The 57,503-nt window shown below is 58.8% G+C and carries 51 protein-coding genes and 1 pseudogene (1 of these 52 cut by a window edge); 35 read left to right on the forward strand and 17 right to left on the reverse strand.

Annotated features, from left to right (window positions below):
* The first annotated feature begins 38 nt into the window (after positions 1-38).
* From C8D92_RS01360 to C8D92_RS01410, 11 genes are all read left to right on the forward strand, one after another.
* Positions 39-1,778: a GspE/PulE family protein gene (locus tag C8D92_RS01360; RefSeq protein WP_095611929.1), complete on the forward strand. Its 1,740-nt coding sequence runs from the start codon at positions 39-41 to the stop codon at positions 1,776-1,778.
* Complete coding sequence (locus C8D92_RS01365) at positions 1,775-2,971, forward strand: type II secretion system F family protein (protein ID WP_095611928.1); 1,197 nt, start codon at positions 1,775-1,777, stop codon at positions 2,969-2,971. The genes C8D92_RS01360 and C8D92_RS01365 overlap by 4 nt, the downstream gene beginning before the upstream one ends.
* Before the next feature lie 37 nt (positions 2,972-3,008).
* Entirely contained in the window at positions 3,009-3,467 is a 459-nt protein-coding gene (gspG, locus tag C8D92_RS01370) for a type II secretion system major pseudopilin GspG (protein WP_095611927.1), read from the forward strand.
* A gap of 6 nt (positions 3,468-3,473) precedes the next feature.
* Entirely contained in the window at positions 3,474-3,899 is a 426-nt protein-coding gene (locus C8D92_RS16000) for a type II secretion system protein (protein ID WP_133243093.1), read from the forward strand.
* Complete coding sequence (locus C8D92_RS01380; RefSeq protein ID WP_095611925.1) at positions 3,896-4,336, forward strand: type II secretion system protein; 441 nt, start codon at positions 3,896-3,898, stop codon at positions 4,334-4,336. The genes C8D92_RS16000 and C8D92_RS01380 overlap by 4 nt, the downstream gene beginning before the upstream one ends.
* Positions 4,320-4,910 (forward strand): PulJ/GspJ family protein, encoded by a 591-nt coding sequence (locus C8D92_RS01385; RefSeq protein ID WP_095611924.1) that lies wholly within the window; start codon positions 4,320-4,322, stop codon positions 4,908-4,910. Before C8D92_RS01380 ends, C8D92_RS01385 begins: the two co-directional genes overlap by 17 nt.
* Positions 4,911-6,014, forward strand: a complete 1,104-nt coding sequence (locus C8D92_RS01390; RefSeq protein WP_095611923.1) for a type II secretion system minor pseudopilin — start codon at positions 4,911-4,913, stop codon at positions 6,012-6,014.
* Between the two features lie 271 nt (positions 6,015-6,285).
* The gene (locus tag C8D92_RS01395) at positions 6,286-7,038 is read left to right on the forward strand and encodes a hypothetical protein (protein WP_165819214.1); all 753 of its coding nucleotides are present in this window, start codon (positions 6,286-6,288) and stop codon (positions 7,036-7,038) included.
* Complete coding sequence (locus C8D92_RS01400) at positions 7,031-7,621, forward strand: hypothetical protein (protein ID WP_116918219.1); 591 nt, start codon at positions 7,031-7,033, stop codon at positions 7,619-7,621. The genes C8D92_RS01395 and C8D92_RS01400 overlap by 8 nt, the downstream gene beginning before the upstream one ends.
* A complete protein-coding gene (locus tag C8D92_RS01405; RefSeq protein WP_116918220.1) occupies positions 7,618-8,127 on the forward strand; it encodes a hypothetical protein in 510 nt (169 codons plus the stop codon). Before C8D92_RS01400 ends, C8D92_RS01405 begins: the two co-directional genes overlap by 4 nt.
* A complete protein-coding gene (locus tag C8D92_RS01410; RefSeq protein WP_116918221.1) occupies positions 8,124-10,358 on the forward strand; it encodes a secretin N-terminal domain-containing protein in 2,235 nt (744 codons plus the stop codon). The genes C8D92_RS01405 and C8D92_RS01410 overlap by 4 nt, the downstream gene beginning before the upstream one ends.
* Here C8D92_RS01410 and C8D92_RS01415 read toward each other — a convergent pair.
* Together C8D92_RS01415 and C8D92_RS01420 are read right to left on the reverse strand one after the other, a co-directional pair.
* Positions 10,352-11,044 (reverse strand): SAM-dependent methyltransferase, encoded by a 693-nt coding sequence (locus tag C8D92_RS01415; protein WP_095611917.1) that lies wholly within the window; start codon positions 11,042-11,044, stop codon positions 10,352-10,354. The genes C8D92_RS01410 and C8D92_RS01415 overlap by 7 nt on opposite strands.
* 108 nt (positions 11,045-11,152) lie before the next feature.
* Complete coding sequence (locus C8D92_RS01420) at positions 11,153-12,679, reverse strand: hypothetical protein (RefSeq protein ID WP_116918222.1); 1,527 nt, start codon at positions 12,677-12,679, stop codon at positions 11,153-11,155.
* 394 nt (positions 12,680-13,073) lie between these two features.
* Here C8D92_RS01420 and C8D92_RS01425 point away from each other — a divergent pair, with 394 nt between their 5' ends.
* From C8D92_RS01425 to C8D92_RS01475, 11 genes are all read left to right on the forward strand, one after another.
* Positions 13,074-13,850 carry a sulfotransferase gene (locus C8D92_RS01425; RefSeq protein ID WP_116918223.1) on the forward strand — a complete coding sequence of 259 codons (777 nt, stop codon included), beginning with the start codon at positions 13,074-13,076 and terminating at the stop codon, positions 13,848-13,850.
* A gap of 20 nt (positions 13,851-13,870) precedes the next feature.
* A complete protein-coding gene (locus C8D92_RS01430) occupies positions 13,871-14,914 on the forward strand; it encodes a glycosyltransferase family 2 protein (protein ID WP_095611914.1) in 1,044 nt (347 codons plus the stop codon).
* Positions 14,853-15,680, forward strand: coding sequence for an ABC transporter permease (locus C8D92_RS01435; RefSeq protein ID WP_158222396.1), 828 nt, complete (start codon positions 14,853-14,855; stop codon positions 15,678-15,680). The genes C8D92_RS01430 and C8D92_RS01435 overlap by 62 nt, the downstream gene beginning before the upstream one ends.
* Positions 15,680-16,387: an ABC transporter ATP-binding protein gene (locus C8D92_RS01440; protein WP_095611912.1), complete on the forward strand. Its 708-nt coding sequence runs from the start codon at positions 15,680-15,682 to the stop codon at positions 16,385-16,387. Before C8D92_RS01435 ends, C8D92_RS01440 begins: the two co-directional genes overlap by 1 nt.
* Positions 16,380-17,249 carry a glycosyltransferase gene (locus C8D92_RS01445; RefSeq protein WP_116918224.1) on the forward strand — a complete coding sequence of 290 codons (870 nt, stop codon included), beginning with the start codon at positions 16,380-16,382 and terminating at the stop codon, positions 17,247-17,249. The genes C8D92_RS01440 and C8D92_RS01445 overlap by 8 nt, the downstream gene beginning before the upstream one ends.
* Before the next feature lie 105 nt (positions 17,250-17,354).
* Positions 17,355-18,434, forward strand: a complete 1,080-nt coding sequence (rfbB, locus tag C8D92_RS01450) for a dTDP-glucose 4,6-dehydratase (RefSeq protein ID WP_116918225.1) — start codon at positions 17,355-17,357, stop codon at positions 18,432-18,434.
* A gap of 13 nt (positions 18,435-18,447) precedes the next feature.
* A complete protein-coding gene (gene rfbD / locus C8D92_RS01455; protein ID WP_243402327.1) occupies positions 18,448-19,338 on the forward strand; it encodes a dTDP-4-dehydrorhamnose reductase in 891 nt (296 codons plus the stop codon).
* Positions 19,339-19,343: 5 nt separating this feature from the next.
* Positions 19,344-20,240, forward strand: coding sequence for a glucose-1-phosphate thymidylyltransferase RfbA (gene rfbA / locus C8D92_RS01460; RefSeq protein ID WP_116918227.1), 897 nt, complete (start codon positions 19,344-19,346; stop codon positions 20,238-20,240).
* Between the two features lies 1 nt (position 20,241).
* On the forward strand, positions 20,242-20,802 hold the full coding sequence (rfbC, locus tag C8D92_RS01465; protein WP_095611908.1) for a dTDP-4-dehydrorhamnose 3,5-epimerase: 561 nt from the start codon (positions 20,242-20,244) through the stop codon (positions 20,800-20,802).
* 25 nt (positions 20,803-20,827) lie between these two features.
* Entirely contained in the window at positions 20,828-23,899 is a 3,072-nt protein-coding gene (locus C8D92_RS01470; RefSeq protein ID WP_158222395.1) for a glycosyltransferase, read from the forward strand.
* A gap of 121 nt (positions 23,900-24,020) precedes the next feature.
* Entirely contained in the window at positions 24,021-24,698 is a 678-nt protein-coding gene (locus tag C8D92_RS01475; RefSeq protein ID WP_243402328.1) for a sulfotransferase family 2 domain-containing protein, read from the forward strand.
* 105 nt (positions 24,699-24,803) lie between these two features.
* On the opposite strand, the pseudogene C8D92_RS01480 reads toward C8D92_RS01475, so the two are convergent.
* Positions 24,804-25,040: pseudogene (locus C8D92_RS01480) on the reverse strand (IS30 family transposase); the annotation flags it as partial.
* A 116-nt stretch (positions 25,041-25,156) separates the two neighbouring features.
* On the opposite strand from C8D92_RS01480, the gene C8D92_RS01485 reads away from it, so the two are divergent.
* A complete protein-coding gene (locus C8D92_RS01485; RefSeq protein WP_095612206.1) occupies positions 25,157-26,527 on the forward strand; it encodes an IS5 family transposase in 1,371 nt (456 codons plus the stop codon).
* Positions 26,528-26,558: 31 nt separating this feature from the next.
* On the opposite strand, the gene C8D92_RS01490 is transcribed toward C8D92_RS01485, so the two are convergent.
* Positions 26,559-28,067 carry an ankyrin repeat domain-containing protein gene (locus C8D92_RS01490; protein WP_095612207.1) on the reverse strand — a complete coding sequence of 503 codons (1,509 nt, stop codon included), beginning with the start codon at positions 28,065-28,067 and terminating at the stop codon, positions 26,559-26,561.
* Between the two features lie 441 nt (positions 28,068-28,508).
* Here C8D92_RS01490 and C8D92_RS01495 point away from each other — a divergent pair, with 441 nt between their 5' ends.
* A complete protein-coding gene (locus C8D92_RS01495) occupies positions 28,509-28,910 on the forward strand; it encodes a GFA family protein (protein ID WP_095612208.1) in 402 nt (133 codons plus the stop codon).
* Between the two features lie 2 nt (positions 28,911-28,912).
* Here C8D92_RS01495 and C8D92_RS01500 read toward each other — a convergent pair whose 3' ends face one another.
* Positions 28,913-32,230, reverse strand: a complete 3,318-nt coding sequence (locus C8D92_RS01500; protein WP_095612209.1) for a methylmalonyl-CoA mutase family protein — start codon at positions 32,228-32,230, stop codon at positions 28,913-28,915.
* A 126-nt stretch (positions 32,231-32,356) separates the two neighbouring features.
* Between C8D92_RS01500 and C8D92_RS01505 the strand changes: the two genes are divergently transcribed.
* The gene (locus tag C8D92_RS01505; RefSeq protein ID WP_095612210.1) at positions 32,357-33,358 is read left to right on the forward strand and encodes an AraC family transcriptional regulator; all 1,002 of its coding nucleotides are present in this window, start codon (positions 32,357-32,359) and stop codon (positions 33,356-33,358) included.
* A 25-nt stretch (positions 33,359-33,383) separates the two neighbouring features.
* Here C8D92_RS01505 and C8D92_RS01510 read toward each other — a convergent pair whose 3' ends face one another.
* The gene (locus tag C8D92_RS01510; RefSeq protein WP_095612211.1) at positions 33,384-33,638 is read right to left on the reverse strand and encodes a hypothetical protein; all 255 of its coding nucleotides are present in this window, start codon (positions 33,636-33,638) and stop codon (positions 33,384-33,386) included.
* A gap of 114 nt (positions 33,639-33,752) precedes the next feature.
* On the opposite strand from C8D92_RS01510, the gene C8D92_RS01515 reads away from it, so the two are divergent.
* Positions 33,753-34,337, forward strand: coding sequence for an exopolysaccharide biosynthesis protein (locus C8D92_RS01515; RefSeq protein ID WP_095612212.1), 585 nt, complete (start codon positions 33,753-33,755; stop codon positions 34,335-34,337).
* 145 nt (positions 34,338-34,482) lie between these two features.
* Here C8D92_RS01515 and C8D92_RS01520 read toward each other — a convergent pair whose 3' ends face one another.
* Complete coding sequence (locus C8D92_RS01520) at positions 34,483-35,067, reverse strand: TetR/AcrR family transcriptional regulator (RefSeq protein ID WP_095612213.1); 585 nt, start codon at positions 35,065-35,067, stop codon at positions 34,483-34,485.
* A 139-nt stretch (positions 35,068-35,206) separates the two neighbouring features.
* Between C8D92_RS01520 and C8D92_RS01525 the strand changes: the two genes are divergently transcribed.
* The 6 genes from C8D92_RS01525 (at position 35,207) to C8D92_RS01550 (ending at position 42,614) form a co-directional block, all read left to right on the forward strand.
* The gene (locus C8D92_RS01525; RefSeq protein ID WP_207775093.1) at positions 35,207-36,937 is read left to right on the forward strand and encodes a chloride channel protein; all 1,731 of its coding nucleotides are present in this window, start codon (positions 35,207-35,209) and stop codon (positions 36,935-36,937) included.
* On the forward strand, positions 36,882-38,042 hold the full coding sequence (locus C8D92_RS01530; protein ID WP_133243095.1) for an ABC transporter substrate-binding protein: 1,161 nt from the start codon (positions 36,882-36,884) through the stop codon (positions 38,040-38,042). Before C8D92_RS01525 ends, C8D92_RS01530 begins: the two co-directional genes overlap by 56 nt.
* Before the next feature lie 60 nt (positions 38,043-38,102).
* Positions 38,103-38,804: a response regulator transcription factor gene (locus C8D92_RS01535; RefSeq protein ID WP_095612215.1), complete on the forward strand. Its 702-nt coding sequence runs from the start codon at positions 38,103-38,105 to the stop codon at positions 38,802-38,804.
* 3 nt (positions 38,805-38,807) lie between these two features.
* The gene (locus C8D92_RS01540) at positions 38,808-40,280 is read left to right on the forward strand and encodes a sensor histidine kinase (protein WP_116918229.1); all 1,473 of its coding nucleotides are present in this window, start codon (positions 38,808-38,810) and stop codon (positions 40,278-40,280) included.
* A 96-nt stretch (positions 40,281-40,376) separates the two neighbouring features.
* Positions 40,377-41,573, forward strand: a complete 1,197-nt coding sequence (gene msrA, locus C8D92_RS01545) for a peptide-methionine (S)-S-oxide reductase MsrA (protein WP_116918230.1) — start codon at positions 40,377-40,379, stop codon at positions 41,571-41,573.
* 120 nt (positions 41,574-41,693) lie between these two features.
* A complete protein-coding gene (locus tag C8D92_RS01550; protein ID WP_116918231.1) occupies positions 41,694-42,614 on the forward strand; it encodes a glutathione S-transferase family protein in 921 nt (306 codons plus the stop codon).
* 63 nt (positions 42,615-42,677) lie between these two features.
* Here the strand turns inward: C8D92_RS01550 and C8D92_RS01555 are convergent, their stop codons facing one another.
* The gene (locus tag C8D92_RS01555; RefSeq protein ID WP_116918232.1) at positions 42,678-43,574 is read right to left on the reverse strand and encodes a haloalkane dehalogenase; all 897 of its coding nucleotides are present in this window, start codon (positions 43,572-43,574) and stop codon (positions 42,678-42,680) included.
* Between the two features lie 9 nt (positions 43,575-43,583).
* Positions 43,584-44,012: an SRPBCC family protein gene (locus C8D92_RS01560; RefSeq protein WP_116918233.1), complete on the reverse strand. Its 429-nt coding sequence runs from the start codon at positions 44,010-44,012 to the stop codon at positions 43,584-43,586.
* Positions 44,013-44,598: 586 nt separating this feature from the next.
* On the opposite strand from C8D92_RS01560, the gene C8D92_RS01565 reads away from it, so the two are divergent.
* Complete coding sequence (locus C8D92_RS01565; protein WP_243402320.1) at positions 44,599-45,651, forward strand: proline racemase family protein; 1,053 nt, start codon at positions 44,599-44,601, stop codon at positions 45,649-45,651.
* An 81-nt stretch (positions 45,652-45,732) separates the two neighbouring features.
* Here C8D92_RS01565 and C8D92_RS01570 read toward each other — a convergent pair whose 3' ends face one another.
* The 4 genes from C8D92_RS01570 to C8D92_RS01585 form a co-directional block, all read right to left on the reverse strand.
* Positions 45,733-46,722, reverse strand: coding sequence for an alpha/beta fold hydrolase (locus tag C8D92_RS01570; protein WP_228151114.1), 990 nt, complete (start codon positions 46,720-46,722; stop codon positions 45,733-45,735).
* 66 nt (positions 46,723-46,788) lie between these two features.
* Positions 46,789-47,526: a 3'-5' exonuclease gene (locus tag C8D92_RS01575; protein WP_095610269.1), complete on the reverse strand. Its 738-nt coding sequence runs from the start codon at positions 47,524-47,526 to the stop codon at positions 46,789-46,791.
* Positions 47,527-47,556: 30 nt separating this feature from the next.
* Entirely contained in the window at positions 47,557-49,449 is a 1,893-nt protein-coding gene (locus tag C8D92_RS01580) for a putative nucleotidyltransferase substrate binding domain-containing protein (protein ID WP_095610268.1), read from the reverse strand.
* A 64-nt stretch (positions 49,450-49,513) separates the two neighbouring features.
* Positions 49,514-50,101, reverse strand: a complete 588-nt coding sequence (locus tag C8D92_RS01585; RefSeq protein ID WP_116918235.1) for a GNAT family N-acetyltransferase — start codon at positions 50,099-50,101, stop codon at positions 49,514-49,516.
* A gap of 94 nt (positions 50,102-50,195) precedes the next feature.
* On the opposite strand from C8D92_RS01585, the gene C8D92_RS01590 reads away from it, so the two are divergent.
* Entirely contained in the window at positions 50,196-52,070 is a 1,875-nt protein-coding gene (locus tag C8D92_RS01590; RefSeq protein ID WP_243402321.1) for a sensor domain-containing diguanylate cyclase, read from the forward strand.
* Here the strand turns inward: C8D92_RS01590 and C8D92_RS01595 are convergent, their stop codons facing one another.
* The 3 genes from C8D92_RS01595 to C8D92_RS01605 all read right to left on the reverse strand — a co-directional run bounded on the left by C8D92_RS01595 (position 52,071) and on the right by C8D92_RS01605 (position 55,003).
* The gene (locus tag C8D92_RS01595; protein ID WP_095610265.1) at positions 52,071-53,522 is read right to left on the reverse strand and encodes an amidase; all 1,452 of its coding nucleotides are present in this window, start codon (positions 53,520-53,522) and stop codon (positions 52,071-52,073) included.
* A gap of 125 nt (positions 53,523-53,647) precedes the next feature.
* Positions 53,648-54,418 carry a co-chaperone DjlA gene (djlA, locus tag C8D92_RS01600; protein ID WP_116918237.1) on the reverse strand — a complete coding sequence of 257 codons (771 nt, stop codon included), beginning with the start codon at positions 54,416-54,418 and terminating at the stop codon, positions 53,648-53,650.
* A gap of 3 nt (positions 54,419-54,421) precedes the next feature.
* Positions 54,422-55,003, reverse strand: coding sequence for a gamma-glutamylcyclotransferase (locus tag C8D92_RS01605; RefSeq protein WP_116918238.1), 582 nt, complete (start codon positions 55,001-55,003; stop codon positions 54,422-54,424).
* 141 nt (positions 55,004-55,144) lie between these two features.
* On the opposite strand from C8D92_RS01605, the gene C8D92_RS01610 reads away from it, so the two are divergent.
* Positions 55,145-56,212, forward strand: coding sequence for a beta-N-acetylglucosaminidase domain-containing protein (locus C8D92_RS01610; RefSeq protein WP_116918239.1), 1,068 nt, complete (start codon positions 55,145-55,147; stop codon positions 56,210-56,212).
* Between the two features lie 37 nt (positions 56,213-56,249).
* On the opposite strand, the gene C8D92_RS01615 is transcribed toward C8D92_RS01610, so the two are convergent.
* Positions 56,250-57,503: the 3' portion of an MgtC/SapB family protein gene (locus tag C8D92_RS01615; protein WP_116918240.1), read on the reverse strand. It continues 27 nt past the right edge of the window; only the last 1,254 of its 1,281 coding nucleotides appear in the window; its start codon lies beyond the right edge, outside the window; its stop codon occupies positions 56,250-56,252.

The following is a 57,503-nucleotide window of genomic DNA, read 5'->3' on the forward strand; positions in this document are numbered from 1 at the left end:
AATCCGGCTCTAGAAACTTACCCTGGAATTGCAACCCCATGGCAGTACCGCACCCCTGGAAACCCCTTGGCGTCTGGCTGGTCGAATTGGGCGCTGTTTCCGAGAAAGAATTGAATCAGGCGCTGGAAGTTCAGAAGCAGATTGGTGGGCTTCTGGGCAGTCTTCTCGTGCGTTCCGGGGCCACTAGTGAAGATGTAGTGTTGCAAGCTCTGTCAGCTCAGTGGGGTTATCCGCTCCTGGGCAAACAGCAACCTGCACCCGATGACTTCCAGGTATATGAAACCCTGCGGGAATTGCCGGTCAGTATGGAATGGATGCTGGAGCAGGAGGTGGTGGCCTGGTTTGAAGGCGGGGCTTCGGATTCAGAGGATGCGCCCGAAAAGAGAACGGTTTGCATCCTGTCTCCGAGATTCCACAGTGACGAAATCCGGGAAGTGCTCGAAACCTCCCTGGAACCCAAAGGTTTCAGGCTTCAATGGGTGCTTGCTTCGACTTACGAGATCGAGAGACTGGTGGGTGTTGTCCGTCAGGAACTGGCGGTCACCCGGCTGTTCAGCGAGCAGGGCAGTCAGAGCCTGCTAGAGCTGGCCGAAGAGGCCCCTGTTGTCGAACTGGTTAATAATGTGCTTGCCAAGGCCGTCGAAGCAGGAGCTTCGGATGTTCATGTGGAACCGGGGGAAGAGTTCTTCATCATCCGGTATCGGGTTGATGGCGTGCTGCACTCCCAGATGACCCAGTCAGCCAGCCGTTTCCCCGCCGTTGCCTCGCGCATCAAGCTGATCAGCGGAATGGACATTGCCGAATCCCGGCTGCCTCAGGATGGCCGGATCAGTACTCGCTTGGGTGGCCAGGAAATGGATATCCGGGTATCCACCGCCCCTTGCTCCTTCGGCGAATCGGTGGTGATGCGTTTGCTGCCCAAGAACAGGGAATCGCTGTCACTTGAAAGTCTTGGCATGGAGCCGGACCACCTCAGGCTGATGCGCTCGGTCCTCGGGTTTTCCAACGGGATTGTTCTGGTAACAGGCCCTACCGGCTCCGGTAAGTCCACAACTCTCTATAGCGGTCTATCAGAACTGGTGGATGGTCGACAAAAGCTCATCACCGTGGAGGATCCAGTGGAATTCCAGGTGCGGGGGGTTACCCAGATCCAGGCCAATGCCGATATCGGCTACACCTTTGCAAGAGCGTTGAGGGCCATCCTGCGGCAGGATCCGGATATCATCATGATTGGTGAAATCCGCGACCTGGAAACCGCCGAGATTGCAATTCAGTCTGCACTGACAGGTCATCTTGTGCTCTCTACACTGCACACTAACGATGCTTTGTCAGCGTTCACCCGGTTGGTGGATATGGGCGTGGAACCTTACCTTGTGGCGGCGCCGGTTAAAGCGGTTCAGGCCCAGCGCCTTGTCCGTAAGGCATGCTCAGGCTGCAGCGAGCCCGTAAATCTGCCAGATTCCCTCTGGAAACCGCTCGCCGGCGACTGGGTCAAAAAACCGGCGTTCGTCGAACCCAAAGGCTGTGAACGTTGCCATGGCACCGGGTACCGGGGTCGGCTGGGGATTTACGAAATTATCCCGGCCACAGAAGAAGTGCAGACCCTGATTGCAGACAATGCCGACATCAGCGAGCTGCGCCAGTGGGCCGCGCGGCATGGCCACCGCAACCTGTTGCAGGATGGACTGATCAAGGCAGCCCGGGGTGAAACCACCATAGAAGAAGTCATGCGGGTTGCAGGCGCCAGCGTCGCGGAAGACGAGGCCACTGAAGCATGAACTTCAGGTACCAGTCCATTGACCCTAATGGCCAGAAACAGGAAGGTGAGATAGAGGCAGATTCCCGCAGGCAGGCGCTCAGCAAGCTGAAACAACAGGGCTTGCGGGTAACGGGATTGGCCGAATCCGGCGCGGCTGAGAAGGTCAGCAAGGGCAAAGGTAAAACAAGCCGGGAAGAGTTGTTGCTGGCCTTGTCTGAACTGGCAACATTGTTGCGCTCTGGCGTCAGTCTGAAAGACGCTATTGATTCCCTCACCGGCGGTGAGCGCGGTGCTGCCATGCAGTCGGTCTTCGACCGGTGGTCCTCCGGGCTTCGACAGGGCGAATCCTTCAGCGACGCGCTGCGTGCCTCCGGCGTACCGGTGCCCGAATATCTGATTCAGCTGGTCAGGGCAGGTGAGATGACCGGGGAAATGGGTGACAGCCTTCAAACGGCCGTTACCCAGATGGAGTACGAAAAGCAGATTGCGACCGAGATGAAAAACGCTCTGGTTTATCCGGCGATTCTCTGTTTCTCGGGCATAGGTGCGGTCTTGCTGGTTTTCACTTTCGTGGTTCCACAATTCCAGAACCTGCTGGAGCACGGAGACAAACTGCCCTGGCTTGCCTGGGCCGTGCTTGCCACGGGTCAGTGGGTAAATGCTCACATGGCGTGGGTGATTGGGGCGGCGCTGGCGGTTATGGTGATTTTGGCGCGTGTATTCAGCCTGCCAGCCGTGCGCTCAAGGTTTATAGATGGGCTGCAAAGCGTGCCGGTTGTGGGCGACTGGATTGTGGAAGCTGAAACCGCCCGTTGGTCCTCCATATTGGCGGCGTTGGTCAATCACCGGGTCGCCATCCTGGACGCCCTCGAACTGGCAAGGAACACCGTTCGGCTGCCTTCGCGGCAAACCCGGCTTGCCCGAGTGTCCGGCCAGGTGAAATCGGGGATCCCCCTGTCCTCCGCCCTGAAGGAAAATGCGGTAATCACGAATACCGGCTACAACCTGCTCCGCGCCGGCGAAAAATCCGGCGAGGTGGCGCGCCTGCTCAAATCCCTGGCAGAGCTTCATGATAATAGCGGTCGAAACCGGATGAAGCGTTTCCTGGCCCTGATTGAACCAATTGCCATCTTGTTGATCGGAGGGATGATAGGCGTCATCATCATGGGCGTTATTCTCGCGATTACCAGTGCAAACGACATCGCATTCTGACCAGACTCAAGACCTGAACCGCCCAGACCGGAACTCTATGAAGCAAACACCGCAACTATCGCAAACCCGCAACACTGAAAAAGGCTTTACGCTACTCGAACTGCTGGTAGTTCTCGTTATTCTAGGCCTGCTCGCGGGCCTCGTTGGCCCACGGCTGTTCGGCAAGGCTGACGCTGCCAAAGTGCAAACTGCCGAAACGCAGATCCAGATGCTCAAGTCCGGTCTGCTGACCTACCGGCTGGACGTGGGCCAGTTCCCATCTGAGCAGGAAGGTCTTCTGGGGCTGAATAACCCGCCTTCAGATGAGCGCCGGCGCAGCCTGTGGGATGGCCCCTACCTGGGCGACAAGCTCCCGTCAGATCCCTGGGGCATGCCTTACCAGTACAAGCCCAGCTCCACCCATCCTCAGGGCTTCGTGCTCTATTCCTACGGTGCCGATGGCAAACAGGGCGGGGAAGGTATTGACGCAGATATCGGTTACCTGCCCGAGGGCTGAGTGGCCATGGGGCAACGCATCGCTGGTTTCACTCTGCTGGAACTGATGGTCGTACTGCTGATCCTTGCTTTGGGAGCGGCCGTCGCCACACCGGCGGTCATGCGGCTGGCGGACAAGCTGGGAGAGAGAAACGAGCGGGACCAGCTTGCTCTGTATCTGCAAAACTTGCCGGTAGCCGTAATGAATCGCGGACAAGGGTTTTCTCTGGAGTCTACGCAGGGCTATATCCCCCTGCGGAATGCTGCGGCAAGCTCACCGCTGCCACTGCCTGACCTGGGTGAAGGTTACCCGAGGATTTGGGTGCCGGATGACGTAGAGTATCGCCCGAACGGCGCATGCACTGGGGGTGTGATTCACTGGGAGCTAAGCGGTGGAAAGCGATTCTCTCATGCCCTTGAAGCCCCATTGTGTCGTCCTCGGAGTGAAACGTGAGTCTCACTTCCTCCCGCGGTTTCGCTCTGCTTGAAGCACTCGTTGCGCTCGTTATCGTCGCAGGGGTGGGCGCAGCGCTGTTCGCACTTATTAATACCGGCCTCCAGAACCTTGCAAAAGCCGAAGCCCACGCCGCTACTACAACGCTTCAGCCTCAGATTCTCGCTTGGGTACGCACAATTGAACTTGGTGAGCTGCCAGCAGACAAGCAGGCCGTTGCGGAATTTCAGAATGGCCAGGGTGTTGTTACCGCTGAAGCACAATTTGAACGTTTTCAAGGGCCTACCTTCGCGGTTACGGGCAGTGGTGCTAAGGGTATCCATCAGGTTGCTCTGTACGACGTTGAGGTAACGCTTTATGCAGGCCCGCGAAGGTTGGACCAGATCCATACGCGCCGAGCGGCAAGCAAGCAGGTGATGGATGAGCCAACGCTGTGAAAAAGGCATGACGCTGATGGAGCTTCTGGTGGCCATGGTCATCGGTAGCCTGGTAATTACTCTCGTTGTCAGGGGATTAGGGCTCAGCCTTAACCTGTATGACCGCGTTGCGAAAATTACCTCCTCTGTGGATGTCAGGTTCCGTGAAGCGCAGTGGTGGACTGGTTCCATAGCCAGCTTGGTCCCATGTACCGATATTCGTCACTGTGTGGAAGGCACTTCCACAGAACTGGTTGGTTATACCTTCGCCCCGATTCTTGATAGCGCAGGCAAACGTACGCCGATCACCTGGCGGTTGCAGGAGCGCCCGGGCGAGTCGGTGCTCACCTACCGCGAAGGCAATAATGCTGCTTCAACACCACTCGAAATGAACCTTGCTCTTCCCCGCGATGCAGCATTTGGTTACCTCCAGCCAGATGGTGAGTGGGTCAACGAATGGGGAGGGGATGGTGGAACAACCAGGCTGCCTGTAGCGGTCCGTATTGAGGATGCATCCGGTGGGGTCTGGGCATTTGGGGCAACCATGCAACGGCCGTACGGTCGCGATGACTATCGTGACATGCTTGGAGAGTAAATGGGGCGGATACCGGCAAAACAGAAAGGGTTTGTGCTCGCCGTCGTGTTGTGGAGCATCGCAGCGCTTACCCTGATTACCGGTGGCATTGTTGCAAGAATCAACAACACGCTGGAACAGGCATATTCCATGCGGGAACTCGCGCTCCTGCAGCAGCAGATGATGGCTACGGAGCAAACCCTGCTTTATATGCTTTCAGCGCGCCCACATAATGCTGCGGGTGCCGACCTGGATGCAGGAGCGGTAACGACCGACACCAGCAGCCCGTTCGGCGCGAGCGCACCGGAGGACACTGGCGGGCCGACCCTCAGGTTTGACGGTACCTGGTACAGTGGTGTCGGCGATTCCGGGTACAGCCTTCAGGATGCCGGGGCAACACTGAGCTTGCTAGAGCCGCGGCGTGAAACCTGGTTGCGAATAATGGAGTTGCTGGGCGTGCCACCTGCCGATGCAGACCGCTGGTTTGATCAACTCCTTGACTACCAAGACCGGGATAATCTCGCCCGGCTGAATGGTGCTGAGCGGGAGGCCTACCAAGAGCAGGGGCTAACGCTGCCGCCCAATAGATTTCCGGTAACGCCCCACGAGCTCAAGAACCTGCCAATTGCCGGGAAATATCCCGAGATAACGGAGTCCCTGATTCGTGTCAGCACTTCAGGCGCGGGAACCATGTCTAACCTCAACACGTCCCCGCCGATAATGCTTGAGCTGATTCACTTTCTGACAGAGTCTGATGCCCAACAGGTTGCCAGAAGCCGGGGGCTGGAGATTATTCCATCGCTAAGCAGCGCCTCGTCACGATTTGGCATGTTGTTTCAGGGAGGGCAATTTCAAACTCTGTGGGTGCCTTCCGGTAATGTAAGAATCATGCTTGGCGATGCACAGGGCAGACATAAACGCTGGATTGAAGTAAAATTCACCGCCATTTCGAATGGCGCGCCCTGGGTTATCGAATACAGTCACCCTGTTAATCTGAACCAACGCAGACAGGAGCCGGACACAACGGATGCCCTTAGCCCGAATGCAACGACTGAAGCAACGCTTCGCGCCAGTGCTTGGCCCTATTATTCAGCGTTTTTCCCGAACCAGTTACCGCTGGAGTAACGGCGCAAAACAGGCCCTTGGGCCTCTCCCAGGCTTTCCCTCTGGTGCATGCGTGCTGCCCAGAAGCGAGGTACTGTTTTCCCGAATCGATCTGGACAGTGTTCCTCACCGCCAAAGAATGGGCGCGCTCAGGCTTGAGCTTGAGCAGAAGTCACCGTTCGACACCGTTTGCGGTTGGGTGTTCTGGCAAGGGAGCCTGGCGTGCGTCTGGTACTGGTCTCAGGAACTGGAAGCCCGTGTAAGGCAGGCGTCTCAGCCCGCGGGAAACCAGTTGGAATTCGTTCCGGAAGCTGCCCTGTGGCCCCAGTTGGACGCTGGCGGTTACCGGTGGGTACAAGAACAGGGCAACGCACTGGTGCTGGTGCAGTACCAGCACCCAAAGCATGGGCTGTATGAGAAACGATACTCGGCTGCGGTCAGCCGCGAGGAAGTGGCAGCCTGGCTGCGGCGCCACGGAGCTGGCGACGTGTCTGCAGATAGGCTGGTTGCCGCAGCATCGCCCGGTTATGACAAACCTTTTGGCCAGAGCCTGGAAGGCCGGAGCTCATCGCTGGAAAGCCGTGTTTTTCCACTCAGTGCCGCGCTACTGGGGTTTTTCGTCTTGGTTTATGGCGTTGCAATTATTCGTGCCGGCGTTGGGTCAGAAAACGCCAGAGAACGGGCTGAGCAGATGGAGCAGAGCATCAGTGGCATTGTTGCCCTGCGACAGAAAGCGGCCAGCTTGCAGTCTCAGACGGCTTTGCTCGCCGAATTCAATGCGCCCTCCCAAGTTGAAGTGGCAGCCGAGCTTGCCGAGTTGCTCGAGGTAGAGGGAGGAAGGCTTGTGCGTTGGGCCTATCGGGATGGCCGGCTGGAGTTGAGCTGGGAGCCGGAAGGCCCGTTGCCGGATTCAACGCGAGTCATTACCGCCCTCGAGGAAGCGGCCCGCTTCGGTGATGTTCAGGCGCAGGCCCGTGGCAACACGGTTATGGAAATAAGTACCCGGGTGGCGACGGCGAGGCGTGAGGAGCCGGTAAATGATTGATTCAATCCGCCGGGATATTCGCCAACAATGGCAGGAAAGCCCGTTGCTCAGGTTGGGTAGCTGGGCCATCGGCCTGATCCTGCTTATTTACGTTTTATTGTGGATGGATGACAGGTTGGCACTTGAGCAACTGGAATGGCGTCGTGCACAAGCCAATATAGCCGAACGGCAGGCCCTGGCACAGCAAGATTACTGGCCTGCGATGCTGGAAGCACTGGAAAATCAGAGGGAAGAAGCCCTCCAGAAGGCATGGAACCGACGCACAACGGGCCTGGCAAAAGCGGCCGTCCGTGAGTTTATCAATGGAAGTGTTTCTGATAGCCCGCTCGGCCTCCGAGTGCGAAGTGTTGAGCTTGCAGAACCTCAACTGCTTGTTGATGGCATTCACGAGATGCGGGGGCGCTTTACCGTCAGTACGGAAAACGGTGCTGCGCCGTGGGCCTGGGTTGCAGACATTGAGCGTGCTGAGCCGGCGCTGATTATCGATAGCATGGATATCAGGATTGGCCGGAAATCTGGAGTGGCGGTGATCGTCGAATTCAGAGTTTTGTTGAGTGGAATTCAAGAGGAGCAGCCAGGATGATTCGCAACCTGGCTGTTGCAACGGTAGCACTCGTGCTTGCCGGTTTTCTTGGCTGGTTTCTGGCGGAGACAGAGCCGGTTACCGGCGGGTTCACGGGCTCGGAAGCCCTCCCGTTACCGGCTGAAAAGCCCGGGAACAAGGAAGTTCCCATCGACTGGAGCCTGGAAACGCTGTATCAACGTGCTGCCTGGTCGGCCGTGGCGCCGGAGGAAGATGAAGCCGGGAGCGATGAAGATGAAGAAGTTGCGTTGCCTGAAGGCCTTGACCGCTTCCGCCTGCTCGGCATTCTCAGGGTTGCTGGTAGACAGGCAGAGGTACTATTGAAAGATCTGAACGCAGGTGACGAAAAGCCGGCTGTTTTCCGTGCCGCCCAAGGTGACAATCTGCAGGATTCCGGTGTGGTACTGGCCCGGATCGGCCAGCAGAAAATTTCTCTGGAGCAGGCTGGTGAAGTGCGAGAGCTTTTCCTGTTCCCCCGAAGCCCGACTAACGGACGTGACGAATGATGATGTTGTGCAAACGCCGCCCATATGCCCTGGCGGGCAGTCTGCTTATGGTTTCCCTGTTGTCTGGTTGTGCCGCGCTGTCGGAGACTGGTGGTGAGCAGAAAGAGTCGACGGGTTTTGATCCTGCAAAGCATTTCGAGGCTGTGCCTCTTCAGCGGGCCGATAAGCAACCCTCGCAGACGCCGCGAGACAGCGCTATAAAAGAAGACGCCGAGTCAGAATCTGGCTCTGCGACCGCACCGGATGTTTCCATGAAATCCGAATGGGGGCCGGCGGCCAGAACTGGCTCCGGCGCATCCAATGTTGGCTTCTCGTCAGAAGAGGGGCCTTCATTGACCGGAGATCCTATCAGCGTAAAGCTGAATGACTTGCCCCTGCCGGTGTTTATCAACGAGGTGTTCGGCGAAAAGCTCGGCCTCTCGTTTTCACTTGCGCCCTCACTGTCCGAGAAATCCGATCTGGTGACACTGCGTTTAACAGAGCCCCTTGAACCAGAAGCGCTGTTCCGGACAGCACGTTCTGTTTTGGCGGATTACGGAGTTGCCATGGAGCAGAGAGAGGGCGTGTGGACCTTCTCACCGGCGGAGAATGTGACCACCCAGGGCGTACCTCTGCTCGTCTCCGGTGAAACCCTGCCAGATGTTCCGGCAAGCCATCGCCCGGTATTCCAGGTTATTCCGCTGAAGGTTGTCAGTAACAATCAGGTACGGGGGTTGATTAACCCCCTGTTCAAAGGCAGCAAGCTGGAAATACAGGAAGATGCCCTGCGAAACGCCATCATCCTGAAAGGCGACAGAAAGGCAGTCGAAGAGGCGTCCCAGGCGGTCGCTTTCTTCGACAGGCCGTTGTTGCAGGGTCGTAACAGCCTCGTGCTTCGGCCGGTCTTCCGGGACGTATCAAGCCTTGCCTCCGCGCTGCAGGATATCCTGACCGCAGAGGGTTTTTCAGTGGGGCGTCCCGGCGGCACCGGCATAAGCATGACGATTTTGCCCCTTCCCGAACTGGGCGCTGTCGTGGTGTTAGGCCGTAGTCGTGAAATACTCTCCCATGCCCGTCAGTGGGCGGAAAAGCTGGATCAGGATTTCCAGAAAGAGATCGAATCCGGCATGTTCACTTACGAAGTCCAGAATACAAGTGCCGAAGAGCTTGCCTCTCTTCTGTCGCAACTCTATGGCGGCAACGCACTCGAGGGTAGCGAAAGAGAATCCACTCGTGGCGATTCGGGCGTTAATAATGGTAGTGGCAGTTCCGACATGGATCGCAGCTCATCTTCGTCCTCAAACAGTCGTTCCGGTGCATCGGGTAACTCGGCGACTGAGGTTGCCGGCGGCCGACTGGTGGTGGACAAAAACCGTAACGTCCTGATTTTCCGGGGCAGTGGTGCTGACTGGTTGAGGTTGCGCAACATTGCCGTTGAACTGGATAAGCAGGAGCCTTCTGTGCTGATGGAAGTCGTGCTGGCGGAAGTGACGCTTAATGATAATCAAGGTATGGGTGTGGAATGGTTTGCCCGCAACAGCATCGGCGACCTGTCCGGGACCCTGGAAACCCTGGGTGGTCTGGGTATTGGTGGCAGGGGCTTTAGTTATACCCTGAACAGTGCAGGCCAGACCCGGGCCGTGCTGAATGCCTTTTACGATTCGAACCAAGCGGTTATTCGCTCCTCTCCAAAAATCATGGTGAAAAGTGGTGAAACCGCCACCATCGAGGTGGGTAACGAGATTCCGGTTCTCACATCAACCCGCCAGAGTGATACCCAGAGCGATGGCGATACCGATGTGCTGCAACAGTTCCAGTACCGTAAAACCGGCGTGGATCTCACTGTAGAGCCTATTGTGCAGGCCAGTGGCCTGGTCGATATCCGCATTCGCCAGAGTCTTAGCGAAACCCAGGACACCAGTGGTGGCGACAGCTTCCTGCCTACAATCCTGAACAGGGCTGTGGAAACCTCACTGACATTGCGGGACGGTGGCTCTGTGGTTCTGGGTGGTCTGATTTCGAAAACCACCAGTCAGGGCGAACAGGGTGTGCCCTGGCTTGGCAAGTTGCCGCTTCTTGGCGCGCTGTTCCGCACGGATTCAGACAGCACTTCTACCACGGAGCTGATGGTGATGGTGGTGCCTTACGTCGTGCGCAGCGACGAAGAAGCCAGAAATGTTTCAGAGCTACTGAAAGAGCGAATCCGCACTTCCAGTGAAGCAACGTGGAACAGCCAGAAAATGTCTCAGTGACTTGGCCGGGGCTTTCGCATTTTCTGGAAAGCCCGGTTAAACGACAGCCCGGTTTCCTCCACCCAGTCCAGCTTGGCCTGTGCGCGAGTCAGCATGGCCCACTTCTGAATGGGGTGAGGCCATGCCAACGGCTTCAGAGTCAGACCCGCTTCATCTACTAGGCCTTTAAACGTATCCTCTGTGAACCTTACCAGCCCCGGATAAAGCCACCCGGTCTCTCCCGAATTTTCTGGTCCAGAAACCCATGTGGCAATAATTGCGCCGTCGTCGGCCAGATGTGGAGTGAGTTCACGTAGCCAATGCCTGACAAGATCCTCTCCGCAATGGCTGAAGATCGACTGTAGCAGCACGAAATCAAAGCGATCATCCTGGCCCAGCTCGGCGCAGTCCGTTCGGTAGGAGAACCGTGCTTTCTTGAGCTCAACCAGGTCTTGCCCCATCTCTTTAGCGATCCCTTCCTCCACTAGCCAGCGGTTCGGCTCGATACCCACATAGCTGGACGTTGCGAGGTAAGGAATGAGTAGTCTGCCGTTGCGCAAGGATCCACAGCCCACATCCAGAACTCGGTGGTGATCACGTAGCCCCAGCGTAGTGAGCAGGTTGAACACCGTAGCTGCAATAAGATCGTAGTTGGCAGGGTCGCCTACATAGGCGCGGTAGTGCGGATCTCCGGGTTTCATGCTCATGGAATGTCTTGTCCGTTACACAGTAAGTCGAGGGGCCAGAGTCTACCGGAGGGCAAAAAAAAAGGCACCCCGAAGGGTGCCTTTCTCACAACGTTTCTTCAGATCAAATTACTTGGTCTGGAAGAAGGCGTTGTTGTCACGGCTCACGGTCAGGCCTTGGATGTAGATGCCGTCTTCACGACGCTCTACCAGTCGCTCACCAGTGAAGCTGGTGGTAACGGAAGTACCTGAGCCGTCAGAGTCACGGTCAGTTGCGCTGTAACCTTCAACTGCGTCACCGCCGAACTCACCACGCACTACTACACGCAGCTTGTTCTTGCTGTCCGGGCCAGTCGCAGCAATGGCGAAGGCAGGATCAGCAGCCTGAGCGGCCGCGTAGATGTCGTCGATGTTGATCAGCTTGGTGCTCGCACGAGCGTCCAGAGAGTTGCTAGCTACACCATTGATATCGCCGAGGTCGAACGAAACCTGGTCGCCATCATCGTTGATAACGGTAACGGTTACGTCACCAGCAGTGCCGCTCGGGTTAGTGATACGAGCCAGTTGCTGGAACGCGCCGTTCGGAGTCAGGGCGAAATCCAGACGGTCAGTAGAGCCGCTGAACTGCAGGTTGCCACAAGCTGTGGAAACAGTACCTACGTCGTAGGTGGCTGCGCCAGCTGTGTCAGTCACGCTCAGAGTGTAGTTAGACTGAACCATTTCATTTGTACCGTCAGCTGTAACAGCGAAGACGCCGTTGAGCTCGGCGGCCGGGTCTGCAGTTGCAGTCCAGGTAGCAGAACCGTTTGCAGGAGCCGCGTCAGCAGCAACCGTGTTCAGGGTGAAGCCTGCAGCGGTTTCGAAAGCTTCAGTGCTGCCTTCGACTACAACTTCTGCACCAGCACCGAAGTAGTTCGCCGGAATGGTCACCGCAGTACCACCTTCAGTGAACACGTTCAGTGCGGACAGGTTCAGGTTGGAAACGTTGGTTGTATTGGTGCCGTCAACAAATTGAGTCGGATCAACGACGTCGATCTGTGACGGGTTGGCTGAAGTACAGGTCAGGTCGTAGCCTGGGCCCCAGGTAATCCACTGGCCGGACTTGGAAACCAGTAGGTTGGTTTCGTTAACCGCATCAACCGCTGTCTCGTAAAGGTCGTAAGAGATAGAGCGGGTGTTCTGGTCAGTCGCTTCAATCTCGTCGCCATCCTGCGGCTGGAAAGCAAATCTGTCATCCTGAAGTACGTCCGCACCGCCTGTGGGCGCGGCAACTTCCACGATTACAAAGGAATCGCCAGCTTGGCCGCCTTGAGAGATTGAGTAAGTTGCAGCTGCGGCTGAGTCATCACCAAAATCATCTGGTACCAATGCAGCGGCCAGCGGTTGGTCGAAACCAAGGCGAACGTACTTGGAAGTGCCCTGACCAATGGTGAAGCCAAAGTCAACTTCTACGGCTGCTGCGGTTGCGGAGTCGCCGCCGCCGTTTGTGCCGGCTGCAGTCACGTTAAGATCTACGCCTGAGCCTACGGCGATCTCTTCAGCAAAAACAAGCGGGTTCTGGCCGTTAGGCTGGTCGAGGTCCACAGCTGCGTGTGCAACCCCAGATGTTCCCAGTGCCGCAGCGATCGCTGAGCTCAAAAGGATTTTTTTATACATAAGAAACGTTCCTATTAGTTTCTAAAGTTTAATTACCTTGTCGACAAGGTTCTTTAAAACTCCGGAACCCGGCACACTCGGTTTTCCTGCCGCATGCGCCGGAATTCACGAATTTGATGGTAGGTAGAGCGCAGAGGGTTGTCAACTAGAAAACGCATCACGAAACAAATTTTCAGCGGGATTTCGGGAAGTTACAAAAGTATACAGAGCGAAGGTCAACAGTACGCCGAAATGATTACGAATTGATCAGGTTGCAGCTTGATTTATGGGCTGCCTGTAATATGACAGCTTGCTGTTAGTCACTCCCGGCAAAAATGAGGTAGCATTTGCCCGCCCCCGGCCCGGAGGCCCCTCCCGGCTGCCCGCACATGAAATCGTTTCCTGGAGGCCTGTTTTGGAAAAGGATAGGTTGGATATCGCCCCACCTGTGATCGTTCTTGGCATGCACCGAAGTGGCACAAGCTGCCTCACGGGCTCTCTTCAGCAGGCCGGGCTTGTTCTGGGTGATGTTCACACTGCAAACCCATTTAATAAGAAAGGAAATCGCGAGCACCCTCAGTTGATGGCACTGCATGAGCGGTTGCTGGAGGCGAACGGTGGAAGCTGGCACTGTCCGCCGGAAAGGGTTGAGTGGTCCGAGGATCTTCGAAAAGAAAGGGAGGATTTCTGTGCCCAGTTCGAGGGCGTCCGACGCTGGGGATTCAAAGACCCTCGGGCGTTGCTGGCCCTTGATGGCTGGTTGCAACGGTTTCCCGGTGCAAAATTGGTGGGCACCATTCGTCACCCAATGTCGGTGGCGCACTCGCTTCACCGAAGGGACCCTAACCTGCATTCTATTGAGGAGTATATGGGGCTCTGGGCGGCCTATAATCGCCAGTTGCTGGAGGCGTGGAGGCAATACAGCTTCTCGATCGTTGATTTTGATGAGCCTGATGATCGTTATGTGGCGTCCCTTGGTCGGGTTCTCAGGAAGCTCGGCCTGAAAGAGGGGCTGGCAAGCCGAGTACGTCGCGAGGGGCTTCTGAAAGGTCTCGCCTCCCGGGTCTCGCAGGAACGGTCGCCGTTTTTTGATCCGGCACTTCGCACCCATCGGCAGGAGGGAGTTGAAGGCCTGCCGGCACATATTGCAGAGCTCTATCTGGAGCTCAAGCAAATAGCCGCACATTGGTAAACCTGGACTGGTCCTGATTCATGATTCGGAATCTATTTTCCCGCTCGCGTCCTGCTGAATCCAGGCGCCCACGTCTCTCCTTTATTGTGATTGCCTATAACATGCAGCGGGAGGCGCTCAGAACTGTTGAATCCCTTTCCCGCCGCTACCAGCAGGGTAGTGAGGAAGTGGACTACGAATTGGTGGTGGTCGATAACGCCTCGCCAGAGCCTCTGAACCTTGAGCCGGTTGGCGATATTGGTGTTCCTCTGGTTCTGGTTCGCCGGAATCAGGCCCGGGTGTCGCCCGCAGATGCCATCAATATCGGCGTCGCGCGCTCCAGCGGGGACTATGTGGCGGTAATGATTGATGGCGCCCGCATGCTCAGCCCCGGCGTTGTGAGAGGCACAGCAGATGCCATTCGCCTGGCATCGCAGCCGGTGGTTGCTGTTCTGGGGTTGCACCTTGGGCCTGCCCATCAACGGGTGACCGTTGAGCAGGGGTACAGCAAAAAAGTAGAAGATCAGTTGCTGGACTCGATTCACTGGCCTGCACACGGTTACAAGCTATTTGAAATTGCCGCCTGGGGTGGTTCCTGCGCGGCCGGTTGGCTGGGCATTGCGGCAGAGAGCAATTGCATCTGCGTGTCGCGCCGCCTCTACGATGCGCTGGGCGGTTATGATGAAGGGTTCGAGATGCCCGGCGGTGGTCTGGTGAACCTGGACTTCTACAAGCGGGCGGTTGAGCACCCGGACTCCTCTCTTATCTACTTGGCCGGTGAAGGGTGTTTTCATCAGTTGCACGGCGGGGTAACCACCGGCAAGCGCCAGCAGGGCCACTCTTTTGAAGAGCTGAACGAAGAGTACCGACAGTTGAGGGGTGAGGGATTTACCCCGCCCACCAAGCAGCCTTTGCTGTTTGGAAAGCTCAATCCCATGCATGCCCCAGCGCTGCTGAACGCTTGCGAAAAGGTTCTGCAGACTCACCCTTTAACGACAGTGCAGGAAAAATGTGCTCCCTTTCTTGCTGGCAGCGTCGGAAGCGATCACCCGAATCCGGATTTGGGAGGTGCTTCCAGTGAATAGGGCGGTAAACTGGTTTGATATTGTCTGGCTACGCGCGGCAGCCGAACTGCACCGGGACGTTACCCGCACTTATCTGGGTATTCTGTGGTGGGTGATTGAGCCCCTGCTGTACATGACGGCGTTTTACCTCATTTTTGCCATGGGCATTCGTGGCGGTGAAGACGGCGAGGGTTTCGTGGGCTTTTTGCTGGCAGGGCTGGTGATCTGGAAGTGGTTTTCAACCACGGTGATCCAGGGCGCCGGTGCATTGCTGTCTAACCGGGGGCTTATTCAGCAGGTGTACCTGCCCAAGGTGCTCTTGCCATTGATTCCTGTAATGGCCAATACCCTCAAGTTCGGCTTGGTGCTGGTTTTGCTGCTCGGTTACGTGTGGGTTTTTCAGCGTCCGCCCGGTTGGGACTGGCTGGCGCTGTTTCCGGTGCTGGCGGCGGCGCTGTTGCTGGTGGCCGGTTGTACGCTGTTTTCTGCGGCACTGGTACCCTTTGCCGAAGATCTCCGGATGCTGATTAATAACGGCATGCTGCTGATGATGTTTCTCTCCGGTGTGTTTTTCGATGTGGCGGACTTTCCCGAGGCGGTCCGGGATTGGTTTTATCTGAACCCCCTGGTCGGTCTGTTGGAGGGGGTGAGACAGGTCTTGCTTGCCTCGGGGCTGCCGGATTGGGAGGGGGTGGCTTATGCTGCAGGCTTCGGCGGCGTTCTTTGCGCGTTGGCAGTGACTTTTCTGGTTCGGTTTGATCGGGTTTACCCGAAACGGGTGGCGTAATGGCTGATCATAAGGATTGCCTGCTTCAGGTCTCCTCGGCCGGCGTTGCCTATCCGTCAGGGGGCGTTTTTTCACGACACAAGCACTGGGCCCTCGAGGATGTCAGCTTTGATCTTCACGATGGTGAGGTCGTGGGGGTGATTGGACGCAATGGCGCTGGCAAGAGCACGCTGCTGAAGCTGCTGGCGGGTATTATCGGTCCTGATCGCGGCACCGTCTGGCATAAACCCGGTGTTCGCACCTCCCTGCTGGCGTTGCAGGTGGGTTTTTTGCCGGAACTCACGGGTGAGGAAAACGCCGTCCTCAGTTGTGTCCTGCTGGGTATGACCCGTAAAACAGCGAAGGCTCGGCTGGATGCCATTGCCGAATTTGCGGAAATTGGCGAAGCGATGGGTGAGCCGCTCTCAACCTATTCCTCCGGCATGCGCGCGCGCCTGGGCTTTGGTGTGGCCTTGGCCGCCTCTCCGGATGTTCTGCTGATTGATGAGGTGCTTGGGGTGGGGGATGCGCCTTTCCGCAAAAAGTCCTCGGCTATGCTGCGTGAGCGAATTGCCTCAGGGCAGTCCGCCATAGTTGTCTCTCATAGCATGAATACCCTGAGGGATTTGTGCAGCAAGCTGGTGGTGATTGATAAAGGTCGCAGTGTTCTTTGTGGCCCCATCGACGAGGTTCTGCCCCAGTACGAGGCGATGGTGGCTAATGGCTGATCTGGCGTGCAGGCGGCTGGCGGTATCGCTGGTTGTTCATCATTGGTGTGAAACCGAGCTTTACCCGGCAGTAGAAACCCTGGTTAAGAGCCTGCTGGCTGCAAGGGACCAGGGCGCGCTGGGTGAGGCGGCGTTGTTTGTTGTCTATAACGGTGAGGCGCCGCTGGACTTCGGCAGCCGCTCTCGGGAGCTGGCGGGCTTTTTTCCGTTTCGGGTTGAAGTTCTGCCGGCCCAGGCGAATCGTGGTTATGGCAAAGCAAACAATCTTCTGCTGGAGAGCATTGCTCTGCAGGCTTTTGATGCCGCGCTGGTGATGAATCCGGATGTGGAGGTGGCAGAACAGGCTTTGCCGCGCATGCTGTGGCGGCTCTCCGGTGACCCGTCCTGCGGGTTGGTAGTGCCCCGGTTGCTGAACCCGGAAAGCGGCCGGGATGTGTATGGCTGCAAGCGGTACCCCTCGGTGGCGGTGCTCGCGGTGCGCCAGTTCCGGCTGTTGCAGCGGGTACCTGTCTTGCTGCGCCTCAATGCCCGTTACGAATACCGGGACAGGCGCCCGGAGTGGGAGCATCGGGGTGTGGAATTGTGCAGTGGGTGTTTCATGCTGGCCCGGATGCGTTTCTGGCAGGACCTGGGCGGCTTCGATACCCGGTATTTCATGTATTTTGAAGATTTTGACCTGTCTGTGCGCGCCGCCGCCCGAGGCTGGGTGCAGGTATACGAGCCCGGCGCGGTTGTGCGCCATTCCGGGGGCGGCGCGGCACGCAAGCCATTGAAACACCGCCTGTGGTTTGTGCGCTCGGCGTTCCGCTTCTTTATGCGCCACGGCTGGCGGTTCTGGCGAGTGGGTAAGGCGCCGCGCTGACAGGTTACATTTTTGCAACCGCAGGCCCGGAGCGGTTCTGTGAAAAGGCTCGCCTTATCTGTGATAATGCGCGGTTTTCAAACTGGCTCCCGAGGGCTATTGCGGATGATTCTGGTAACAGGTGGTTGCGGATTTATTGGTTCTAACTTTATCCGCCTGTGGCTCGCCGAAAAAGACGAGCCCCTGGTAAATCTTGATGCGCTTACATACGCCGGCAACGCCGAAAATCTCGCCGATATTCAGGATAACCCCGCTTACCATTTTGAAAAGGTGGATCTGAGAGACAGCAAGGCGGTGCGCGCGGTGGTGGATTTTTACCGGCCCCGTGCGGTTTTGCATTTTGCGGCGGAAAGCCACGTAGATCGCTCCATCAAGGAACCGGAAGCCTTTCTGCAAACCAACGTGATGGGCACATTCAATCTTTTGGACAGTGCCCTGAATGCTTGGCGTGAGCAGGGCGAACCGGAGGAATTCCGGTTTCTGCATGTGTCCACCGATGAGGTGTACGGATCGCTGTCCATGACAGACCCGGCTTTCACCGAACAACATCCGTACCAGCCAAACAGCCCCTATTCGGCTTCGAAAGCCGCTTCGGACCACCTGGTTCGGGCCTGGCACCATACCTACGGGCTGCCGGTGCTTACGTCAAATTGCTCCAACAACTACGGCCCGTATCAGTTTCCGGAAAAGCTGATTCCGTTGATGATCGAACGCGCGTTGGCGGGCGAGACGCTGCCGGTGTATGGCGATGGCAGTAATGTGCGGGACTGGCTGTACGTAGAGGACCACTGCAAGGCCCTGATGGTGGTGCTGGAGAAAGGTGTTCCGGGCGAAACCTATAACATTGGTGGCCGGGCGGAGCGCTCCAATCTGGATGTGGTGGAGAGCCTGACGAACATGCTCCAGATTCTTAAGCCCAGGCAGGGTGGCTATCGCGAGCTGATCGAATGTGTGCCGGATCGGCCTGGCCATGACCGCCGTTATGCCATCGATACCCGGTTTATTTCCGAGCAGCTGGGCTGGTATCCGGACGTCGGTTTCGGCGATGGTCTGCTTAAAACCGTTGAATGGTACCTGGCCAACCGGCAATGGGTGGACAATGTGAAATCCGGCGAGTACATGAAGTGGGTGGATGGCCACTACGCGGCCGGCAGTTCGGTCAGTGATCCATCTGAAAATCCATAAGGAAGGCGGACAGATAATGCGTATTCTGGTAACAGGAAGTGACGGACAGATCGGCCATGAACTCCTGAAAACTCTGGCGCCACTGGGTGAGGTTGTTGGCATAACGCGCGCCGATGGAGATCTGGCGTCCCCGGAGGTTGTGGACTCCCTGCTGGAGCGCTTTCGCCCGGGTGTTGTGGTTAACCCGGCTGCCTACACCGCAGTGGATCAGGCCGAAGGCGAAGAGACTGTCGCCCGGGGGCTGAATGCCGGGTTGCCGGAAAAACTCGCCCGGTGGGCTGAGGCCAACGGAGCGCTGCTGGTGCATTATTCTACGGATTATGTCTACGCCGGTAATGGCGAAGCGCCCATGCCAGAGAGCGAGCCAACGGCGCCGTTGTCGGTTTACGGTAAAACCAAACTGGCGGGTGATGAGGCGATTTTGGCCCATTCACCCTCCGCGGTTATTCTGCGCACGTCCTGGGTTTACGGGGCTCGCGGGCGCAACTTCATGCTGACCATGTTGAAGCTGGCCGCTGAGCGGAATGAGCTCAAGGTGGTGGCCGATCAGTGGGGCGCGCCAACGCCAGCCTGGCTGATTGCCCAGGTTACCGCATTGGTTATCCGGGCCCGGCTCTTGGGCAATGACGCGATACGCGGCGTGTATCATCTTACCTGTCGGAAAGCGACGAGCTGGTGTGGTCTTGCCCGTGAAATCATCCGCTTGGCCGGTGAGCGGGGGGCACCATTGAAGATGGGCGAGCAACGGGTATTCCCGATTCCAACCAGTGAATACCCGGCGCCGGCGCCCCGGCCGAAAAACTCCCGGCTTGATGTCAGCAGGATTGAGCAGGCGCTGGCAATTCAGTTGCCAGACTGGAAAGCCGCACTGGGCGTGACGCTGGGCGATTGGCACAAGGACTGACCACGATGAAAAGCACAAAGCGCAAAGGGATTATCCTCGCCGGAGGTTCCGGTACCCGGTTACACCCCTGCACCCTGGCTACTTCTAAGCAGTTGTTGCCGGTGTATGACAAGCCTATGGTCTATTACCCGTTGTCCACACTGATGCAGTCGGGTATCCGGGATATTCTGCTGATCTCCACGCCCCAGGATCTGCCGCGTTTTGAGCAACTGCTGGGTGACGGGAGCCAGTGGGGCATTTCCCTGCAGTACGCGGTGCAGAACGAACCAAATGGACTGGCCGAAGCATTCCTGATTGGGGAGTCTTTCGTCGACGGCGGCCCTAGTGCTTTGGTGCTGGGGGACAATCTGTTCCACGGCAGTAATTTCCGGGAACTGCTGCACCGGGCAGATGGCCAGGCTTCGGGTGCGACTGTGTTCGCCTATCCGGTTCACGATCCGGAGCGGTATGGCGTGGTTGCGTTCAACAAAGACCGCAAGGTGGTCAGCATTGAGGAGAAGCCGGAATCTCCCAAATCCCGCTATGCCGTTACCGGGCTCTATTTTTATGACGAGCAGGTGGTAGATATTGCCAAAGAGGTGAAACCCTCCCACCGGGAAGAGCTGGAAATCACCGATATCAATGCCCATTACCTGGAGCACGACCAGCTACACGTGGAGTTGATGGGGCGCGGGTATGCCTGGCTGGACACCGGCACCCACGATTCCCTGCTGGAAGCCTCCCATTTCATCGCTACGCTGGAGCACCGTCAGGGCCTGAAAGTAGCCTGCCCTGAGGAGATTTCCTGGCGCAATGGCTGGATAAACGACGAAACCCTGGAAAAGATGGGGCAGCAGTTCAGCAAAACCGGCTACGGCAGGTACCTGCTGGATTTGTTGCGTTTCGGGGACATGGAGAGTTGATATGAATGTTGAAAAGACGCCGCTCGAAGGCGTTCTGATTCTTGAGCCCCGGGTTTTTGGTGACGACCGGGGCTGGTTTTACGAGAGCTTCAACGTCGCCCGCTTCAACGAGATTGTGGGCAAAGAAGTCAGTTTTGTGCAGGACAACCATTCCTGCTCCGGTCGGGGTGTGTTGAGAGGTATTCACTTCCAGACTGCAGGTGCTGCACAGGGAAAACTGGTTCGTGCCACCGCCGGCGAGATTTTTGATATCGCGGTTGACCTGCGTAAAAGCTCGCAGACGTTTGGTCATTGGACCGGAGCGCTGCTCAGCGCTGAAAACAAACGCCAGCTTTGGGTACCAGCTGGTTTTGGCCACGCCTTTTTGGTCACCAGTGAGATGGCCGAAGTTCAATACAAGGTCGATGATTACTGGTCGCCGGACCATGAGCGTAGCTTGCGCTGGGACGACCCTTCCGTTGGCATAGCCTGGCCGGACGTGGGCGAGATACAGCTCTCTGACAAAGACCGAGTTGCGCCTGATCTCAACCTTCTGAATGCGCAGGGTGATGTGTTTGAGTGATTTTAGTCTCGATTCCGGAAACCGCATGGGTGTCGTGCTGGTTGTAGGTATGCATCGTTCAGGGACGAGCGCGATTTGCAGGCTTCTTGATAATGCTGGTGTTGATTTTGGCACGAATCTGATCCCTCCCGGGGACGATAACCCTCTAGGGTTCTGGGAGGATCGCGACTTTATTGGCATGAACGAGGAGTTGCTTGGAAGCGTTGATGCCTGGCAAAGAGTAGTGCTGCCGACACTTGGGAGTAGCGAGCAATGGCAGCGCAAGGCCAAGACATTTCTCGCAAGATGGCTGGACAACCGCTCCTCCGGTGCGGCTGCGGTTGGGCTCAAAGACCCGAGGGTTTCCAGAACCCTGGAGCAGTGGTTGCCTTTCTTGAAGAGGCCTCAGGTTTTGTTCGTTGTTCGTAATCCACTGTCGGTGGCGCACTCTTTAAATCGGCGCGACGGCATGTCTGTAGAGTATGGGCTTGCACTCTGGTTCGTTTATAACTTTGAAGCTTTTAAAGCTCTTCAGGACCACTGCGTTGCGTTTCAAGTGGTCAACTATGACCTTTTGATGGGAGGCGACACTGACCAGAAAGAGCAGATCCAGAATTTTCTAGGCCTAACTGATCTGAACATGTCTCTGTTAGAGCGTAAACTTCAACATCAGAGATTTGATACGTCTGATGTACACGAGGACAATTTTATTGAAGAACTGTCAGCGCGCTTTTGGGAGGTGCTTACCAGTGATTCCCCTGATTACGGTTCTTTTGAAACTGCTTACAAAAGTGTAATGGCCTTTTACAAGCCGTTCAGCGATTTGGCTGATCGGCTTAACGAAGCCCAAGAATATTCTTCCCACGTCGAAGCAGATAACCAGTTGCTTCGCGAACAAGTTAGAAAATTCGAGCTTGAAGCTGATGAATCGAAGCGCTATGCGACTCACTTGGAGGCAGACATAGAAAGTTTGCATGCGAGCATTGATCATCTTGAAGGTGATTTGGATGGTTTGCGTCAGACAATAGCCTCCGAACAACGTCAGAATCGGTCGATGGGAAAAACGATCAACGACTTGCAGAACAATCTGTTGCGTCAAGAGGAATTGCTTGAACAGAAAGAATCCGAAATGGCGGACACCGTTGCAAAATACCAGTCTTTGCAAACGGATTATCAGCAGTTGGAGCAAGTGCGTTGGCAGGTAGACGTTCTTTTACAGCAGTTGTATAGCTCCAAATCCTGGCGGTGGACAGCCCCCCTGCGGTATTTTCGAAAAGTTCTTAGCGTTGGCATCAGGAAAACGGTTTTACCGGTAAGATGGATGGCGTCGTATTTTTTGCGAAGACTGTCGTCTGTCAAAGCTCGAGCATTGGTTTCTTCCAGGCAAAATGCCACCGCTTTGCAGCACCTTGTGGATAATCGGTCTCTTGAGAAATTCTGGAATCCATTCCCCGACGCTATGCCGCCGGAACTGCCGAAGATAGGATTGTCGGTTGTTTTATATAACAACGGGCGGTGGCTTCAAACCTTTATGGAGAGTCTCCTCTCTCAAGATTATCCGCTTGACAAGATACACTTGTTCTTCGTTGATAATTCCTCAACTGACGACACACACTCAAAGCTTAAAGACCTGCTTGCGAGCAACGCACAACGATTCGCCAGTTTGCAAGTGGCGCGTAGACCAAACGCTGGCTTTGGTAGCGGGCACGATTATGCAATTCGAAAGCTTAACGTTGACTATGTGCTCGTCAGCAATGTTGACCTCGAGTTTCAGAGGGAGGCTATTGTCAATGCCGTTTCTGCTGCTCTCTCAGACAAAGATGTAGCCAGTTGGGAGTTGCGGCAATCTCCTTACGAGCATCCCAAATACGTGGATCCAGTAACGCTGCAAGTAAATTGGAGTTCTCACGCCTGTATTCTTATTGAACGCAAGGTTTATCTGGAAGTTGGCGGGTATGAGCCGCGTATTTTTATGTATGGCGAGGACGTAGAACTTTCCTATCGCTTTCGTCGCGCTGGTTACCAATTAAAGTATTTGCCTCGCGCGGTTGTCTTCCACCATACATATGAGTCTGAAGGCGAAATTAAGCCCCTGCAGTTTTCCGGAAGCACTGCGGCGAATCTTCTGATCCGATGTCGGTATGGCAATATTAGCGATGTCCTTGTAGGATACTTTTTAATCTTTGCGTTGGCATTTCGTGGTGCGGGTTTCAATGATAGCCGCAGATTACTATGGCGTTCTTTGCCCGGTACGTTAGCGAAGAGCATGTTCTTTTTAGCTACTAGAGAAAAGAGTAAGGCAGCCTTCCCTTTTCGTGGGTTCGATTATGACCTTTGCAGAGAAGGGGCTTTTTGGGAAAGCGATCGAGCAATAATTGACCAGCTGGAAGACCTGCCGTTAGTAACGGTTATCACTAGAACCGTTGAAGGTCGGGAAGCGTTACTGAATCAGGCAATTTTTTCAGTGATGAACCAGACATATCCATCTATTCAGCACATTATTACTGAAGATGGTGGCGACAGCACGAAGGCATTGTGTGAGCAAGTGGGAGGAGTTAGTCCAGAGCGATACGAGATCCGGCATCTTAGATGCCCCAAAAAAGGCAGAGCTCATGCGGCGAATCGTGCACTGGACGAGGCGGCTGGACAGTACGTTGTAATACTCGATGACGACGACCTATTGCTACCAGATCATATCGAAGCATTGGTAACAGAAATACTGCGCAACGACAGTGATGCTGCCTATTCGCTCGCCTGGGATACCCCTGTGAAGTACTTTGATAAATCGCGGGGCTATTACACTGAACATGCTCACATAACGCTGCCTCTTTTTTATCAAGAATTTGACCGGGAGGTACTTTTTCATCATAACTTCTTGCCCATTCAGAGTGTGCTTTTCAAGCGAAGCCTTGCTGGTCAAACCATTCGTTTTGATGAGGATCTTGACTATCTGGAAGATTGGGTATTCTGGAAGCGGCTAACTAAGGGTGCTGATTTCCGATTTGTAAAGAAGACAACCTCTATTTACAAAACTCCGCTTTCTGTTAATGAAAATTTCGCTCGCAGGCGTTTGTTAGATGAAGCATACAAAATAGCAAGCGAAAGGCCCATTAGTTAAGGGGCTTATCGTTATTCGGTTAAGCTTTATTTCTTGCGTTTGATTATGAATTAGATATTCTATTTTTTTGAGGGTAGAGGATATTTTGAAAATTTATAATAAATCTACTAGGTACGCTTTTTTGCATATAGGAAAAACGGCAGGTACAGCAGTCAGGCAGTCTATTGCATCGCAGTTTACTCCTGATGCAGTGTGCCCATATTACTTCCACAGGCAAATAGAGTCCATGCCTGATGAAGAACTCGAGAAATATGGATTTATATCTGCACACATTGGTTATGATCTTGCGAAGTCGCTATCGGACAACGTCTTTACTGTTCTGAGAAATCCCTTTGATCGTGTAGTGTCTCTTTACTACTATTGGCGATCCGTCGAGGGAGATAGAGGTGGGCCGGTGATAGCCAAAGAAAGTCGAAATTTTGAAGAGTTTTTGGAGGTCAAGAAAGCACCCGTAATTGTAGATATATTTAATGCACAAACATGGCAATTGGCGCACGGCCACGAGGGCTATACTCGAAAAAAACTCCGTGGTGCCTATACAGAGGATCAGTTACTTCAAAAGGCAAAAGAGAACCTCGAGCAGCTTTCAGTCGTTGGCGTTCAAGATAACTTGGGGCTATTTCTTCAGAGAATCAATCAAAAATTCGGCTGGAATGTTAATGAAATCCTAGAATCTAATCGTAATAAAGAGCGGCCAAAGATCGATGATGTTCCTGTTAGGACAAAAAGAAAGATTTATGATCTTGTATATTTGGATCTAGAGCTTTATTTTTTCGCACAAAAGCTGGCTGATTATTGACCGTTCGGTGATCCCATCTTAAGTCCGCATAATGATGGCACGCAAAATGTTTATGCCCCTGGAGTTGGTTGAAGGGCGGTCTCCAACTCCAAGTGCAACACTCGGTTAATGAACCCCTGTGGGGGCATCCTGACTGCGGTTAAGCAGATCCATTAATACCTCCAGAGGCGTCTGGAAGTCCAGTCGCTTTCGCGGGCGTGAGTTGAGCTGGAAGGCGATCGCATCCAGCTCCTCTTGGCTCAGCATGGACAGGTCGGTTCCCTTGGGCATGTATTGGCGCAGTAGGCCGTTGGTATTTTCGTTCACGGCGCGTTGCCAGGGACTGTGCGGGTCCGCTAAGTAGTCGCCCTTGCAAAACAAAAATGTGCAATAAAAACATACCTCTGTGGACGTTTTCCGGTATAATTTCTCCCCGAAAATGCAGTCACAGCCTCAAAACCGTGTAGTTTTCCATTGCCATGATTCCAAGTGACGACCGCCAGCCACCCCAGAAAGGGCTTTTTGAGCTCTATCTCGAAGACATGATTAACCTGCGTCATCCGTTGGTCCGGATGGCTGAACGCATCGACTGGCCGCAGTGCGAACAGCAGTTCGGTCCGTACTGGTGCCCGGACAATGGTCGTCCCGGTCACCCGATCCGGCTTCATGTTGGGCTGCAGATGTTCAAACACATGCAGGGGCTGTCCGACCGCGAGCTTCTGGATCAGTGGGTTGAGAACCCGTACTGGCAGTATTTCTGCGGCGAGTCGACGTTTCAGCACGAGCCGCCGATGGATGAATCCACCATGGGCCGATTTCGTCGACGCATCGGCGAGGAGGGTGCCCGGGCGCTTCTGCGGATGACGGTGGAGCTGGGCGAAGGGACCGGAACGGTGGCCCCGGGGAGCTTCCGGGTGGCAGTGGCGGACACCACGGTGATGCACAAGGCCATAGCACATCCCAGCGAGGCCCGGTTGATGGCGCGCGCTCACCGGCGCCTGGTGGCCCGGGCCAAGGCGGAGGGAGTGACGTTTCGCCAGACCTATGAGCGCTCACTGGATGGGCTGCTCATGCGGATTGGGCGTTACGCCCACGCCCGCCAGTTTCGGCGGATGCACAAACGTCTTCGCAAGCTCCATGGGTATCTCGGACGGGTGTGCGGTGATGTGATCCGCCAAAAGCCTTACGGCCAGCGCAGCCAGGCGCTGGATGACAGCCTCTATCAGGCACTGTATCTGCTTCGCCAGTACGCCGATCCCAAACACCGGCCCAAGCTTTACAGCCTGCACGAGCCGGAGGTGGCCTGCATCGCCAAGGGCAAGGCACGCACCCCGTATGAGTTTGGCAGCAAGGTCAGCGTCATCACCACCGCCAAAGAAGGCTTCGTGCTCGACTGTCAGGCGCTGCGGGGCAACCCCTACGATGGCCACACATTGCATGAGGGGCTGATGCGAGTGCACCGCCACTGTGGCCACCTGCCGGTACACACTCTGGTGGATCGGGGGTATCGCGGCAGTGAGATCACCCCGCTGTCCAACGTGCGCATCACGGGGAAACAAAAAGGCAAAGGCACGGCCCACCCGGAGCATCAGCACCGGCGCAACAGCGTTGAGCCGATCATCGGACACCTCAAGCACGAAGGGCTACTGGACCGCTGCCACCTGCGCGGACATGACGGCGACCGAATCCACGCGGTGCTTTGCGCGGTTGGATTCAATCTGAGGAAGATCCTGCGACGCCTGGCCCGTCTTTTTGGGCTTCGGTTCATCCAGGAGTTGTTGGGGCTGCTGCGGGAATCCGGAACGCAAACCGGCCAATCAATGAATCAGGTGGTTTCCATTCCCGTTTGAAAGGCGGGTTTTGCAAGGGCGACTACGTATTTTAAAATGGATTTAATTCCAACTCTTTGGACAAGATTTTTTCATTCTCTTTCTTAAGGTTATCTTTTGCGTAATCAATGGCACTGGAACCCTTAACGTCTTTAGCATGTAAATCTGCACCAGCTTCCAGCAATAGCTTAATCATTCTAACGTCAGAGTGTTGAGCTGCATGCATCAAAGGAGTTCTTCCCCATCTCTCAATACCAATACAACTCCATTTATTTTCTTTCTCCAGTTGATACGTATGATTCACATTGGCGCCATTATTAAGTAATAAGCTAACCGAATCATGCTGACTGAATTGAATTGCATAATATAAAGCAGTTTTTCCAAATTCATTCTGTTGGTTTGGAGAAAACCCAGCATCTAAAAGAGTTTTAATGTGACTGGGGTTATATACTGCATATGCAAGCATGGGTTCTGATCTTCCCCCTGGAGAAGGTGTATGTACCGAAAAAGCCAGCTTTTTTACGACTTCATTGTTTGTATTATGGATTAACAGTCTACGAAGGCTATTGGTCTTTTCACCTTCAGACGCATCATTAATTGAAAGCAGGAAATCATCATAAACGCCATTCGTTGCTTTTTCAGTAAACGGCACCAACTCCTCGGGTTTCCAGCTATAAAAATAGCTGCCGAATCCATAGTTAGAGATTCTTTCCAATGCATTTTCTGTATATTTCTGAGCAAGATTACGATCAATGGCATGCGTTTCAATGTACCAATCTGTCAATAGAGGTCTTATCTTTTTTAACTCAGCCATATACTCCGTGTAAATCTCTCGGTTGTATAAGCTGTGATAACTCCACTCTTCGAAATACTCCATGCCTTTTTTCTTTCCTCTTCTTGAAGAAAAGCCTTGCGGGTAATATCCAAGTTTTGCTAGGTCAAAATGATAGTAACGCCACTGGGCATGAACAATAGTACCTGTGCAATGTTGAGGTAACCTTGAGGGCCTTCGTATACCACTAGCCTGCCTAATCACTTTTTGAAGAAAGTCTAATTGGCTCAAGCTTTTAGGGCATTCATAATCTACAGAATTTCGCGTTCCGTAGCCCGATCCTAAATCACTCAACTCGAATGCCAATTCTGGTACTTCCTTCATTTCTTCGCACGTTAAATTGCGATCCTGTAGTGGATTCGTTCTACCGTCAATTTTGAAATCATAACCTTCAGAGTTATCTCCATAACCACCATGGGTACCAAACCATTTACCGCTAATGCGTGATATCTCACCTTCAAAAGTGATTACACTTCCCTTAAAAACCTCATTTATTTTTGGGTCATTAACAGTTTTGAGAGTAATTTCACGCTCAATAAGCTTTCCCTTCAGATCTATTGGGATTTTTGTTTTTGTGTAGTGGTAACTCCCTGTAACTTCACCTTTTTCACTTACTACTAAGTTCATCTCAATAGGCACATTTGCAACATGGCCTTTTCCAACAAGGGAAACGCTAGCTTGAGAGATAAAAGGGAAAAGTATTGCAAAAAAGAAAAGGTACTTCATCATTTGAATTCCATTTAACAGCTAATTCAACGACAACCGTCGTATATCACACAGTCGCCTATGTCCAACCCAAGTTATTCGATACGGCAGGATAATGTTAAGAAAAGAAGAAAGGTATGCCTGGATTCCGCTTTCCGTGCTATAGAGATATACGACACCTGTCGTTGATCTCCAGACTAATCCTGTCGTCTATCTCCACGAGACTAGAACGTTCTCTTCCGGAAATCAAAGCGTTACGGAGTAGCCTCTGGGGATATACGACAGGTGTCGTATACCCCCGGTCCCGATTGTTAGGTCTCTTTGGTCGCCTTCCCAGGCGACTCCGAAGTCGGAGACATCGGCTACAGGTGGCGATCCTTGTCCGTGATGTAGAAACCCATTGGCCATCCACCCCGCAGGCGTTACGCTGCTTGAACGCCCAATCAAATAAAAAGGAGGCCAGTGATGTCACATCTCACCGGTTCGTGTCTGTGCGGCGCGGTGAAGATCCGTGTGCCGGATGAATTTCCCTTTATGGGCAACTGCCACTGTTCGGAGTGTCGCAAGTGGACGGGCTCGGCGTATTCCTCGGCGGCGATGGTGGATGCCGGGGACTTTGAGGTGACGCAGGGGGAGGAGGCGATCAGCACCTACCAGAAGACGGATGAGACGGACCTGGGCTTCTGTAAGCACTGCGGATCGAGCTTGTATTCCAAGAAGGTGAACCGGGGCAAGTACATCATCCGGCTGGGCATTCTGGATGATACGCCGACGCAGCGCCCGGCGGCCCACATTTTCGTGGGCTCCAAGGCGCCGTGGTACGAGATCAGCGACGGCCTGCAGCAGTTCGAGGAAGGGCCGAACTGACCCTACATATTGCGCCGGTATTCGCCGCCGGTCTCGTACAGCACGTGGGAAATCTCGCCGAGCGAGCAGTGTTTCACCGCCTCCATGAGGGCATCAAAGGTGTTGCCCCGCTCGGCGGCCACTTGCTGTAGCCGGCTCAGGTGGCCGGCGCGTTCGTCCTGGTGCTGGCCCTGGAAGGCCCGGAGCTGGGCGATGCGCTGGTGTTTCTCGTCGTCATCGGAGCGCATCAGTTCCGGCTCTTCGGTGGCCTGTTCGCCGTCTTTCGGCAGGTAGGTGTTCACGCCGATGATCGGCAGGCTGCCATCGTGCTTGCGGTGTTCGTACACCATCGATTCTTCCTGGATCTTGCCGCGCTGGTACATGGTGTCCATCGCGGCGAGCACGCCCCCGCGGTCATTCAGCCGCTCGAATTCCTGCAGAACCGCTTCCTCCACCTGATCCGTCAGCCGCTCGATGATGAACGAGCCCTGCCAGGGGTTTTCGCAGGCGTTGAGCCCCAGTTCGCGATTGATGATGAGCTGGATCGCCACGGCCCGGCGCACGGAGTCCTCCGTGGGTGTGGTGATCGCCTCGTCAAAGGCGTTGGTGTGCAGGCTGTTGCAGTTGTCGAGCAGCGCATACAGGGCCTGTAGTGTGGTGCGGATGTCGTTGAACTGCATCTCCTGGGCGTGAAGGCTGCGCCCGGAGGTCTGGATGTGGTACTTGAGCTTCTGGGAGCGCTCGCTGGCGCCGTAGCGGTTTTTCATGGCGCGGGCCCAGATCCGGCGGGCAACGCGGCCGATCACGGCGTACTCCGGGTCCATGCCGTTGCTGAAGAAGAAGCTCAGGCTCGGGGCGAAGTCGTCAATCGCCATGCCCCGTGACAGGTAATACTCCACCAGCGTGAAGCCGTTGGCGAGCGTGAAGGCCAGTTGCGTGATCGGATTCGCCCCGGCTTCGGCAATGTGATAGCCGCTGATCGACACGCTGTAGAAGTTCCGCACGCCGTGGTCCACGAAATACTGCTGGATGTCGCCCAGCATGTGCATGGCGAACTCGGTGGAGAAGATGCAGGTGTTCTGGGCCTGATCCTCCTTTAGGATGTCCGCCTGCACGGTGCCCCGGACACGTTGAAGCGTCTCTTCCCGGATGCGGGCGTAGGTGTCGGCATCCACCACCTCATCGCCGTTGACCCCCAGCAGGCCGAGGCCCAGGCCGTTGTGCCCCGGGGGCAGTTCGGCGTCGTAGGTCGGGCGGTCCCGGTCGGCCAGTTGGCGTTGGACCTGTTCCCATTGCCCCGTTTCCTGGAGGTGTTTTTCCACCTGCTGGTCGATTGCCGCGTTCATGAAGAAGGCGAGGATCGTCGGCGCCGGGCCGTTGATGGTCATGGACACGGAGGTGGTTGGGTCACACAGGTCGAAGCCGGAGTAGAGCCGCTTCATGTCATCGACCGTGGCGATGGAGACGCCACTGTTGCCTACCTTGCCGTAGATGTCCGGCCGGCGGTCCGGATTCTCGCCGTAGAGCGTGACCGAATCGAACGCGGTGGAGAGCCGCGCCGCCGGCTGACCGGAGGCCAGGTAGTGGAAGCGCCGGTTGGTGCGCTCGGGGGTGCCTTCGCCGGCGAACATGCGGGTCGGGTCTTCGCCCTCGCGGCGATAGGGGAACACGCCCGCCGTGTAGGGGTAATGGCCCGGCAGATTCTCGTTGCCGAGGAAGGTCAGCAGGTCGCCCCAGTCCCGGTAGCCGGGCGTGGCCACCTTGGGTACCGCCAGTTCGCTGAGTGAGTAGCGGTAGTTGTCGCCCTCAAAGACCTTGTCCCGCACCTGATACTGATAGCGTTCGCCTTCGACGCTCGCTTTCTTCTCCGGCCACTGGCGCAGGGCGTTCAGTAGTTCCGGGTCGAGTCGTTCGAGCGCCTGGTTGTAACGGTCGCGCAGTTGCCGGATGGCATCATTCTCATGGGTCGTGTCGGAGTAGGGCGCCAGGGCCTCCGGAAGGTCCGGGTCGTCCAGTGCCTTCAGGGCGTTCCAGGCGGTCTGGGCGTCGCGGGCCGTGTCCGCCATCGCCTCAATCGTCTGCGCGTTGGCGCGGTTGTCTTCGGCGATCTCGGCCAGATAGCGGTCCCGTTCCGAGGCGATTAGCGGCGCGGTGTCCGGCAGGGCCCAGGGGAAGGCGGTGCTGGCCTCCCAGGTCAGCCAGTCGGACAGGTGCGAGAACAGGCCACTGACGCCTTCGTCGTTGAACTGGCTGGCATTGGTGGCGAATACCGGAATCTGCTCGTTATTCACATCGAACCGGTTGTGGTTGCGCTTCCATTGCTTGCGCACATCCCGCAGGGCGTCCAGTGAGCCGCTGCGCTCGAACTTGTTGATGACGATGGTGTCCGCCAGGTCCAGCATGTCGATCTTCTCAAGCTGACTGGCAGCGCCGAAGTCGCTGGTCATCACGTAGATCGAGTGATCCACCATATCCACAATTTCCGAGTCGGACTGGCCGATCCCGGCGGTTTCCACCATCACCAGATCAAAGTCCGACTGTTTGAGGTAACGGATCGCATCGGCAAGCACGGCGCTGGTGGACTGGTGCTGGCGCCGGGTCGCCATGGAACGGAAGAACACCCGGTCGTTGCGCAGGCTGTTCATGCGGATGCGGTCGCCGAGCAGGGCGCCGCCCGTGCGTCGGCGGGTTGGGTCGATGGCCAGCACTGCCAGTCGTTTGCCCGGGCAGAACCGCAGGAAGCGGTTGATCAGCTCGTCGGTCAGGCTGGATTTGCCCGCGCCGCCGGTGCCGGTGAGGCCGATGACCGGGGTGTCGCTGTCCGCCATCTCGGCCGGTGGGTGCTCCTGTTCAATGGCGGAGAGAGTGCGGGCAATCTGGGCAACGCTCGTCCGGGGATCGCTCCGGCGTTCCTGACGCCGTGCCTCCGCCCGGGACACCACATCGTCGATCATCGCCACCAGCCCCTGCTTCATGCCGTCGTTGGGGTGGTACAGACGGGTGACGCCGTATTCGTGCAGTGCGGTGATCTCGTCCGGCGTAATGGTGCCGCCCCCGCCACCGAACACGGCCACGTGGCCGATGCCTTCCTCGTTCAGCCGGTCGATCAGGTAGCGGAAGAACTCCATGTGCCCGCCCTGATAGGAGCTGATGGCGATGGCATCGGCGTCTTCCTGCAGCGCGGCGCGAACGATGTCATCCACGCTCCGGTTGTGGCCCAGGTGGATGACTTCGCAGCCCTTGGTCTGGATCAGACGGCGCATGATGTTGATGGCGGCGTCGTGGCCGTCGAACAGGGAGGCGGCGGTAATGAAGCGCAGCGGGGTGGTGTCGTCGGTCATGGAGGCTCACATTCGTGTAAATAGTCGTCATTTCAGTGTGAAAGCATCGAAACGGCGCTACCATGGCCTGTCATCACAAAAAAATAATCATAAAATGACACAAACGAACGAGGCAGGAGAGTGCGGATGAGCACCATCACGGTGTCCGTCACAATGATCGAGGCGGCGCTCCGGCACTATCCGGGGAGCGAGCAGGACGCGCAGGCGCTGTGTCGCGCCCACGGCGTGCCGCCCGGTCTGCTGCGGCGTGCGTACGCCCGCGTGTCGGCCGAGCATTATTCCAGCCTGTTGCAGGCGATCATGGTGGCAATGGGCGATGAGATGCTGGGCTATGGCCGGGTGCCGCATCGGCTCGGGACCTGGAAGATCATGGCCCACTCGGTGATCACGGCGGAGACGCTGGGTGAGGCGCTGCGCCGGTACTGTCATTTCTTCCGGCTGTTCGACTGGGGGCTGGCGCCGCGTCTGGCGGTGGAGGACGACGAGGCGGTACTGACCCTGACGCCGACTGACCCCTCACAGCCGCTGGAGGATTACGCCCACGTGGCGACGCTGTTCTACTATCACCGGTTCGCGAGCTGGCTGGTGGATTTCCAGATTCCGGTGCTGGGCGTGGACATGCCGGCCGATCCGCCGGTGTATGCCGACGAGTTGCGGCCCATGTACCGATACGCGCCCATCCGGTTCGGGCGGGGCGTGTCCCGGATGCGGTTCGCCGCCAGCATGCTGGACCGCTCGTTGCAGCAGGACCGCCTGAGCCTGGAGACCTTTCTGGAAAACCCCAACCTGGTGATGGTGGCCCGCCGGTTTGACCGGGACAGCTGGCAGGCCAGGGTGCGGGCGATCATCCATCGCGAACCGGCGAACATGCCGTCGTTTGAACAGGTGGCCTCGGAGCTGCATCTGAACCCCCAGACACTCCGGCGGCGGCTCCGGCGCGAAGGCCTGACATTCAATGAGATCCGCAGTCAGGTCCGGCGGGACCTGGCCATCTACCATCTGTCCCGATCCCGGGATTCCGTCGAGACCATTGCCTACCGCGTGGGCTTCGCCGAGCCCAGCAATTTCATCCGGGCCTTCCGGCAATGGACGGGGGTGACGCCGTTTACCTATCGCAAAGGGGGGTAGCCGGCGGCGTGTCCCATTGTACGAACTACGATGCGTCGGGTCGTCGGTCGCCTTCGAGGAAGTTCGCCACAAACACGGCTTTGCCGTAGGTCTCGAACGACCATTTCATGGCATCGGACAGCACGGCCATGACGTCGTCGTAATCCCCGAAGAGCTGGGTGCTCATCCGGTTGGGGTAGACCTCGACGGGGCTGTTCTCAAGCCGTTGGATCAGCGCCTTGATGGGTGCTTTGTAGTGATCGTTAAGGGGGTAGTAGCTGAGCTGCACAGAGAGAAACATGGTGTCCTCCGTCAGAATCGTGGTGATTTCCGATTACGGTATCATCATGTTCGCGCTGCCGTGAGCGGGTAGGATGACCACACACAGACAGCAGGCTGGAGCGGTAACCGGATCATGACCGAATCGATGGGCATCACCAATGTGCTGCACCGGATTCGTGAGCAGGCGGAAGGCGACGAGGTGGCCGTGGGGACCCTGATCGATGCCCTGGAGCATCGCGGGTTCGGTCCGCTTCTGCTGGCGCCAGCGCTGATCGCGCTGTTGCCGACATCCGGCATTCCCGGTGTGCCCAGCGTCTGCGGCCTCCTGATTTTCCTGATCGCCATCCAGGGGGCGCTGGGCAAGCGATCGCCGTGGGTGCCGGGGCGTCTGAGGCGCCTGAGCATGCGCCCTCAGACGCTGGTCAAGGTCGTTGACCGGGTACAGCCCTACACCCGGCGTATCGATCGGTGGTTCCGGCCCCGTTGGGTCTTCCTCACCCGGGCACCGATCAACCGCATCGTCGCCCTTGGCTGTGCCGTGTCCGGTCTGACCATGATCCCGTTGGAGTTGGTGCCTTTTGCTGGCACCGCGCCGGCACTGGCGATCACTCTGGCCGCGATCGGGATGAGCACCCGGGACGGCATCATGATTGTCGTGGCCAGTCTTGCCGCAGCGGGCACACTGGCATTGCTGGTCACGCAATGGCCGTTCGGGTAGGGAGCCGGCCCATCAGAAGGAAAAAGGGCACCGCCGGAGTCCGGCGATGCCAACGGGGGTTCACTCGGTTTCGGGAAGGGTGGGTGAATGGACGAGCAATGCCCGGCAGTAATTAGACAAGTCTACTAGTACGATAAAAAAACCATCAGGCGCCGAGAACACGGTTGAACAATGTGCTTTCAAAACGCCGCATGGGTTCGACGGAGCGAGCCATCTTGGCCCGGAGCAGGGCACCCTGCCAGCCTGACAGCAGAAACGCGGCGGCGGTTTCCGGATCGACATCCTTCGGCACGTCGCCGGCCTCACGGGCTTCCGCGATGCAGTCGGCGAAACGGGACTCCCAGCCGGAAAACACGCGGTCCAGTCGGGCCCGGAACGCTTCGTTCTGCGCGGCCAGTTCCTGTCCCAGGTTGCCGATCAGGCAGCCTCGCGAATAATCGCAGGAGCACATGTCTTCCTCGCCCGCCTGCAGGTAGGCTTTGAGGCGTTCCAGCGGTGGCTGCGAGGTATCGCCGAGCGTCGCGTTCAGCCGGTCGTCGTACGTCTGTGCGTAGGCATCAATGACGGCCAGACCGAAATCATCCTTGCTCTTGAAGTAGTGATAGAACGATCCTTTGGGTACGCCCGCTTCACTCAGAACCCGGTTGATGCCCGTGGCACTGAACCCGTTCTGCGTGATCAGTTCCGCGCCGGTCTGAATGATGGTGTCGCGAGTATCGTTCGTTGCCATGGCGCAGAGATTAGACCAGTCGTCTACTGGCTGTCAACGACGGTCGATCCTTGTATGTCGGCCTGCCTTCTCTACACTTTGACCATTCACCATGTGAAGGCCGCCCGGGATGGATACGCTCCGGGCTGTGATGACGCCTATGGATCAGGTCACGATTCGACAGATTATCTATCGCATCCTGATGGTGTCGCTGGTGGCCGTCGTCGTGGGTACGGCGGCGTCACTGGCGGCCATCGGGTTTGTCGACGCTATCCAGTGGCTGAACGACCGGCTACTGATCTCGCCCTATGCCCGTATTCAGGCGGAAGACCGCCATTGGCTGGTGGTCGCCGCCACCATTGCGGTGCCCGCAGTCGGGGGGCTCCTGGTGGGCCTGATCGTCCGCTGGCTGATCAAGGAGGGCCGCGGGCTGGCTCCGCCGGATGCGATTCTGGCGGTGCAGACCCGGCGCAAGGCGCCGACCATCCGCAGCGGTCTGGCGTCCACGCTGGCCTCGCTGGTGTCACTGGGCAGCGGTGCATCGGTCGGCCAGTACGGCCCGCTGGTCTATCTCGGGACGCTTTTCGGGACCATGGTGGGCCGACTTCGGTTGCGGCTGCCGCACCAGCGCTCCATCGCCATTGGCTGCGGTGTGGCGGCGGCCATTTCCACGGCATTCAATGCGCCCATCGCCGGACTGGTCTTCGCCCACGAAGTCATCCTGCGGCACTACTCGCTGCGGGCCTTCGCGCCGGTGACGGTCGCCGCCGCGACCGGTTACGTGATCGCCAATGTGATCTTCGAACGGCCGCCGCTGTTCCGTGTGCAGTTCGGGGGCGTCGAGCACAGTTATGAGTTCCTGTTTTTCGCCCTGGAAGGGGTGATCTGTGCGGGGCTGGCGTGGGTGTTCATGCGGCTGTTGTCCCTGAGCGGTAAACTGGCCGCCCGGACGCCGGTCCCGGTCTGGCTGAAACCCGCAGTGGCGGGGCTGGTGCTGGGGCTGGTGGCGCTTCAGGTGCCAGAGGTGCTGGGCATTGGCCAGGAAACGCTGCGCTTTGCCATCATTGAGGACGCCTTCGCGATTCACGAGTTGGCGCTCATCATCGTCGCCAAGCTGGCCCTGACGGCGCTCTGTGTGGGGTTCGGGTTTGTCGGCGGGGTATTCAGCCCGGCCCTGCTGGTGGGGATTCTCTTTGGTGCCTTTTACGGGCTGATTGTGCCGTTTGTCGCGCCGTTTCCCCATTCCGGTGTGGTGGTGTATGCCATCTGCGGCATGATGGCACTGGCCAGTTCCGTCATCGGCGCCCCGCTGACCACCATCCTGATCGTGTTTGAGCTGACCCGCAGCTATGACCTGACCATTGCCGCCATGGTGGCGGTGGTGTTCTCCAATCTCGTGTCCTACCGGGCCGTCGGTCGGTCGCTGTTCGATGTGCAGCTCAAGGCCCGGGGGTTCGACCTGTCGCTGGGGCGGGATCGGGCCATTCTCCAGAACCACCGCGTGGTGCACTACCTGCATGCGGATTACACCACGGCCCGTGCCGGAGAGTCCGTGGGGGCGGTGCGGCACACGCTGGTCGCCAATGGGCGGGCGGAGGCGGTGCTGGTGGACCAGAGCGACGTCTACCAGGGTATGGTGCACCTTCAGGATCTGGTTGAGGCGGATCCGGAGGCGCCCGTGGAATCCATTGCCCATGCGACCGGCGTCGTCTTCCACGAGGACACCAGTGTCTGGGAGTCCATGGAGATGCTCCGGGGGTTTCTGGGCGAAGCCGTGCCCCTGCTGGACCGTCAAAGCCGGGTACTGGGGGTGGTGCCGGAGGAGGCGGTCATCCGTGCGTATCTGGAAATCATTCATGAACTTCGGCGGGAAGAAAATGAAGCGGCGTGAGGTGTTGCTGAGCCTGCTGATGCTGCTGGCATGTACGGGAAGTGGGACGGCGGAGGAAGGGCCGGAACCGCTGACCGTTGTCACCTGGGGCGGCGCCTATGAGGCCAGTCAGCGGGCCGCCTACTTCGAGCCGTTCACGGAGAAGACCGGGATTCCGGTTCGTGCCGTTCAGTTTGATGGCAGCCTGGCGTCCCTGCGTCGTCACCTTGCCGCCGGGCCACCCGTTGAGTGGGATGTCATTGATCTGATCCGGTCGGATGCCCAGGCCGGCTGCCGCGAGAAACTGCTGGAGCCCATCGACCCGAACCTGCTTGAGCCCGCACCGGACGGCACACCGGCCCGCGATGATTTCATGGACGATACCATCACCCGGTGCGCCATCACCCAGTTGGTGTTTTCCACGGTGATTGCCTACAACGAAAAGGCCTTTCCGGGGCGCAAGCCGCGCTCGATCAAGGATTTTTTTGATCTGGAGGCGTTTCCCGGGAAACGGGCGCTGCGCAAGGCACCGGTGGGTCTGTTCGAGTGGGCGCTGATGTCCTATGGCGTCCCCCGCGAGCAGCTCTACGATCTGCTGAGCACGGAACGGGGCTTCACTCTGGCGTTCCGGCGTCTGAACGGTATTCGTGATCAACTGGTGTGGTGGACCGGCGGTCAGGAACCGGTCGACATGCTCGTCTCCGGCGAGGTGGCCATGGCCAGTGGCTACAATGGGCGATTCTTCCACGCCCGCGCCGTCGAAGGGGAGCCGATCTCGGTGATCTGGGACGGCCAGTTGCTGGGGTTCAATAGCTGGGCAATCCCCATGGGCACGGATCAGCCGGACGCGGCCCGCGAGTTCATCCGCTTTGCGACCCAGACCGAACGCATGGCGGACCAGTCCAGCCGGATCAGTTATGGCCCCACCCGCAAGTCGGCTCAGGCGCACCTCGGCCTGCACAAAGACACCGGCGTGCCGATGCGACCGCACATGCCGACGGCGCCAGACCACCTCACCAGTGCCATCCACCGGGATCATGCCTGGTATGCCCGGACCCAGGCACTCCGGGAACGGCTGTTCAGGCGCTGGCTCGAATCGTCCGAGGCGACGCCATCACAGCCGTGATACTTTCGTGACACCTTTTTGAGACATTTGGTGGCGCCGCCTACTCAACCGGAATTCCGAATGACCCGAAACGTACTGATCATCGAAGACAATCCCGGCATTGCCCAGCTCGTCCAGATGCATGTGGAGGATCTGGGCTGCCACGCGGAGGTGGTGGACCGGGGCGACACCGGGCTGGCGCGCTACCGCGACGGGGGTGTGGATCTGGTGGTACTGGATCTGATGTTGCCGGGGCTGGACGGGCTGTCCGTTTGCCGGGAGATCCGCTCGTTGCCGGGGTACGTGCCGGTGCTGATGCTGACGGCAAAGAGCTCCGAGCTGGACCGGGTGCTGGGCCTGGAAATTGGCGCGGACGATTATCTCACCAAGCCTTTCAGCGTGGCCGAGCTGTCCGCCCGTATTAAGGCGCTGTTTCGTCGCGTGGATGCCATGGCGGTCCCCTCGGATACGTCCGACACACCGCAGCGCATTGATATCGACGGGCTGAGCATCGACCCGGACCGGCGTCAGGTGCGCGTGCACGACCAGTCGGTGGAGCTGACCGCCCGGGAGTTCGACCTGCTCTGGCACTTCGCGTGTCACCCGGGGCGGGTTTTCAGCCGCTCCCAATTGCTGGATTCGGTCTGGGGCTACAACCACGACGGCTACGAACACACGGTGAATACCCACATCAACCGCCTGCGCGCCAAGATCGAGTCGAATCCGGCCGAACCGGAGTTTGTCGAGACGGTCTGGGGCGTCGGTTACCGTTTCCGGGAATAGCGCGTGTTCCGTTCGCTCTACACGAAGCTGGCCGTTGGGCTGTTCATCCTGCTGGTCAGCGTCGGTCTGGTCTATGTGTTCATCAGTATTGTCTCGCTGCAGCAGTACAACGCGTCGATCAATCAGGAGCTGCACCGGGGGCTGGCGAAGGACCTGGTGTCCGACCGGAATCTGGTCAAGGAAGGTCGTCTGGACGAGCAGGCCCTGAAAGCCCTGTTCGAGCTGTACATGACCATCAACCCCAGCATTGAAATCTACCTGCTGGATACCGAAGGCCGCATCCTGTCGTATTCGGCGGACCCGGATAAGATCAAACGCAACCGGGTGTCGCTGGCGCCCATCCGTCAGTTCCTGAACGATCCCACCCAGTACCCGGTTCTCGGGGACGACCCGCGAAGCCACGAGCGCGAGAAAGCGTTCTCCGTCACGCCGGTGCCCTCCGCCGAGAATCCCGAGGGGTATCTGTACGTGGTGCTTCGCGGCGAGGAATACGACGCCGTCCAGATGATGGCCAGAGAAGGGCAGGTGATTCGCATGAGCGCCTGGGCGGTGCTGGCCAGCCTGGTCGTTGGCATGATCGCCGGTCTGCTTGTTTTCCGGATGCTGACCCGCCGTCTGACGCGACTGACCCAGCTCGTGGAGGCCTTTGAGCATCAGGAGGATGCGACAGCGGATCGGACCACCTGGCGGTCGCAGCGCCCGCATGTGCGTGATGAAATCGACTACCTCGGCGTGACGTTCGATCGCATGGCCGACCGGATCGGCGACCAGATGGAGCAGTTACGCGAAAAAGACGCGTTGCGCCGCCGGCTGGTTGCCCAGGTCTCCCATGACCTGCGAACGCCGCTGGCCTCCATGCAGGGGTACGTGGAGAGTCTGAGGATGAAACGCGCGGAACTGAGCGATGAGGAGCAGGAGCGGTTCCTGTCCATCGCCCTCAGTGAAGGCCATCGTCTCGGCCATCTGGTGAACGAACTGTTCGAGCTGGCATCGCTGGAGGCGCGCGAGAAGCAGCCGTGCGTCGAGCCGTTTGCGCCGGCGGAGCTGGTTCAGGATGTGGTGCAGAAGCACACACCGGAGGCGGCGAAACATGGCCAGTCACTGACGGTCACCGGGAACCGCTCACTGCCGATGGTCCGCGGGGATCTTGGCATGACCGAACGGGTACTGGACAATCTGATCATCAACGCCATGAACGACAGCGCCTCCGGGAGGGCGATCGAACTGAATCTCGGGGTGCAGGGCGACCGGCTGGTCGTCGCGGTCAACGATAACGGGCCGGGCATTTCGCAGGCGGATCTCGACCATGTGTTTGATCCCCTCTATCGCGGCCAGAGCGGCAATGGCTCTGGTCACGCCGGGCTGGGGCTGGCGATTGCCCGGCGTATCATGGAGCTGCAGGGCGGTGATATCGACGTGCTCAACCGACCGCAGGGTGGGGCATCGTTCGTGGTCCGTCTGCCCCTGAGTGACTGAATCCGTCGTCGTGATCAATTCGTAATACATTCAAGACCATGACGTGAATCTGCGAGCCGACAATCACGTCAGAGTCATGATTGTGGAGAACACCCTATGAAAACGCGCATTACCATGGTTGTCTCGCTGCTTGCCGCGACGGTGATCGGGCTTCAGGTGCATGCCCAGAGTTCGTCATCGGGGGACGTGACCCGCTCCTCCTACGCGCCGGACGATCCGTCCCTGGCGGTGGCCACCTTCGCGGGCGGCTGTTTCTGGTGTGTTGAGGAAGGCTTCGAGAAGATTCCCGGCGTCGTCGAAGCAGTCTCCGGCTACAGTGGTGGGGACGAAGTGGACCCGACCTACAAGCAGGTGTCCTCCGGACAGACCGGTCACACCGAGGCCGTAAAGGTCTACTACGACCCGGAGACGATCACCTACCAGGGGCTGTTGCAGGGCTTCTGGCGATTCATGGATCCGACCGATGCCGATGGCCAGTTCGTGGATCGGGGTCAACAGTACCGCCCTGCGATCTTCTACCACAACGACCGGCAGGCGCGGCTTGCCAGAGAGTCCAAAAAGGCCCTGGCCGAATCGGGCCGTTACGACGAGCCGGTGGTGATCGAGATCGTCCCGTTCGAGGCATTCTACCCGGCCGAGGAATACCATCAGGACTATTCCGATAAGAACCCGGTCCGGTACAACGTCTACACCTTCAACTCCGGTCGGTACCAGTTCATTGATGAGGTCTGGGGCGACGATCAGAAACTGGACTTCAGCCAGTTCAAGCCGCGGGAGGGCGACGATGCCATGTCCAACGACGCTGGCTCCGGCGCGATGTCCGGAACCGGGTTTGACCCGGATACCTACACCAGGCCGGACGATGCCGTGCTGCGTGAGCGCCTGACGGAGATGCAGTACGAAGTGACCCGGGAGGATGCGACCGAGCCGGCGTTTGACAACGAATACTGGGATGAGAAACGCGCCGGGATCTATGTCGATGTGGTATCGGGCGAGCCGTTGTTTTCCTCCAGTGACAAGTACAAGTCCGGTACTGGCTGGCCAAGCTTTGTCCGGCCCATCCGGGAGGGCATCCTGGTGCGCAAGCGCGACGAGTCCTGGCTTGGTGTCCGCACGGAGATTCGGAGCAAGTACGCCGATTCGCACCTGGGCCACGTGTTCGAGGACGGTGCGGCTCCGACGGGCCTGCGTTACTGCATGAACTCCGCCGCGCTGCGTTTCATCCCCAAGGACCAGATGGCCGACGCCGGCTACGGTGAATTCGTGGACGAGGTGGGGCCGCCCCGGAGCTGAGCCAGCCCGTGTCGTGATGGGATGGTCATCTTGCGCCATCCCGTCACCGTGTCTTGACCCCGGGGGCGGATGGGCTGAGACTGCCTGACCATCCAGAAACGAACCCGGGAGCCACCCGCCATGTCGGCGTTGATTCTGCACCAGTACGCCCTGTCCCCGTTTTCTGAGAAGATCCGGGCCATGCTTGGTTACACGGGCATCCCCTGGCAGGCCGTGACGGTCCGGGAGATGCCGCCGAGGCCCCACCTGGAAACATTGACCGGCGGTTACCGCAAAATCCCGGTGGCCCAGTCCGGTGCGGATATCTTCTGCGACACCCGCATCGTGTCGGCCGAACTGGCACAGGTCAGCGGCCTGCCGGCGCTGGATGCCACCCGCGCCAGTGATGAAGTGGCCGTATTTGTCCGGGAGGCGGATCTGGAACTGTTTCTGGCCGCCCTGATCGGGTCCAGCGGGCCGGGGATGCTGGGCAAGCTGATCCGGGAAACGTCGGTGCTGGATGCGTTCCGGTTCCTGAAAGACCGCATCAACATGGGGCGCAAGGCGCGGGTACCGTCGATGACCCCGAAACAGGCGCGACAGAGGCTCGCCGATCACCTGACGTCTCTGGAGAACCGCCTGTCGCAGCACCACTACGTGTTCGGACCGCAGGCCTGTATTGCCGACTTCTCGGCCTATCACAGTCTCTGGTATGCCCGGGATCTGGCTGGCAAATCGCTGGCGTCGCGGTATCCGCGGGTCGATGAATGGATGAACCGCCTGCAGGCCTACGGCCACGGTGATCAGCAACCGCTGTCCATCGACAGCGCGTTGGCGGAGGCACGCAACAACACCCCAAGGCCGTTACCGACGGGAGAGTCCCATGAGCATCTGGGGCAGTCCGTCCGTATCGCGCCGGACGACTATGCCCGGGACCCTGTCATTGGCGAGCTGGTGGCCGTCACCGAATCCCGCTGGATTCTCAAACGCGAACACGACGACGTCGGCACGGTGCATGTGCACCTGCCGAGGGACGGGTTCCGGCTGAAGCCGGAGCAGTGAGGACGGATCCCCCGTCGGTGGTCGCGTCCAACGGACGCCGTCCGTGTTTTCCGTGGCTAACTTCTAACCAGTCATCCCGGCAATCAACCCATTCACCGCCTCGGCGAAGGCCACCGGCGAATCCTCCTGCAGGAAGTGACCGCCCCGGAGGGTCAGGTGGGGTTGCCCCTGGGCGCCGGGAATCCGTGACTGCATGTACCGGTCGCCGCCCCGTGTAATCGGGTCGCCGTTGCTGAATGTCGTGAGGAACGGTTTCTCCCACTCCGCCAGCACCTTCCACGCCTGCCGGTTGGCCTCGGAGGCGGGATCATCCGGGGTCATGGGAACGAGCTTGGGAAAGGCTCGGGCGCCCGCCTTGTAGTGTCGGTTGGGGAAGGGCGCTTCGTAGGCTTTCTTTTCCGCCCGGCTCAGTGTGCGGCCGGTGCCGACATTGAGAATCGCAGACACCGGGAAGACCGGGCTGTACAGGGCAAAGGCCCGCCACGCCTTGAACGCGGCGGGTGCGGTCTGGTCGCCCGTTGGCAGCATGCCGTTGCCGACGACAATAGCCCGGAAGCGATCCGGATGTTCCGCCGCCAGTCTCAGACCCAGTAGAGAGCCCCAGTCCTGGCAGACCAGCGTGATGTCGGACAGATCAAGGTGGTCGATGATCAGTGCGCGCAGCCAGTCCATATGACGCTGGTAGGAATAGTCCTCAATGCACGTCGGTTTATCGGATTTGCCGAACCCGATCAGGTCCGGCGCGATGACCCGATGCCCGGCGCCGGTGCAGACCGGAATCATGTGCCGGTACAGGTAGGACCAGGACGGCTCACCATGCAGCATCAGCACGGGGCTGGCGTCCGTCGGGCCCTCGTCCAGATAGTGCATCCGGACGTCCCCGAGATCCGCATAGTGTGCCTCGAAGGGGTAGTCGGGCAGGTCGCGGAATCGCTCTTCGGGCGTACGCAGCACGTCCATGGTGACCTCCTAGATGAGTTTGGGCAGCCGGCGGATGCCCTTGCGAAGACCGTTCTCAAGGGTGCTGGCGACCAGCTTGCCGGTGTAGGGGACGACATCATCGAACGTGATCGTATAGTTGATGCGCGTCTGCCCATCCGTATGGTCCTCGAACCGGATGCGTCCGAAATGGTTCCGGATCGGGCTGATGCTGGTCAGTGTGTACTCGATCAGGGAATCGGGTTCGAACGTCAGGATTTCCTCTTCCAGGCCGATCGGACCGACACCGATCCGGCGGACCGAGCCGACACCATTGGGATCAGCCTGATCGCTCTCCTTGATCCGCCGAACCGGCGCGCCCAGGAGCTTGCCAAAACGGCGATGGTCGGCAAAGACGGCGAATGCCTTGTCCCGTGCCACCGGAATAATCTCCTGAATCTCAATGCGGTAACTTGCCATGGTGTGGAACCTTATCGTTGTTGTGATCGGGATGATGTCGTCAGCGTACCCACCTGACGCGGCGGAGGAAAGACCTGATTTGACGCTCCGTGTGCCCTGAACCGTACCGCACCAGGCAGCGGTTCAATGATGCCCTAGTGTCCCGTCTGGTTAATTCGCTGATCGACTGAGCGCCTGAACGCTTTGAGAGCAAGGCGCGGTAGCGACGGTTTGGTGGTTCCAAATCGAGCTGCCGCAACACCGCTATCAAAGCGTTCAGGCGCTCCCGGAGGGCGCACCGCTGACGCCTCTGGACCTGCGTTGCCACCCCTTGATGTGGAACCACCACACCGGCGGGCTGGCGCCTTGGCCAGAGGCATCAGCGGTGCGCAGTCGATCAGCGAATTAACCAGACGGGACACTAGAGGCCATTCGGCATTTCCGTTTTCGGCTTCGGTAGTGGTACGGATTGTCGGTCATTACTGACTGACGGTCGTCAATAATTTGCCTAGCCTTCCAGTAATGCCATGCGATGGCAGACTCCCATGCCGCTTCCGGTAAGCAAGTTGCGGTATCTGATCGCGAAGGGGAAGAGGTGGAAACGCCCATGTTGAAAGACCATAAGGGGCGGATGCGATCCATCGGGCTCGTCGATATGCAGTCCGGTGGTGACGTCTCGCGGATTATTACCAGTGGTGTCGGCCACCTGCCGGGTGGCTCGGTGCTGGAGCAGATGCGCTATATCCAGAAGCACGGGGACGGATTCCGTCGTCTGCTGTTGTCGGAACCCTACGGCGACCCCTATATGTCGCTGGACCTGATCGTGCCACCGGATAATCCCAGGGCACAGGCCGGCTACATCATTATGGAAGCGATGGGGTATCCGCTGTACTCCGGCTCCAACACCATCTGCACGGCAACCGCGGTGCTCCAGTCGGGGATCGTGCCGATGGAAGAGGGCACGCAGCATGTGGTTCTGGAATCGCCGGCCGGTCTGGCCCACGTGACGGCGGAGAACCGCAACGGCCGGGTACAGTCGATCACCACGCAGGGCGAGCCCGCGTATGTGGCCGCACGGGATCAGGTGGTCGAGGTCCCCCGCTTTGGGCGGGTGAAGTATGACCTGGTCTGGAGTGGCGCCTACTTTGTATTGGTTGATGCCGCGAGCGTCGGCTTTGAGATCAACGCGGATGAAATGCCGGAACTGGCCGGGTTCGGGCATGCGCTGGTTGCCGCAGCGCGCCCGCAGGTCACTCAGGAGCATCCGGAACTGGGGCATGTCGGCCCGCTGCCGTTCGCGCATTTCATGGGCCCGCTGGAGGAGGTTGGAACCGAGGGCTACCGGTCCCGCTCGGCGACCTATGTGCATCCCGGTGTCATCTGCCGGAGTCCGACCGGTACGGGCACCTCTGCCCGGCTGGCGCTGATGTACGATGCGGGTGAGATCCAGGACGGTCAGTGGCTGGAAACCATCTCGCCCCGGGGCAGCTCCTTCATCGGATCGGTGCTGGGTGAGGCACAGGTGGGCGGCCATCGGGCCATGCACAGTCACATTACCGGCAAGGCGTGGACCCTGGCGCGCTCGGAGATCATTGTGGATCTGGATGATCCGCTGGTTGATAGCACCGATCTGGAAGGGGTGCTGGACCAGCCGGTGTGACCGCTTGTTAAGACGTCAGAGCCCCCTGCCGGATGACCCGGCAGGGGCTATTTTGAGCGGGGACGTCGCGTGCCATGGTGATCAGGCGGCGGCCTTGCGACGCTCCGGTTGTGTCATCCGGCGGATGGTGTCGGCCACCACCGCCGGGTGGGTCAGCAGCAGCCAGTGACCGCCGTCGACTTCCTGAAACGACAATTCCGGAACCCACCGTTCCATGCCTTCCATAAGCTGTGGGCGCACGAAGTGATCCTGCCGTGGCAGAACCACCTGCACCGGACAACTCGCGAAGCCGGTCTCTGCCCGCAGCAAGCGCGGCAGAATGTTGGCCCGGTAGAGTCGGATGCCGTCCATGCCATCCCGGGTCCGGGTCGGTGATGGGCGTGATTCCTCGACGCCTTCAATACGCTTGAGAATGTCCGGCCAGTACCGGCCGACCAGTGTCTCCCAGGCCAGTGGAGCGGCGACCGGCAGGTGAAAGAGGCCGATGTACCAGGAGTGCGCCAGCTGGTTGCCAAGTTTTTTCAGACCGGAGAGTGACGGGCGTCGGAGCTGGCTCCGCAGCCACTGCCCGGCATGGTCCAGCGAGGGGCCGGAGATGGCGGTGTAGGACAGGATGCGGTCCTTGAGAGCGCCCTGCGTGACGGACTCCCAGGACTGGATGGCACCCCAGTCATGACCGGCGAGGTGAAACGACCGGCCCGGTAGCATCTGGTCGACCACATGGGCCAGATCGCTGGCGAGCTGTTCCATGCGATAGGCCCGGATTCGGGAGGGCCGGTCGGAGGCACCGGCCCCGCGAACGTCATAGGCGACGACGTAATGGTCGCGGGCAAGATCATGGGCAATGTCGGTCCAGACGGTGTGGGCGTCCGGGTAGCCGTGGACCAGCACAACCGGGGTTTTCTGATCATCGCCCCAGGCCACGGCGTGCAGCTGCACCCCGTCGCTGGCCGTGACCCGTGACATTCGGTGCGTGATTGGTGTGTCCGTCACGGTGTGCTCCTGTTCCGTGTTCGTGTGGCGGGCGTCGGCCACGATGGTCGGCCAGCGCCCCATGTCTGCCGCCAGCATAAAATCTCCACCGGGCCGGCAACAGGGCTTACAGGGCCGATGTCACGCGGCAGACGGGCCAGTGGGTCAATCCCACAGTTCGCTGACCGGCGTCTCCGGCGAGAAATGGTGCTGGATCTGTGCCATCAGCAGCTCGGCCGACGCAACGGCGTCGGTCAGCGCATGGTGTGGTGCGTAATAGGGCAGGTTGTAGCGCCGGCGGCTTTCGGCCAGGCGTATGGAGGGGGGCTTTTTACCCAGCAATCGGTCCTTGAAGGACTGGCCCTGGTGGCGGTGCCAGCGGGACTCCAATTCCATGGTATCGATCACCGGGAACTCGATGCCTTCCTTGAGGCGCCACTTCAGCGCGATGTCCAGAAACTGCCGCTCGATGGCGCGGTGATGGACCACCGCCACCCGGCCTTCCAGCGCCTGCAGAACTTCTTCAATCACCTGCCCCAGATCCGGCGCCTGGCGGACTTCCGAGTGGGTGATCCCGTGGAACGTCACGGAGTCCCGGTGCAACGGCAGAATGGGGCGGACCACCCAGTGCTGCGACTCCCGGAGCATGATGCGGTTGTAACTGAACGGCACCAGCCCGATTGAGACGATGGAGTGCGTGTTCGGGTCGAGGCCGGTGGTCTCGAAGTCCAGGCCGACCAGCGGGACATTGTTGATCGGTGTGTTTCCCGCCACCGTGCCGGCGTCGTAGAAAGAGCGGAGCAGTGGGTTCTGGGCATTCAGCGCCAGCTCGCCGAACCGGCCGGGCCAGTCCGGTGAGGGTGTGACGCGTTGCCCGATGTCTTTCTGGAACAGCTTGAACATCTGCGTAGTCCCTATTTCCGGGAGGCTGGGTTACTGAAACGCTGGACTGCCACCCGACGGGTAACGGTACCGCAGGAATTTCTGCGCATTGCTGATCACCTGGAAGGCGTCCTTGAGGTTGCGCCGCTCGAAGGACGTCAGCGCCTCCGGGTTGATGTTGTTGTCCGGCTCGCGACCGTTTTCAATCGCCAGCGCCTGATGGCGAATCCGGACCATGGCGATCAGTTCCAGGGCATCCCGCAGGTTGTCAGCGACGCCATCGGCCAGTAGCGCCGTCTCGGCAATGGCATTGATCCGGTCAAACGTGTTCTGGGCCTTGGACTGGCAGGCCAGCGCATGAACCCGGATCAGGTCCGAGAGCGGCGCCGTGCCACGGCGCTTGAGGTTGAAGGTGTTTTTGTGCTCGCCGTCCTGCTCCATCACGAAGGTGCGGAAGAAACCCAGCGGCGGTTTGCGGTTAAGCGCGTTCGAGGCCATGTGCGCCAGGAATTTTGGGCTCTTGCTGGCTTTCTCGGCCACCAGCTCCTTGAGGATTTCAGTGAACTGGGTCTTGCCGTAGATGCCATCCAGATCGAAGAAGATATTGCTGTTCAGCAGGGCCTTGGGGTCCGGTTCGTCGATCCAGTGGGTAAAGTACTCCTTCCACACGCGCAGCGGCTGACGCCAGTCGTCATTGGTGGCCATGATGCCGCCGGTGCAGTAGGTATAGCCGCAGGCGTCCAGGCCGTCACTGACGAACTTGGCCAGTTGGCGGAAGTACTCGTCGTGTTTCTCAGGTTCGAAACTGTCATCCAGCACCAGGGCATTGTCCTGGTCGGTGACGATCAGCTGCTCGTCCCGGGCCATGGAGCCGAGTGCCATGAAGCAGTAGGGCACGGGGGGCGGGCCGAGTTCTTGCTCCGCCAGCTCCAGCAGGCGCTGGGAGATGCTGCGCCCGATCCCCGCCATGGCCGCGCCGATCATGTGGGAGTTCGCGTCCTCGTTCACCATGCGCACAAAGGTGGCGCGGATGTCGCCCAGCAGGCGCTTGATGCCAATCACGCTGGTCTGGTGATGGATGTTGCGAACCAGGTACAGGCCGCTCTGGGATTCATGCTTCACAACGTCAGACAGGGCGATGACCCCCACGGGTTCATCCCGGTCCACCACCGGAAGATGGTGGACGTTGTGGCGAAGCATGGTGAGCATGGCCTCGAACACGAAATTGTCCGCCTGGATGTAGACCAGTTCCTGCGACATGATATCCCGGACCGGCGTGTCCAGCGGCAGACCTTTGGCCAGTGCCCGGCTGCGCATATCCCGGTCGGTGATGATGCCGATGACACGGGGCCGCTCGGCGTTGGGGGCGGTGTTGTCCGGATCGATGATCACCAGGGACGAGGCCTGCTCATCGGTCATGATTCGGGCCGCCTCCTGGATCGAGACGCTTCCCGGCGCGGTGACCGGCGCGCGCGGGACAATCTTGCGGACACGGGAGGTCATCAGGGGATTGGCCTTTTCCTGATGCTCCACGGCGGAACGCAGCCGGCTCCGGTCCTCGATCTCGACGAAATCGGCGAATTCCTCCTCGTTCTCCCACAACTCCTGATAGATGCTCTCAGGAATCATGTAGAGCAGCGTGTCCTCGATCGCTGAGATAGGGAAGCGCACGCGACGGTTCATCATCAGACCAAGCTGCCCGAAAATGGCGCCCTCGCTGAGTCGGTTGTAGAGCTCGCCGTTGCGCCGATAGACCTCAATGGCACCGCTACGGACAAAGTAGAGGTGGTGAATGTCCTGGCCGAAGGTCAGGATCGTCGATCCGGCCCGATAGTAGGCAATCTCGACGTGACTGGCGACTCGATTGAGCACCTCTTCGGAAAGGGCATCAAAGGGCGCGTGGCGCCGAAGCTGGTCGCGAATCTCGATCTGTTCGACTTCCATGATGGGCGTTGTCCCGTACCGTAATGTGCTTTGATGGAACCGTTGCGGCTGTGCAGCGTGTCCGTTACAGGGGCCGATACCAGAATTGCATCGTTTTGGCGGTTTCTTCCGTGTCCCCGACGTCGGTCCACTGGTATTCGGTGGTCAGGCCATCGATCGGCTGATAACCACGGTGGCGCCAGAATGTATCCAGCGGCTGGTAATCGGCCGGGCGGGCCGGATGGTCTTCCGGGCGCACGACTGCGCAGAATACCGCATACCGGAAGCCCGCGGCACGGGCGTGACTTTCCCGTTCTTCAAAAAAGCGCACGCCGATGCCCTGACCGCGCCATTCCGGCATCAGTACTGATTCACCATAGTAGAAAATGGAACCCGGTTCCCAGCCGGCGTCGACGAACGGCCAAAGGAATTCATCCGACTCATCGGTCATGGGAATGCCGGTTGCGGCACCGACGACCTGGTTGTCTGCCTTTGCCAGCACAAACAGGCTGTCGGGTGAAGCGGCGTAGGTGCGCAGATAGTTACGCTCGTAATCGAGGCTGCCGTCATAAAGGTAGGGATAATCGCGGAAAACGCGCATGCGCAGATCGGCAAGCGTATCGAGCCAGGGCAGGATGTCTTCGCCCTGAACGGTTTCGAGTCTGGCGGTCATGGGTGGTGCCTCCCTCGTCGCTAGCACAGTTGGTAACACGCCTGCATTTCAATTTCGGGGCAATATGGCATATGTTTGGGAATAAACGACAACAATGACAAACTCAACCGTTATTATGACACGCTTCCTGCTGTTTCTGGCATTGGCCGTTCTGGTGGTCGCTCCGACCCAGGCGGGCGAGCCGCTCACACTCAACGCCTTTTTCCAGAAAGAGCGGCTGGCCAGTCATGTTGAGCGCTTGCAGGAAGCGGACGCCCCGACAGACCTTGAGGCTGTGCGGGCATTACCGGACTCGGCGTGGACCCCGAACGGGGAGCAGTCGGTCAATCTGGGCTATACGGATCAGGCCCACTGGTTCCGATTTACCGTGCGCAATGCCGGCGTTCATCCTGTGCACTCCCTGCTGGAAATCAGCTACCCGGTACTCGATCACATTGAGATCTATCTGGTCGCAGACGACAGCGTCCGGGACCAGCTTGTCGTCGGCGACAAACAGCCCTTCTACGCCCGGCCCGTGCGTCACCGTAATTTCGTCGTGCCCCTCGATGTGCCGTCGGAGCATCCCACCCATGTGTATATGCGTGTCGAGACGACCAGCTCCCTGCAGCTTCCCATGACGCTCTGGCGGCAGGAGGCGTTCTACGCGGCGGAACAGACCAATATGCTGTTCGAGGGCGCCTACTACGGCATCGTGTTGGTGATGATGCTCTACAACCTGTTTGTTTTTCTGGCGGTGGGCGAGCGCAGCTTCCTGTACTACGTCGGTTACATCACGGCCATGCCCCTTTTCCTGGCCAGCCTGCACGGTCTGGCATTTCAGTATCTCTGGCCGGAGGCGACCTGGTGGAACGACCAGTCGATCATCGTCTTCCTCAATCTGGTGGTGGTCTTCGGCGCCGTCTTCTCGATGCGTTTCCTGTCGGTGATCCCCAGTACCCATCCGTTGCTGGCCTGGGCCACGAGTTTCGTGGCGGTAGTGGCCGGAGCGGCAGCTTTGTTGGGGCTGGTCGTGCCGTATACCCACATGATTGTGCCGACCATCGTCATCGCGGCCGTCGGGTGCACGGGCGTCATTGTGCTGAGTATCGTTCGGTGGCTGAAGAATGATCCGGCGGCGCGATACTACGGGATCGCCTGGTTTTTCATGCTTTTTGGCGGCATTGTGCTGGCCCTCAACAAATTGACGATCCTCCCTCAGAACTATTTGACTGAGAACGCCACACAGGTGGGCTCGGCGCTCGGGGTGATCCTGCTGTCCATTGCGCTCGCGGACCGGCTCAACAAGGAAAAACAGCGCGCGTTCCAGGCGCAGGAGCGGTTGTACCGCGAGGAGCGAAAGGCCCGTATGGCTCAGGAGGAGAGTCTGAGGGTGCAGCAGGAAGCCAACGCGACGCTTGAGGAGCGGGTGCAGGAACGGACACGGGATCTGGAAACGCTCAACGAACGCCTGCGTGAACTCAACGCCACCGACGCGTTGACCGGCCTCAAGAACCGCGGGCACTTCGACCGGGCTTTCCAGTCCTTCTGTGTCAAAGCGTTTCGGTTCGGGAAGCCGTTGTCGGTGATGGTGATCGACATCGACCACTTCAAATCCTTCAACGACACCTACGGTCATCTGGTGGGGGATGATTGCCTGCAGATGGTGTCCCAGGGCATCCAGCGATACGTCACCCGTCCCCAGGATCTGGCGGCGCGGTATGGCGGTGAGGAATTTGTCGTACTGTTACCGGACACCCCCGAGGAGGGGGCCCGGAGTGTGGCCGAGAAAATTCGGGAGGAGATCGGCCATACCGATTTCCGGGTCTCCGATGACGTTCTCAACCTGACTGTCAGTATCGGCGTGTGCAGCCAAATCCCCGACCGTGCGGATCAGGCCAAGGAACTGTTCGAGGTCGCCGACAACGCGCTCTACATCGCAAAAACCAGTGGGCGCAACCAGGTGGTGGTCGCGAACAGCCAGACCCCGTAGTCAGGCGGTCTGCGCCGCTGCGCTGGCGGACGCCCCAGCTGCCTCCTGAATCTGCGGCCAGCCGTGGGCCTGCTCCAGGGCGAAGCCCAGTTCCAGCAGCGTCCGTTCGTCACCGTGGTGGCCGGACAGGTGGACGCCCACAGGGAGATTGTCGTCCGTCAGACCCATCGGTAACGACAGGGCCGGAGCCCCCGAGGCGTTCGCTAGCGGTGTGAAGCTCACATAGCGGATCAGTCGCTCGAACAACTCATCAAACGGCACGTTTGGGCTCAGGTAGCCCAGCTCCGGGGTCTTGTGAGCCAGGGTGGGGGAGAGCACCGCATCCAGCCCCAGCCGGTTCAGGGTCCTGGCGTAGGCGCGGCGTGTCATCTGGAGGCCCGGCAGGACCCAGGGTGTGTGGTAGAACGACGTCAGATAGCGACGGTACAGCCCCTCGGTGAGCCCATCCACCTGGCTTGGATCGAAGCCCGGTCCGGTCATGAATCGACCGCCTTTTTTCATGGAGAACGCCAGGAAGCGCCAGTAGTGGGCAAACATGTTGATGAACATGGGCGGCACGGGCGCCTTCATCGGCTCGATATGGTGGCCCAGCGAGTGGAGAATCCGACCGGCCTGCTCAACGGTCTCCCGCGTGTCGGCGTCTGTCGGGTGACCGGTAATGGAGTCGGTGATCAGGCCGATCCGGAGCCGGCGCTGCCCGGGGCCTTCGACCCGGCCGATCGCGGGCATTCGACGGGCCTTCCGATACTGTTCCGCCGCGGCCATGAAGTTCGCGGTATCGCGCATTGAGCGCGTGACCACACCGTCACAGACAATATTCACCGGCAGTGCGCGGGATGCCTCGCTGTCCACCAGACGGCTCCGGGTCGGTTTCAGGCCGACCAGGCCACAACAGGCGGCCGGGATGCGAATTGAGCCGCCGCCGTCGTTGGCATGGGCAATCGGTACAACACCAGCGGCCACCATGGCCGCGGAGCCACCGGACGAGGCACCGCAGGAGTACCGGGGGTTCCAGGGGTTACTGGTGGGGGGCTGTTCGGGGAATTCGGTGCTGGCATTGAGGCCGAATTCCGGAAGCGTACTCTTGCCGAGGCCGATCAGACCGGTACTGAGCAGTTGACGGACAAACACGCCGTGGCGCTCGGCCGGTACCCGGCGGACGGCCCGGGAACCATGCCCTGTTGGAGCGCCTGCCAGGTCAGCATTGTCTTTGATCCAGGTGGGGACACCCGCAAAAAAGCCGTTGACGGCGCGGTTCGCGTCCTGCCGTGCCCGGTCGTAGTCCCGGTACTCGATGCCGTGCAGGATCGGGTCCATTTTTTCGGCCCGTTCGATGGCCGCGTCCGTCAGTTCGCGGGCTGTTACATCCCCGCGACGCAGCCGTTCGGCCATCGCTGTCGCATCGTCGTTGCCCAGCGCGTCATCGGTAAACGCGTGAATGGTGTCAGACATGGTGTTTCGCCTCGATTGTCGTTGTTATCGATCTGAACACACTCTAGCGGACTTTATAAACATGATGAGTTGTCACGTTGACGCGAATGCCGGGCGCTTGGGCCAAGAAGCCCGGAGAACACCCGTCAGGCCCGGGCGTTCTTGATGATGTCGTAGGCGTTGGAGATTTCCCGGGTTTTCTCTTCGGCCATCTCCCTCATGCTGTCCGGCATGCCGCGGCCGGCCAGCTTGTCCGGGTGGTTTTCGCTCATCAGCTTTCGATACGCCTTCTTGATCTCGCTGTCGCTTGCCGACGGGGAAACGCCCAGAACCTTGTACGCATCCTCAAGCTGTTTTTCAGTGGATGCGCCGCCGGCGGCACCCCCGCCGCCGCGCTGGGCCCCGCGCAGCATGGCTTCGAGCTGTTCCACCTGGGAGTCCGGCAGACCAAGACGGCGGGCAATCCGCAGCAGCATGTCGTGTTCGGCCGCGTCCACCGTCCCGTCGGCGGCAATCGCTGACACCTGAACCTGCAGGAACATCTGGAGCAGGGAGGACTGGCCCCGCGTCATCCGCAGGAAGTTATCCAGCTCCGCGTCCAGATCGAAATCCGGCGCCTTCCCTCGTCCGAAGGCGGCCTTGGCTTTCTCGCGCTGCTCCGGGCTCAGGCGCAGACGCGTGAACAGCGCCTCGGCCACATCAATCTCGTCCTGCGTGACCACGCCATCCGCTTTGCAGACGGCGCCCATGACCGCGAATGTGGATTCGAGAAAGCGGTCCTGAACGCCCTGGATGCCCTGTTGGAGGCGTGAGCGGATTACCCGGCTGATCATGAAACCAGCGAAGGCGCCCAGCAGCAGTCCGGGGACGCGGGCGAACTGGAAGCCGATCAGGGCGCCGATAAACATCGCAAACATGGGTCAGTGGACTCCTGGCTGCATCAGAATGTCTTTGAGGTGTCGTTCGATGGTGAACACATGGGGGTCGTGGACCTCCAGCTCCCGCAGGGCATCGGCGAGTCGCAGCAGGTACTCGTGATTGGGGCCACTCGGTCCGTGCGAGTGCGCAATCTGCCCGGCAATCTCGGATTCCGGCGCCGGCCCCAGAAAGGCGGCGTTGTCTTCGGTGGCAATGTACACGAGTCCGTCGGCGTGATCGCCATCCATGAACGTCATGGGGGTTGTGAACCGCAGGTAGCCATTCTTTTCCCGGACGTCCAGATGATCAAACACCTTCGGGGAGACGTGATAGGCCATTCCAAGGCAGGTTTCGCCCGGCGCCCGGATCAGAGTGACCACCCGGCCCGGGGCGTCCGGTGTGCCGCGATGATCGTGTGAGCCCTGCCAGAACCGGCGCACCCAGCCATCGATGGTGGCCGGCCGGCGCTCGATGTAGGGAAAGTCGGCCTTGAAGATCAGGGATCCGTATCCGAACAACCAGAGGCTGTCATGCTGATCGAGGTTCTGGCGCTGGCGGTTTCGTTCGATGGTGTTGAAAGACATGGTCTCCCGGGCTCACTCGCTGGAGCGGCTATTCTGACACAAACCGCCTTTGGCGAGGAAACCGGCCATCCTGACTGGTCAGGTGTGGCTCTGGCAGGTTATAAACGCAGCGAGACGGCCTGCAACGGGAGATGACAGCACGTGACACCGCCACTGGGAATCATCGAAGGCTTTTACGGCCCCTTCTGGAGCTGGGGAGAGCGTCGGGAACTGGTGACAAGACTGGCGCCGGCCGGTTACCGCCACTACCTGTATGCGCCCAAGGCCGATGTCTGTCTGCGTCGCCGGTGGCGCGATGCCCACCCTCCGGAGCATGAGGAGGGGCTCCGGTCGCTGGCCGAGCACTGCCATGGTCACGGGGTCCGGTTCGGTATCGGGCTGAGCCCCTTTGAGGTGTTCCAGCAGTTCGATGACCGGGCCCGACGCGCACTGGCCGACAAGCTGGCGTTCTTCGATGATCTGGGGGTCGATGACCTGGCGATTCTGTTCGACGATATGTCCGGTGATACGCCGGATCTTGCCAGGCGCCAGGCGGACATCCTGCATTGGGTACAGAGCCGTACCGGCGCCACCCGGCTGATGGTCTGTCCCACCTACTATTCCGATGATCCGGTGCTGGATCGGGTGTTTGGTGAGCGCCCGGCGGGTTACCTGGAAGCCCTGGGCGAGTTTCTGGCGCCGGACATCGACGTCTTCTGGACCGGGGAGGAGGTCTGTTCCCGGGACGTGTCTCCGGGGCATCTGGATCGCATCGCAACGCGTCTCGGGCGGCGCCCGATGCTGTGGGACAACTACCCTGTCAATGACGGCGATCGCATGTCCCAGCACCTGCATCTGAGAGGGTTTTCCGGTCGGCCGGCGGCTAATTCGGAGCGACTTTCGGCCCATTTTATCAATCCGGCCCTGCAGCCCACGTTGACCGCGATCCCCGCCCTGACCCTCGCCGACAGCTATTGGCAGGGGGAGGCTTACGAATACGGTCGCGCCTTTGCGAAGGCGGCGGCGAGCGTCCTTGGCGACGAGCTGGCTGACGTCGTGCGCTCGAATCTGCTGCAACTGGAGGACGGGGGGCTGTCCCGGATGACGCCGGAGCGTCGTGACGAACTGGCGGCGGTCTACCAGGCATACGATCATCCCGGTGCCCGCGAGATCGTGCGGTGGCTGCAGGGGCAGGATCGGGTGACGCCCGAAACGGTGCAGACCCAGTAGCAGGCAGGGCGCTCGCAGTTCCTGACCCGCTCGCCTGTCAGAGCATCAGGGCGACGCTGATCCCGCTCAGCAGTGACAGCGCCATGGGCCCGGCGACTCGCATACCGAGGGCGCGTGTTCCGATGGCGCCTGCCATGGTTGCCTTGATGAGGTTGTTGACGGCCGAGGCAATGATGATCCCGAGCACGGCCGTCTCCGGTGCGATGGTTGATTGGGACAGGCGGGTCAGCGACAGGGTGATGGCGTCCACATCCGCCACGCCGGAAGTGGCGGCCAGCAGGTAGATGCCAGCGTCCCCGAACCAGGTCCGGAGATAATGTCCCACCACGAGGATGAGTGTCAGCAATGCGCCGAACACCAGTGCCGACTTCAGGTCCAGTGGGTTCATGCGCAGTGTGGGCTGGTCCACGGTCAGTCGCGACCGGTTGCGCTGCCAGACGAGAATTGCCGGCAGATAGAGAGCGGTGGCCATCACCAGAACCGGCGTGGCAAGCATCGGCAGCAGCGTCGGGCTGATCACAAGACCGTAAGCCAGGATGCGGGGGAACATGGTGCCACAGGCGACCAGAATGCCGGTCGCGAGTTGTGGAGACAGCACTTCGTTGTTACGTGATTGTCGCGCGAAATGCAGTGTCAGAGCCGTGGAGGAGCTCAGTCCGGCAAACAGCCCGGTAAACAGTATCCCTTTGCCAGTTCCCGACACGCGAACCGCGGAATACCCGACGAATGAGATGGAGGCGATCAGGACCACCATCCACCAGATTTCGTAGGGGTTGAGCACACCGCCCGGGCCCATCGGCCGATTGGGCAGCAGCGGCAGGGTTACCACGCTGATCAGCAGCAATTTGAGAGCGGCATCCAGTTCTCGGGACTGGAGTTTGAGGACGAGACCGTGAATCTCCCGCTTATTGTCCAGGATCAGAGCGGTGATGACCGCTGCCGCCGTGGCAAGCGTGGCGCTGACGGCAACGGCCAGCGCCCCGAAGCAGAACGTCATCAGCAGGCCGACCACGCTGGTGATACTGTAGTCCTGACGGGCCCGGACCCGCTCCCGATAGCCTACCAGACCGAGCCCGGTCAGCCCGAGGAAAACCACTGGAAACACCCAGGGCGTCAGCGCTGTCGACAGCAGGGCGGCAATGCCTCCAAGCAGACCGGTCAGGGCGAAGGTGCGGATGCCCGCCACCCGCTCGCCGGCCTCTCTTTCACGCGCATTCCACCCCCTTTCGAGCCCCACCAGAGTGCCCAGTAACAGGGCGACCAGCAGGTTCAGTGCGGTCTGGTTGCTTTC

It is taken from the genome of Tamilnaduibacter salinus, assembly GCF_003096655.1.
GTDB lineage: Bacteria > Pseudomonadota > Gammaproteobacteria > Pseudomonadales > Oleiphilaceae > Tamilnaduibacter > Tamilnaduibacter salinus.

Coding starts and splice junctions, on each gene's coding strand:
- C8D92_RS01405 (WP_116918220.1), top strand. CDS start 7,618: ATGATTCGCAACCTGGCTGTTGCAACGGTAGCACTCGTGCTTGCCGGT.
- C8D92_RS01550 (WP_116918231.1), top strand. CDS start 41,694: ATGTCGGCGTTGATTCTGCACCAGTACGCCCTGTCCCCGTTTTCTGAG.
- C8D92_RS01385 (WP_095611924.1), top strand. CDS start 4,320: ATGAGCCAACGCTGTGAAAAAGGCATGACGCTGATGGAGCTTCTGGTG.
- C8D92_RS01440 (WP_095611912.1), top strand. CDS start 15,680: ATGGCTGATCATAAGGATTGCCTGCTTCAGGTCTCCTCGGCCGGCGTT.
- C8D92_RS01580 (WP_095610268.1), bottom strand. CDS start 49,449: ATGGAAGTCGAACAGATCGAGATTCGCGACCAGCTTCGGCGCCACGCG.
- C8D92_RS01570 (WP_228151114.1), bottom strand. CDS start 46,722: ATGCTGGCGGCAGACATGGGGCGCTGGCCGACCATCGTGGCCGACGCC.
- C8D92_RS01495 (WP_095612208.1), top strand. CDS start 28,509: ATGTCACATCTCACCGGTTCGTGTCTGTGCGGCGCGGTGAAGATCCGT.
- rfbC (WP_095611908.1), top strand. CDS start 20,242: ATGAATGTTGAAAAGACGCCGCTCGAAGGCGTTCTGATTCTTGAGCCC.
- djlA (WP_116918237.1), bottom strand. CDS start 54,418: ATGTTTGCGATGTTTATCGGCGCCCTGATCGGCTTCCAGTTCGCCCGC.
- C8D92_RS01565 (WP_243402320.1), top strand. CDS start 44,599: ATGTTGAAAGACCATAAGGGGCGGATGCGATCCATCGGGCTCGTCGAT.
- C8D92_RS01535 (WP_095612215.1), top strand. CDS start 38,103: ATGACCCGAAACGTACTGATCATCGAAGACAATCCCGGCATTGCCCAG.
- C8D92_RS01360 (WP_095611929.1), top strand. CDS start 39: ATGGCAGTACCGCACCCCTGGAAACCCCTTGGCGTCTGGCTGGTCGAA.
- C8D92_RS01525 (WP_207775093.1), top strand. CDS start 35,207: ATGGATCAGGTCACGATTCGACAGATTATCTATCGCATCCTGATGGTG.
- C8D92_RS01595 (WP_095610265.1), bottom strand. CDS start 53,522: ATGTCTGACACCATTCACGCGTTTACCGATGACGCGCTGGGCAACGAC.
- C8D92_RS01470 (WP_158222395.1), top strand. CDS start 20,828: ATGGGTGTCGTGCTGGTTGTAGGTATGCATCGTTCAGGGACGAGCGCG.
- C8D92_RS01445 (WP_116918224.1), top strand. CDS start 16,380: ATGGCTGATCTGGCGTGCAGGCGGCTGGCGGTATCGCTGGTTGTTCAT.
- rfbA (WP_116918227.1), top strand. CDS start 19,344: ATGAAAAGCACAAAGCGCAAAGGGATTATCCTCGCCGGAGGTTCCGGT.
- C8D92_RS16000 (WP_133243093.1), top strand. CDS start 3,474: ATGGGGCAACGCATCGCTGGTTTCACTCTGCTGGAACTGATGGTCGTA.
- C8D92_RS01520 (WP_095612213.1), bottom strand. CDS start 35,067: ATGGCAACGAACGATACTCGCGACACCATCATTCAGACCGGCGCGGAA.
- C8D92_RS01420 (WP_116918222.1), bottom strand. CDS start 12,679: ATGTATAAAAAAATCCTTTTGAGCTCAGCGATCGCTGCGGCACTGGGA.
- C8D92_RS01605 (WP_116918238.1), bottom strand. CDS start 55,003: ATGTCTTTCAACACCATCGAACGAAACCGCCAGCGCCAGAACCTCGAT.
- C8D92_RS01415 (WP_095611917.1), bottom strand. CDS start 11,044: ATGAGCATGAAACCCGGAGATCCGCACTACCGCGCCTATGTAGGCGAC.
- C8D92_RS01555 (WP_116918232.1), bottom strand. CDS start 43,574: ATGGACGTGCTGCGTACGCCCGAAGAGCGATTCCGCGACCTGCCCGAC.
- C8D92_RS01430 (WP_095611914.1), top strand. CDS start 13,871: ATGATTCGGAATCTATTTTCCCGCTCGCGTCCTGCTGAATCCAGGCGC.
- C8D92_RS01410 (WP_116918221.1), top strand. CDS start 8,124: ATGATGATGTTGTGCAAACGCCGCCCATATGCCCTGGCGGGCAGTCTG.
- C8D92_RS01500 (WP_095612209.1), bottom strand. CDS start 32,230: ATGACCGACGACACCACCCCGCTGCGCTTCATTACCGCCGCCTCCCTG.
- C8D92_RS01505 (WP_095612210.1), top strand. CDS start 32,357: ATGAGCACCATCACGGTGTCCGTCACAATGATCGAGGCGGCGCTCCGG.
- C8D92_RS01390 (WP_095611923.1), top strand. CDS start 4,911: ATGGGGCGGATACCGGCAAAACAGAAAGGGTTTGTGCTCGCCGTCGTG.
- C8D92_RS01560 (WP_116918233.1), bottom strand. CDS start 44,012: ATGGCAAGTTACCGCATTGAGATTCAGGAGATTATTCCGGTGGCACGG.
- C8D92_RS01575 (WP_095610269.1), bottom strand. CDS start 47,526: ATGTTCAAGCTGTTCCAGAAAGACATCGGGCAACGCGTCACACCCTCA.
- gspG (WP_095611927.1), top strand. CDS start 3,009: ATGAAGCAAACACCGCAACTATCGCAAACCCGCAACACTGAAAAAGGC.
- C8D92_RS01485 (WP_095612206.1), top strand. CDS start 25,157: ATGATTCCAAGTGACGACCGCCAGCCACCCCAGAAAGGGCTTTTTGAG.
- C8D92_RS01365 (WP_095611928.1), top strand. CDS start 1,775: ATGAACTTCAGGTACCAGTCCATTGACCCTAATGGCCAGAAACAGGAA.
- rfbB (WP_116918225.1), top strand. CDS start 17,355: ATGATTCTGGTAACAGGTGGTTGCGGATTTATTGGTTCTAACTTTATC.
- C8D92_RS01510 (WP_095612211.1), bottom strand. CDS start 33,638: ATGTTTCTCTCTGTGCAGCTCAGCTACTACCCCCTTAACGATCACTAC.
- C8D92_RS01400 (WP_116918219.1), top strand. CDS start 7,031: ATGATTGATTCAATCCGCCGGGATATTCGCCAACAATGGCAGGAAAGC.
- C8D92_RS01590 (WP_243402321.1), top strand. CDS start 50,196: ATGACAAACTCAACCGTTATTATGACACGCTTCCTGCTGTTTCTGGCA.
- C8D92_RS01515 (WP_095612212.1), top strand. CDS start 33,753: ATGACCGAATCGATGGGCATCACCAATGTGCTGCACCGGATTCGTGAG.
- C8D92_RS01490 (WP_095612207.1), bottom strand. CDS start 28,067: ATGATGAAGTACCTTTTCTTTTTTGCAATACTTTTCCCTTTTATCTCT.
- msrA (WP_116918230.1), top strand. CDS start 40,377: ATGAAAACGCGCATTACCATGGTTGTCTCGCTGCTTGCCGCGACGGTG.
- C8D92_RS01585 (WP_116918235.1), bottom strand. CDS start 50,101: ATGACCGCCAGACTCGAAACCGTTCAGGGCGAAGACATCCTGCCCTGG.